55 protein-coding genes, 1 tRNA gene and 1 pseudogene (1 of these 57 cut by a window edge) are annotated in these 56,151 nt (G+C 59.8%); 28 read left to right on the top strand and 29 right to left on the bottom strand.

Features of this window, described 5'->3' with window-relative positions:
- Together KUV26_RS11770 and KUV26_RS11765 are read left to right on the top strand one after the other, a co-directional pair.
- Positions 1–290: the 3' portion of a cupin domain-containing protein gene (locus KUV26_RS11770; RefSeq protein WP_222508459.1), read on the top strand. 154 nt of this gene lie to the left of the window's left edge; the window shows 290 of its 444 coding nt (coding positions 155–444); the start codon falls outside the window, past its left edge; its stop codon occupies positions 288–290.
- An 11-nt stretch (positions 291–301) separates the two neighbouring features.
- Positions 302–1,789, top strand: coding sequence for a flavin-containing monooxygenase (locus KUV26_RS11765; RefSeq protein WP_222508458.1), 1,488 nt, complete (start codon positions 302–304; stop codon positions 1,787–1,789).
- A gap of 95 nt (positions 1,790–1,884) precedes the next feature.
- Here KUV26_RS11765 and KUV26_RS11760 read toward each other — a convergent pair.
- A tRNA-Leu gene (locus tag KUV26_RS11760) sits at positions 1,885–1,971 on the bottom strand.
- Between the two features lie 217 nt (positions 1,972–2,188).
- Here KUV26_RS11760 and hemN point away from each other — a divergent pair.
- The 6 genes from hemN to KUV26_RS11730 all read left to right on the top strand — a co-directional run bounded on the left by hemN (position 2,189) and on the right by KUV26_RS11730 (position 9,565).
- Positions 2,189–3,544: an oxygen-independent coproporphyrinogen III oxidase gene (gene hemN, locus KUV26_RS11755; protein WP_222508457.1), complete on the top strand. Its 1,356-nt coding sequence runs from the start codon at positions 2,189–2,191 to the stop codon at positions 3,542–3,544.
- Between the two features lie 143 nt (positions 3,545–3,687).
- Positions 3,688–4,524: a flagellar motor protein MotB gene (locus KUV26_RS11750; protein WP_222504148.1), complete on the top strand. Its 837-nt coding sequence runs from the start codon at positions 3,688–3,690 to the stop codon at positions 4,522–4,524.
- Positions 4,525–4,648: 124 nt separating this feature from the next.
- Complete coding sequence (locus KUV26_RS11745; RefSeq protein WP_222504149.1) at positions 4,649–5,956, top strand: flagellar hook protein FlgE; 1,308 nt, start codon at positions 4,649–4,651, stop codon at positions 5,954–5,956.
- Positions 5,957–6,002: 46 nt separating this feature from the next.
- The gene (flgK, locus tag KUV26_RS11740; protein WP_222508456.1) at positions 6,003–7,451 is read left to right on the top strand and encodes a flagellar hook-associated protein FlgK; all 1,449 of its coding nucleotides are present in this window, start codon (positions 6,003–6,005) and stop codon (positions 7,449–7,451) included.
- Between the two features lie 3 nt (positions 7,452–7,454).
- Positions 7,455–8,462, top strand: coding sequence for a flagellin (locus tag KUV26_RS11735; RefSeq protein ID WP_222508455.1), 1,008 nt, complete (start codon positions 7,455–7,457; stop codon positions 8,460–8,462).
- Positions 8,459–9,565, top strand: a complete 1,107-nt coding sequence (locus tag KUV26_RS11730) for a flagellar basal body P-ring protein FlgI (RefSeq protein ID WP_222504152.1) — start codon at positions 8,459–8,461, stop codon at positions 9,563–9,565. Before KUV26_RS11735 ends, KUV26_RS11730 begins: the two co-directional genes overlap by 4 nt.
- A 397-nt stretch (positions 9,566–9,962) precedes the next feature.
- On the opposite strand, the gene fliP is transcribed toward KUV26_RS11730, so the two are convergent.
- From fliP to fliF, 4 genes are read right to left on the bottom strand one after another with little or no spacing between them, the layout of a single operon-like run.
- Positions 9,963–10,706, bottom strand: coding sequence for a flagellar type III secretion system pore protein FliP (gene fliP, locus KUV26_RS11725; protein WP_222504153.1), 744 nt, complete (start codon positions 10,704–10,706; stop codon positions 9,963–9,965).
- Positions 10,703–10,999 (bottom strand): FliM/FliN family flagellar motor switch protein, encoded by a 297-nt coding sequence (locus KUV26_RS11720; protein WP_222504154.1) that lies wholly within the window; start codon positions 10,997–10,999, stop codon positions 10,703–10,705. Before KUV26_RS11720 ends, fliP begins: the two co-directional genes overlap by 4 nt.
- Positions 10,992–11,591: an ABC transporter ATP-binding protein gene (locus KUV26_RS11715; RefSeq protein ID WP_222504155.1), complete on the bottom strand. Its 600-nt coding sequence runs from the start codon at positions 11,589–11,591 to the stop codon at positions 10,992–10,994. Before KUV26_RS11715 ends, KUV26_RS11720 begins: the two co-directional genes overlap by 8 nt.
- The gene (gene fliF / locus KUV26_RS11710) at positions 11,591–13,267 is read right to left on the bottom strand and encodes a flagellar basal-body MS-ring/collar protein FliF (RefSeq protein ID WP_222504156.1); all 1,677 of its coding nucleotides are present in this window, start codon (positions 13,265–13,267) and stop codon (positions 11,591–11,593) included. Before fliF ends, KUV26_RS11715 begins: the two co-directional genes overlap by 1 nt.
- A gap of 119 nt (positions 13,268–13,386) precedes the next feature.
- Here fliF and fliL point away from each other — a divergent pair, with 119 nt between their 5' ends.
- The 9 genes from fliL (at position 13,387) to KUV26_RS11665 (ending at position 23,194) form a co-directional block, all read left to right on the top strand.
- Entirely contained in the window at positions 13,387–13,911 is a 525-nt protein-coding gene (gene fliL / locus KUV26_RS11705; protein WP_222508454.1) for a flagellar basal body-associated protein FliL, read from the top strand.
- A 9-nt stretch (positions 13,912–13,920) separates the two neighbouring features.
- Positions 13,921–14,370: a hypothetical protein gene (locus KUV26_RS11700; RefSeq protein WP_222504158.1), complete on the top strand. Its 450-nt coding sequence runs from the start codon at positions 13,921–13,923 to the stop codon at positions 14,368–14,370.
- Positions 14,370–14,984 carry a MotE family protein gene (locus KUV26_RS11695; RefSeq protein ID WP_222508453.1) on the top strand — a complete coding sequence of 205 codons (615 nt, stop codon included), beginning with the start codon at positions 14,370–14,372 and terminating at the stop codon, positions 14,982–14,984. The genes KUV26_RS11700 and KUV26_RS11695 overlap by 1 nt, the downstream gene beginning before the upstream one ends.
- A 78-nt stretch (positions 14,985–15,062) precedes the next feature.
- A complete protein-coding gene (gene motA, locus KUV26_RS11690; protein ID WP_008553318.1) occupies positions 15,063–15,932 on the top strand; it encodes a flagellar motor stator protein MotA in 870 nt (289 codons plus the stop codon).
- Positions 15,929–18,412 carry a hypothetical protein gene (locus KUV26_RS11685; RefSeq protein ID WP_222508452.1) on the top strand — a complete coding sequence of 828 codons (2,484 nt, stop codon included), beginning with the start codon at positions 15,929–15,931 and terminating at the stop codon, positions 18,410–18,412. The genes motA and KUV26_RS11685 overlap by 4 nt, the downstream gene beginning before the upstream one ends.
- Before the next feature lie 429 nt (positions 18,413–18,841).
- Positions 18,842–20,935, top strand: a complete 2,094-nt coding sequence (flhA, locus tag KUV26_RS11680) for a flagellar biosynthesis protein FlhA (protein WP_222508451.1) — start codon at positions 18,842–18,844, stop codon at positions 20,933–20,935.
- Entirely contained in the window at positions 20,932–21,711 is a 780-nt protein-coding gene (locus tag KUV26_RS11675; protein WP_222504162.1) for a flagellar biosynthetic protein FliR, read from the top strand. The genes flhA and KUV26_RS11675 overlap by 4 nt, the downstream gene beginning before the upstream one ends.
- Positions 21,708–22,799 (top strand): flagellar type III secretion system protein FlhB, encoded by a 1,092-nt coding sequence (gene flhB, locus KUV26_RS11670; RefSeq protein WP_222508450.1) that lies wholly within the window; start codon positions 21,708–21,710, stop codon positions 22,797–22,799. Before KUV26_RS11675 ends, flhB begins: the two co-directional genes overlap by 4 nt.
- Positions 22,796–23,194: a hypothetical protein gene (locus tag KUV26_RS11665; protein ID WP_222504164.1), complete on the top strand. Its 399-nt coding sequence runs from the start codon at positions 22,796–22,798 to the stop codon at positions 23,192–23,194. Before flhB ends, KUV26_RS11665 begins: the two co-directional genes overlap by 4 nt.
- Before the next feature lie 82 nt (positions 23,195–23,276).
- Here the strand turns inward: KUV26_RS11665 and KUV26_RS11660 are convergent, their stop codons facing one another.
- Genes KUV26_RS11660 through KUV26_RS11620 form a run of 9 tightly spaced genes read right to left on the bottom strand, consistent with a single transcriptional unit; the run spans position 23,277 to position 27,845 of the window.
- On the bottom strand, positions 23,277–23,774 hold the full coding sequence (locus tag KUV26_RS11660; RefSeq protein WP_222508449.1) for a flagellar basal body-associated FliL family protein: 498 nt from the start codon (positions 23,772–23,774) through the stop codon (positions 23,277–23,279).
- A gap of 8 nt (positions 23,775–23,782) precedes the next feature.
- Positions 23,783–24,523, bottom strand: coding sequence for a flagellar basal body L-ring protein FlgH (gene flgH / locus KUV26_RS11655; RefSeq protein WP_222508448.1), 741 nt, complete (start codon positions 24,521–24,523; stop codon positions 23,783–23,785).
- Complete coding sequence (gene flgA, locus KUV26_RS11650; RefSeq protein WP_222508447.1) at positions 24,523–24,945, bottom strand: flagellar basal body P-ring formation chaperone FlgA; 423 nt, start codon at positions 24,943–24,945, stop codon at positions 24,523–24,525. Before flgA ends, flgH begins: the two co-directional genes overlap by 1 nt.
- A complete protein-coding gene (flgG, locus tag KUV26_RS11645) occupies positions 24,945–25,730 on the bottom strand; it encodes a flagellar basal-body rod protein FlgG (RefSeq protein ID WP_222508446.1) in 786 nt (261 codons plus the stop codon). The genes flgA and flgG overlap by 1 nt, the downstream gene beginning before the upstream one ends.
- A gap of 10 nt (positions 25,731–25,740) precedes the next feature.
- A complete protein-coding gene (locus tag KUV26_RS11640) occupies positions 25,741–26,457 on the bottom strand; it encodes a flagellar hook-basal body complex protein (protein WP_222508445.1) in 717 nt (238 codons plus the stop codon).
- Positions 26,457–26,729, bottom strand: coding sequence for a flagellar biosynthetic protein FliQ (locus KUV26_RS11635; RefSeq protein ID WP_222504170.1), 273 nt, complete (start codon positions 26,727–26,729; stop codon positions 26,457–26,459). The genes KUV26_RS11640 and KUV26_RS11635 overlap by 1 nt, the downstream gene beginning before the upstream one ends.
- Before the next feature lie 3 nt (positions 26,730–26,732).
- A complete protein-coding gene (gene fliE / locus KUV26_RS11630) occupies positions 26,733–27,029 on the bottom strand; it encodes a flagellar hook-basal body complex protein FliE (protein WP_222504171.1) in 297 nt (98 codons plus the stop codon).
- Positions 27,030–27,051: 22 nt separating this feature from the next.
- On the bottom strand, positions 27,052–27,444 hold the full coding sequence (flgC, locus tag KUV26_RS11625; protein WP_222504172.1) for a flagellar basal body rod protein FlgC: 393 nt from the start codon (positions 27,442–27,444) through the stop codon (positions 27,052–27,054).
- 11 nt (positions 27,445–27,455) lie between these two features.
- A complete protein-coding gene (locus KUV26_RS11620) occupies positions 27,456–27,845 on the bottom strand; it encodes a FlgB family protein (RefSeq protein ID WP_222504173.1) in 390 nt (129 codons plus the stop codon).
- Between the two features lie 88 nt (positions 27,846–27,933).
- Here KUV26_RS11620 and KUV26_RS11615 point away from each other — a divergent pair, with 88 nt between their 5' ends.
- The gene (locus KUV26_RS11615) at positions 27,934–29,262 is read left to right on the top strand and encodes a FliI/YscN family ATPase (protein ID WP_222508597.1); all 1,329 of its coding nucleotides are present in this window, start codon (positions 27,934–27,936) and stop codon (positions 29,260–29,262) included.
- Between the two features lie 813 nt (positions 29,263–30,075).
- On the opposite strand, the gene flbT is transcribed toward KUV26_RS11615, so the two are convergent.
- The 5 genes from flbT to KUV26_RS11590 all read right to left on the bottom strand — a co-directional run bounded on the left by flbT (position 30,076) and on the right by KUV26_RS11590 (position 32,589).
- A complete protein-coding gene (flbT, locus tag KUV26_RS11610) occupies positions 30,076–30,480 on the bottom strand; it encodes a flagellar biosynthesis repressor FlbT (protein WP_222504175.1) in 405 nt (134 codons plus the stop codon).
- Between the two features lie 2 nt (positions 30,481–30,482).
- Positions 30,483–30,854 (bottom strand): flagellar biosynthesis regulator FlaF, encoded by a 372-nt coding sequence (gene flaF / locus KUV26_RS11605; protein WP_222504176.1) that lies wholly within the window; start codon positions 30,852–30,854, stop codon positions 30,483–30,485.
- A 78-nt stretch (positions 30,855–30,932) separates the two neighbouring features.
- Positions 30,933–31,742 carry a flagellin gene (locus tag KUV26_RS11600; protein ID WP_222504177.1) on the bottom strand — a complete coding sequence of 270 codons (810 nt, stop codon included), beginning with the start codon at positions 31,740–31,742 and terminating at the stop codon, positions 30,933–30,935.
- Positions 31,743–31,943: 201 nt separating this feature from the next.
- Complete coding sequence (locus tag KUV26_RS11595) at positions 31,944–32,303, bottom strand: flagellar protein FlgN (RefSeq protein WP_222504178.1); 360 nt, start codon at positions 32,301–32,303, stop codon at positions 31,944–31,946.
- Positions 32,290–32,589, bottom strand: a complete 300-nt coding sequence (locus KUV26_RS11590; protein WP_261399847.1) for a rod-binding protein — start codon at positions 32,587–32,589, stop codon at positions 32,290–32,292. The genes KUV26_RS11595 and KUV26_RS11590 overlap by 14 nt, the downstream gene beginning before the upstream one ends.
- Positions 32,590–32,715: 126 nt before the next feature.
- On the opposite strand from KUV26_RS11590, the gene KUV26_RS11585 reads away from it, so the two are divergent.
- The 3 genes from KUV26_RS11585 to KUV26_RS11575 all read left to right on the top strand — a co-directional run bounded on the left by KUV26_RS11585 (position 32,716) and on the right by KUV26_RS11575 (position 36,083).
- The gene (locus KUV26_RS11585; protein ID WP_222508444.1) at positions 32,716–34,476 is read left to right on the top strand and encodes a flagellar hook-length control protein FliK; all 1,761 of its coding nucleotides are present in this window, start codon (positions 32,716–32,718) and stop codon (positions 34,474–34,476) included.
- Between the two features lie 4 nt (positions 34,477–34,480).
- Positions 34,481–35,158, top strand: a complete 678-nt coding sequence (locus KUV26_RS11580; RefSeq protein WP_222508443.1) for a FlgD immunoglobulin-like domain containing protein — start codon at positions 34,481–34,483, stop codon at positions 35,156–35,158.
- A 124-nt stretch (positions 35,159–35,282) separates the two neighbouring features.
- On the top strand, positions 35,283–36,083 hold the full coding sequence (locus KUV26_RS11575; RefSeq protein ID WP_261399860.1) for an aminoglycoside phosphotransferase family protein: 801 nt from the start codon (positions 35,283–35,285) through the stop codon (positions 36,081–36,083).
- On the opposite strand, the gene KUV26_RS11570 is transcribed toward KUV26_RS11575, so the two are convergent.
- The 5 genes from KUV26_RS11570 to KUV26_RS11550 all read right to left on the bottom strand — a co-directional run bounded on the left by KUV26_RS11570 (position 36,056) and on the right by KUV26_RS11550 (position 41,396).
- Positions 36,056–37,375 (bottom strand): NAD(P)/FAD-dependent oxidoreductase, encoded by a 1,320-nt coding sequence (locus KUV26_RS11570; RefSeq protein WP_222508442.1) that lies wholly within the window; start codon positions 37,373–37,375, stop codon positions 36,056–36,058. The genes KUV26_RS11575 and KUV26_RS11570 overlap by 28 nt on opposite strands.
- A complete protein-coding gene (locus KUV26_RS11565; RefSeq protein WP_222504182.1) occupies positions 37,375–38,190 on the bottom strand; it encodes an ABC transporter permease in 816 nt (271 codons plus the stop codon). The genes KUV26_RS11570 and KUV26_RS11565 overlap by 1 nt, the downstream gene beginning before the upstream one ends.
- Positions 38,187–39,068, bottom strand: coding sequence for an ABC transporter permease subunit (locus tag KUV26_RS11560; RefSeq protein ID WP_222504183.1), 882 nt, complete (start codon positions 39,066–39,068; stop codon positions 38,187–38,189). The genes KUV26_RS11565 and KUV26_RS11560 overlap by 4 nt, the downstream gene beginning before the upstream one ends.
- Positions 39,068–40,195 (bottom strand): ABC transporter ATP-binding protein, encoded by a 1,128-nt coding sequence (locus KUV26_RS11555; RefSeq protein ID WP_222508441.1) that lies wholly within the window; start codon positions 40,193–40,195, stop codon positions 39,068–39,070. Before KUV26_RS11555 ends, KUV26_RS11560 begins: the two co-directional genes overlap by 1 nt.
- Before the next feature lie 112 nt (positions 40,196–40,307).
- Entirely contained in the window at positions 40,308–41,396 is a 1,089-nt protein-coding gene (locus KUV26_RS11550; RefSeq protein WP_222508440.1) for a polyamine ABC transporter substrate-binding protein, read from the bottom strand.
- Positions 41,397–41,538: 142 nt separating this feature from the next.
- Between KUV26_RS11550 and KUV26_RS11545 the strand changes: the two genes are divergently transcribed.
- The 6 genes and pseudogenes from KUV26_RS11545 to KUV26_RS11520 form a co-directional block, all read left to right on the top strand.
- The gene (locus KUV26_RS11545) at positions 41,539–42,225 is read left to right on the top strand and encodes a GntR family transcriptional regulator (protein WP_222504186.1); all 687 of its coding nucleotides are present in this window, start codon (positions 41,539–41,541) and stop codon (positions 42,223–42,225) included.
- 66 nt (positions 42,226–42,291) lie between these two features.
- Positions 42,292–43,686 carry an aspartate aminotransferase family protein gene (locus KUV26_RS11540; protein WP_222504187.1) on the top strand — a complete coding sequence of 465 codons (1,395 nt, stop codon included), beginning with the start codon at positions 42,292–42,294 and terminating at the stop codon, positions 43,684–43,686.
- Positions 43,687–44,039: 353 nt separating this feature from the next.
- Complete coding sequence (locus KUV26_RS11535; RefSeq protein ID WP_222508594.1) at positions 44,040–45,140, top strand: ABC transporter ATP-binding protein; 1,101 nt, start codon at positions 44,040–44,042, stop codon at positions 45,138–45,140.
- A 77-nt stretch (positions 45,141–45,217) separates the two neighbouring features.
- Positions 45,218–46,318 carry an extracellular solute-binding protein gene (locus tag KUV26_RS11530; RefSeq protein ID WP_222504189.1) on the top strand — a complete coding sequence of 367 codons (1,101 nt, stop codon included), beginning with the start codon at positions 45,218–45,220 and terminating at the stop codon, positions 46,316–46,318.
- A gap of 92 nt (positions 46,319–46,410) precedes the next feature.
- Complete coding sequence (locus KUV26_RS11525; protein ID WP_222504190.1) at positions 46,411–47,682, top strand: ABC transporter permease; 1,272 nt, start codon at positions 46,411–46,413, stop codon at positions 47,680–47,682.
- 14 nt (positions 47,683–47,696) lie between these two features.
- Positions 47,697–48,542: pseudogene (locus tag KUV26_RS11520) on the top strand (ABC transporter permease); the annotation flags it as partial.
- Positions 48,543–48,672: 130 nt separating this feature from the next.
- Here KUV26_RS11520 and KUV26_RS11515 read toward each other — a convergent pair.
- Both KUV26_RS11515 and KUV26_RS11510 read right to left on the bottom strand, forming a co-directional pair.
- On the bottom strand, positions 48,673–50,001 hold the full coding sequence (locus KUV26_RS11515; protein ID WP_222508439.1) for a lytic murein transglycosylase: 1,329 nt from the start codon (positions 49,999–50,001) through the stop codon (positions 48,673–48,675).
- Between the two features lie 62 nt (positions 50,002–50,063).
- Entirely contained in the window at positions 50,064–50,804 is a 741-nt protein-coding gene (locus tag KUV26_RS11510) for a helix-turn-helix transcriptional regulator (RefSeq protein WP_222508438.1), read from the bottom strand.
- A gap of 89 nt (positions 50,805–50,893) precedes the next feature.
- On the opposite strand from KUV26_RS11510, the gene KUV26_RS11505 reads away from it, so the two are divergent.
- Positions 50,894–51,592 carry a glutathione S-transferase family protein gene (locus KUV26_RS11505; RefSeq protein ID WP_222508437.1) on the top strand — a complete coding sequence of 233 codons (699 nt, stop codon included), beginning with the start codon at positions 50,894–50,896 and terminating at the stop codon, positions 51,590–51,592.
- Positions 51,593–52,018: 426 nt separating this feature from the next.
- Here the strand turns inward: KUV26_RS11505 and rnr are convergent, their stop codons facing one another.
- From rnr to dapE, 3 genes are read right to left on the bottom strand one after another with little or no spacing between them, the layout of a single operon-like run.
- Positions 52,019–54,292 (bottom strand): ribonuclease R, encoded by a 2,274-nt coding sequence (gene rnr, locus KUV26_RS11500; RefSeq protein WP_222508436.1) that lies wholly within the window; start codon positions 54,290–54,292, stop codon positions 52,019–52,021.
- A gap of 51 nt (positions 54,293–54,343) precedes the next feature.
- Positions 54,344–54,916 (bottom strand): TIGR04282 family arsenosugar biosynthesis glycosyltransferase, encoded by a 573-nt coding sequence (locus KUV26_RS11495; RefSeq protein ID WP_222504195.1) that lies wholly within the window; start codon positions 54,914–54,916, stop codon positions 54,344–54,346.
- A 6-nt stretch (positions 54,917–54,922) separates the two neighbouring features.
- Positions 54,923–56,074 carry a succinyl-diaminopimelate desuccinylase gene (gene dapE, locus KUV26_RS11490; protein WP_222504196.1) on the bottom strand — a complete coding sequence of 384 codons (1,152 nt, stop codon included), beginning with the start codon at positions 56,072–56,074 and terminating at the stop codon, positions 54,923–54,925.
- Positions 56,075–56,151 lie beyond the last annotated feature (77 nt).

Below are 56,151 nucleotides of genomic sequence, written 5' to 3'. Positions count from 1 at the left end.
TGCACCCCACCCAGGATGAGTGGATCACCATGCTGGAGGGCACGCTGGACGTGGAATTCGGCGGCGAGGTTTACCAGGCCGGGCCGGGCGACACGGTGCGGATGCCGATGGGGGTGGCGCATGGCATCTTCAACCGCTCCGGCGCTGAGGCCACCTGCGTGTTCGGGGTGGCTCCGTCGCGCAAGCTGTTCGAGCTGTTCTGCGCGCTGGACGGGGTGACCGACCCGGAGGAGCTGGTACGGCTGTCGGCGCTGCATGAGGTCGATTTCCTGCCGCCGCCGTCGGAATAAGGGAGGCGGACATGGTGAAACGCAAAACGGTCGCCGTGATCGGCGGCGGGGTAAGCGGGCTGGCCGCGGCCAAGGCCTTTGCTGAAAAGGGGCATCAGGTTCTGGGCTTTGAACGCAGCCACGATCTGGGCGGGGTGTGGGAGCCGTCGCGTTCCTACCCCGAGGTGCAAACGCAATCGCCCAAGGACCTGTACTGCTATACTGACCATCCGATGCCGGATGATTACCCGGAATGGCCCAAGGGGCCGCAGGTGCATGCCTATCTGCATTCCTATGCGGATAAGCATGATCTGCACCGCCTGTTCCAGCTGAACACCAATGTGCTGGAGATGGACCGGCGCCCGGACGGTCAGCCGGGCTGGCGGCTGGTGATTGAGACAGGCGGCGAGAACCGGGTTCAGGACGTGGATTTCACGGTGGTCTGCACCGGCCAGTTTTCCGAGAAAAACATCCTGACCCATCCCAGGCAGGAGGCCTTCACCGCGCAGGGCGGGGAGGTGATGCACTCCTCTGAGTATCTGGATCCGGAACACGCGCGCGGCAAGCGGGTGGTGGTGCTGGGCGGCTCGAAATCCGCGACCGACGTGGCGGTGAATGCGGCGCAGAACGGTGCCAGGCAAGTGCACCTTGTCTACCGGCAGAATGTCTGGCGGGTGCCGTATTTTGTCGGCGGCATCAACTTCAAGAAGCTGCTCTATATGCGGGCGCAGGAGGTGCAGTTCAACGGCTGGGGCCGCAGCTGGCTGCACAAGGCATTCTATGGTCTGGCCAAGCCGCTGATCTGGGCCAACTTCCGCGGTCTTGAGGCGCTTTTGAAGCTGCAACTGGGGTTGAAGAAGTGGGATATGGTCCCCGATGTTCCGATCGAAAAGGACGTCTCCTGCTCGGTGCCGATCGTGACGCCGGGGCTGTTCGAAGGTTTCCAAGACGGTTCAATCATCCCGCACCGCACCACCTTCTCGCGGTATGAAGGCGATGAAATCGTGCTGGAAAATGGAAAGCGGATCGGAGCCGATCTGGTGATTTCGGCTGTCGGATGGAAGCTGGGCATCCCTTATCTGGCGCAGCGGTATCTGGACAAACTGATCGAGGCGGACGGCCAGTACCGGACCTACCGCCTGGCGGTGAACCCGGATCTGCCGGAGATGGGCTTTGTCGGATTCAATTCCAGCTTCTGCACGATCCTGTCGGCAGAGATGGTGGCAAACTGGCTGGTTCGCTATGCCGACGGCAAGCTGGCGCGGCAGCCGTCGCGGGAGGACATGGAGGAGAACATCGAGATGATGCTCGACTGGCGCCGCAAGGAGCGCCCGGCCGCGCAGATCTATGGCGGGCTGTGCTCGGCGCCGTTCCATTTCAAGCATTTCGATGAACTGCTTGTGGATATGGGCGCGACGCAGTGGAAAAGGTCGAATCCGCTGGTTGAGCAATTCGCGCCACCCGATGCCGGCGCCTATGGCCGGTTTCTGGCGACTGTTCCGCAATATCAGGCAGCCTGAGACCCGTCCCTGCGCCTGCCGGAAACGGCGGGCGTATATACTGTCCGCAGCACGCAATCCTGCAACTGCCGCAAGCTGTTTACGAGTGAGAAGAATGGTGCCCAGGAGAGGACTCGAACCTCCACGTCCATACGGACACTAGCACCTGAAGCTAGCGCGTCTACCAATTCCGCCACCTGGGCAGGTGTCGTGAGGAGGGCGTATAAGGGGAGTCGCGAGCAGCGTCAAACGGAAAATGTGCGTCTTTGACGAATTTACTGAAAATCCGCCTGATGATTGTTTTCGCAAGTGAATCCAGTGCGTTGAAGGGAACGGCCGGTTTTTCGTCCCTCAGGGATTCCGGGTGCCGGTTTGATCCTGCGCAAAGTGGCGGATTCGCAAAAGGGGCATAGGAAAGTCATGAAACAGATTGACCGCCTCCAAGCCCTTGGCCTGTTCGACAGCCGGGTGCCCCGCTACACCTCTTATCCAACCGCGCCGGTGTTTTCTGCAGCCGTTGGTGCCACGGAGCAGGCCCGCGAACTGCAAGCGCTTGATCCGGATGTGCCGGTTTCGGTCTACCTGCACATCCCGTTCTGCGAGCGGTTGTGCTGGTTCTGCGCTTGCCGCACCCAAGGAACCCAGACGCTGAGCCCGGTGGAGAGCTATATCGGAACGCTGATGAAGGAGCTAAAGCTGGTGGCGCGGCTTCTGCCCAAGGGCTTGCGGATGGGGCGGATGCATTGGGGCGGCGGCACCCCGACCATTCTGCCGCCGCACCTGATCCGCCGGCTGGCGCAGGCGGTGAAAACAGTGTTCGCGCACACTGATGACTGGGAATTCTCGGTCGAGATCGACCCGACGATGGTGGACCGGGACAAAATCGCGGCATTGGCGGTGGAAGGCATGAACCGTGCCAGCATTGGCATTCAGGATTTCGATCCACTGGTGCAGCAGGCGATCGGGCGGGCACAGCCGTTTGAGATGACCAAGGCCTGTGTCGAGGACCTGCGCGTAGCGGGCATCAACTCGCTGAATGCCGATCTGGTCTATGGCCTGCCGCACCAGACGCAGGCGCGGATCGCAGACACGGTGGAGAAGGTGCTGAGCTTGGCTCCCGATCGTCTGGCGCTGTTCGGCTATGCGCATGTCCCTTGGGTGGCCAAGCGGCAGAAGCTGATCAGGGAAGAAATGCTGCCGGACGATCTGGACCGGTATCATCTAGCCGGGCTCGCGGCGGAGAAATTCTCGGAAGCGGGATTTGCAGCCATTGGCATCGACCACTTCGCCAAACCCGGCGACGGGCTGGCGGCGGCAGCCCGCACCGGCCGCCTGAGGCGCAACTTCCAGGGCTATACGGACGACACCTGCCCGACGCTGATCGGCTTTGGTGCCTCGTCAATCTCCCGCTTTGCCGGGGGCTACATCCAGAACGCGGTGGCCACGCCTGCCTATGTGCAGCGGGTCGAGGCAGGGCAGTTGACCGGTGCGCGCGGCCATGTGATGCGCCCGGAAGATCTGCTGCGAGGCCGTGCCATCGAGATGCTGATGTGCGAATTCCGGCTGGACCGGGCAGAGCTGCGGCAGAGCTTTGGAGATCTGGCGGCTAGCCTGGATGCAGATCTGGCACATATCGCGGCCCGCTTTGGCGACCTGGTGCATTTGGAGGAAGAGGCGCTGGGGATTCTCCCCGGGGGCCGACCGCTGGTCCGAATCATCGCCAGCTGCCTTGACGCGCATGTGCCTGAAGGCGTGCGCTACAGCCGGGCATCTTGAACCGTAAGGACTGCGCTGCTTCAGATCGGGCCGCGGCCCCAGTTGCACGATGCAGAAGGGAACTGCCGGCAAATTTAATTGTTAAGCTCAGTTTAACGCGCCGCCTGCTATCCCGAATACGGGTGAAAATAGTGGTGGTGGATATGAGCGCACAGAGCAATGTGGCGCCCATTATCATCAAGAAGAAAAAAGTCAGTGGTGGCGATGGTCACCACGGCGGCGCATGGAAGGTGGCCTATGCCGATTTCGTGACCGCGATGATGGCCTTCTTTATGCTGATGTGGCTGCTTAACGCGACGACAGAAAAACAACGGAAAGGGCTGGCGGATTATTTTTCGCCATCGATTCCGCTCAGCAGGATTTCAGGCGGCGGCAACGGTGCGTTCCAGGGGGACAGCATGTTCACCGAGGAAATCAAGCCGCAGTCCGGCACCGGGGCAACGGATATCAATCCGATGGATGCCCAAAAGGCGCAGGGCGCGACCGGGGTTGAGTCCGACGACAAGCGGGAGCAGGAAGACGACAAATTCCGCGCCATCGAGGAGCAGTTGTCGGGACGCGGCGGCGAAAGCATGGTGTCCACCGTTATGGCCCGCCATATCGTGACCCGGGTGACTGATGAAGGGCTCATCATCGAGCTGTTCGCCACTGATAACGCACCGCTTTTTGAAGAGGGGCAGGCCAATCCGACTGCCTTGTTCCGGGATCTGGTCCGGATGATAGCCCGGGTGTCCGGAGGAGTGACCAACAACGTCGCCGTTGGCGGCCACATCCGGTCACATCCTGTGGTGCTGGCAAAGAACCCGGTTTGGGAGCTTTCTCATGACCGGGCGGATGAAACCCGGAAACTGCTCGAATCGGGCGGGCTGAAAGCGTCACGGATTCACAGGGTGACTGGTCATGCCGACCGTAAGCTGGCTGTCTCCAACCCTATGGCGGCCCGGAACAACCGGATTGAAATCATCTTTTTACGCGAATAACCCCCTGAAATCTGGGAAACAGGCGGCTGACAGATGAGTCATCTTTTATCTGTTAGCCGCCCGTTAATCGCTCCTGCGCTAGCTGTTGCATCCAGAAGGATTAGATGCAGCAGAAAGGCGTGCTATGACCATTTCTTCGTCGCTGAACGCGGGCGTTTCAGGATTGAGCGCTAACGCCAGCCGATTGGCTTCCATTTCGGACAATATCGCCAACTCCTCGACCCGTGGCTACAAGCGGGTGCAGACTGATTTCCATTCCATGGTGCTGTCCGGTTCTGGCGGAACCTATTCGGCGGGCGGTGTGCGTACCACCAACGTCCGCCTGATTGACGAACGCGGTCCGCTGGTGTCGACCAACAATGCCACCGATCTGGCGGTACGCGGCCGCGGCATGCTGCCGGTGGCTTCGATCACCGAAGTGGAAGCTGGCGGCAGCCCGACGATGCTGCTGTCCTCCACCGGGTCTTTCCGGACCGATTCTAACGGGTATTTGTCGACGGAATCCGGCCTGGTTTTGATGGGCTTCCCAGCGCTGGCGGATGGCACTATTCCAGACGTGGCGCGGGACACCAGTAATTCCCTGGAGCCGATCCACATCGATCTGAACCGCTTGTCGGCGGAACCGACAACCGAGATCAGCCTGACGGCGAACCTGCCGGCCTCGGAAACCGACCCCGGCGCCAGCGGCGACCCCGTGGAGCATGTCGTTCAGTACTTTGACAATATGGGCCGGTCAGAAGAGCTGTCGATCACCTATACACCGACAGTTGCAACCCCGCCGGCGACCACAGGCACGAATGAATGGACGATGCAGATCGTCGATTCCGCCACCGGCGCGACGGTGATTGGTGAATACACACTGACTTTTGACGACAGCGCATCCACTGCCGGAACATTGCAAAGTGTGGCCACCGTGACCGGCGGCGCCTATGACGCAACGGCCGGTTCCGTTACGATCAACGTGGCCGGCGGCCCGATCGAGATCAATATCGGCGTCATTGGCGAGCAGAACGGTATGAGCCAGCTGGGCGATGAATTCGTTCCAGGCACGACGGTAAAAGACGGCACCGCGGTTGGCTCCTTTGTGTCAGTCGAAATCAACGAATCCGGGGAAGTCATTGCCAAGTACGACTCCGGTGACACCAAGGTCATCTACAAAGTTCCGCTGGCGGATGTGTCGAACCTGAACGGCATGCAAGCTCTGGATTCCCAGACTTACAAGCCGACGGATGACTCTGGGGCGTTCTACCTGTGGGACGCAGGCGATGGCCCGACTGGTGAAATCCTCGGCTATGCACAAGAGGAGTCGGCAGTCGACGTTGCGACCGAGTTGACGGACATGATCCAGACCCAGCGGGCCTATTCGTCCAACGCCAAGGTCATCCAGACCGTTGACGAAATGCTGCAGGAAACCACCAACATCAAGCGCTAACGCGCTTGATGGTCGCTGACACTGGCTTCAGGAAAGCAGGCTGAACATGTCTATCTATTCCGCCCTTAACAGTGCAATGAGCGGGCTGACTGCGGCCAGCCGTTCCTCGCAGATCGTCTCGGAGAACCTGGCGAACGCCCTGACGCCGGGGTACACACGCCGGGTTCTGGACTTGAACAGTCCAGGCGCCGGCGTTCCCGGTGTCCGGGTCGGCCATGTTCAGCGCCTGAATGACCCGGTGGTGATCTCAAACCGCAGGGTCGCCGAAGCGGACTTCGGTGCGGCCAAGGCCCAGGCAGACTTCTTCGGCCGCATGTCTGACCTGGTTGGCACCGTGGACGACGAGATGTCTCTCGCGTCGCAACTGTCGGAGTTTGAATCTTCCTTGATCGAAGTTGTCTCGCGCCCGGATTCCCAGCCCAGGCTGAATGACCTGTCAGTAAAAGCAAAGGCGCTGGCGGACTCGATTTCCCGCACCGCCGAGGGGTTGCGCGGCCTGAGAGTCAACGCTGACAGCGCCATCAATAGCCAGGTCAATACTGTGAACCAGGCATTGAAGGAAATCGAGAAGCTGAACGCACGCATCATGGTCGTCGAGGCGGGAGGGATGGACGCCGTTTCGATGCATGACCAGCGGGATCAGCTGATCGATCAGGTGAACAAAGCCATTCCGGTCAATGTGGTTCGGCGCGACAATGGGCAGGTGACGCTCTATTCGACCGGCGGTGTTATGCTGCTGGACGGCAAAGCAGCAGAGCTGAGCTTCAATCCGTCGCGGGATATCATGCCGCATATGACGGTTGGCAATGGAATGCTGTCCGGACTCGAGGTCAACGGCAGGGCGATTGACACAAGCCCAGACGGGCCGTTGCGGGGCGGCACGCTGACAGCACAATTCGAAATCCGCGATGTGACTGCGGTAGAAGCCCAGGAAGATCTGGACGCGATGGCGCGGGATCTGATCGAGCGGTTTCAGGACCCGTCTCTGGATGCAACAATCGGCGCAACCGATGCCGGTATCTTTACCGATGACGGCGGCTTCTTTGACGCCGCAAACACGGTCGGTATCTCTAACCGGATCGAATTGAATGACCTAGTGTCCTTGACCGGCAGCGCGGAGACATGGCGGTTCCGGGATGGGCTGTATGCTGCGGCGCCGGGTGATCCTGGCGATTCCAGCCTGCTGCAGGCTTACTCTGATGCGCTGAACACGACCCGCACGGTGTCTTCGGTTGGCCTTGGGACATCCGATCTGACGGCAAGCACCCTGAGCGCGAACCTGTTGTCTCGCTTCGCACAGGACAATGAAACGGCGGCGCGCGGCTCCGCATTTGCAGCCACCAGTTTCAACGAGCTGAGCCAGGCGGAGCTGGCTCTCGGGGTCGATACCGATGCCGAATTGCAGAACCTGATGCTGGTTGAGAAGTACTATGCCGCCAATGCCAGGGTGATCTCTGTTGTTGACGAACTTATGGAAACGCTTTTGAGGATCTGACGCATGATTATTAATTCCTATGGCGATATGGCGCAGCACCTCTTTCTCCGCGGCCGCAATGCGGACCTGAAGGAGAGCGTCACCACGCTTTCCGAGGAGTTTGCTACGGGGAAAACTTCCAATCTGACTGAGCGGCTGGGCGGTGATTTCACCTATCTGGCGGATCTGGAGAGCACATTGAACCGGATTGACAGCTATATGGTCGCCAACGGCGAAGTGCAGCTGTTTGCCACGACCATCCAGGGCAGCCTCGATAAAGTTCAAAGCCAGGTGCAGGCAATGCGCAACGATATCCTGACGCTGTCTCCGGCAATGGACGAGACCAATGCAGAACAATTCGGCAGCCAGGCCAAGCAGCGGATGTCCAGTGCGATCAATCTAATGAACACCTCTGTCGGCGGGCGCACCATTTTTGCGGGGACCGCAACGGATACCAAGCCTCTAAACAACGCCGGAACCCTGATGTCCGCAATTCTGACCGAAGTGTCTGGTCTGACGACAAGCACTGACATCATTCAGGCGGTCAAGGATTGGTTCGACGATCCAGCGGGTTTTGATGCCGTTATGTACAAGGGCTCAGCTACAGCATTGCAGCCGGTGACGGTGGGTGATGGGGAACAGGTCTCCCTGGGTATCCAGGCCAATGACGACAGCCTAAAGCACACGCTGCAAAGCTACGTTATCACCGCGCTAGCCGATGAACCCAGTCTCGGATTGAGCGAGGATGTAAAGATTGATCTGGTCATTGAGGCCAGCAGCGAACTGTCAGAAAGCGAAGACCGGCTGATTAAGGTGCAGGCTGATGTCGGTTTTATCGAAGGGCGGCTGGATGCGATCAACACCCGCAACGAGGCCTCGAAAACCAGCCTGAGCATCGTCAAGAACAACCTGGTATCCGCGGATCCCTATGAAACCTACACGCGTCTGCAGGAAGCGCAGACGCAGCTTGAGGGGCTTTACACGGTTACCGCGCGCAGTTCGCAGCTGTCCTTGCTGAAGTATATCTCATGATTGGAATTCTTCGTCTCTTCATCGCGTGCCTGTTCCTGCTGCCTGCAGTCGCACAGGCCAACGCCATTCGGCTCAAGGATCTGGTCGAGTTCGACGGTGTCCGCGGTAACGATCTGGTCGGGTATGGCCTGGTTGTCGGCCTCGACGGCACTGGTGACGGTCTGCGGAATTCGCCGTTCACCGAAGAGATTATGTCGAACATTCTGGAGCGGCTTGGCGTCAACGTAACAGGCGAGCAATTCCGGCCAAAGAATGTTGCCGCGGTCTTTGTAACTGCAGCCTTGCCGCCGTTTGCCCGTGTCGGCAGCACAATTGATGTAACCGTGTCCGCAATCGGTGACTCCAAGAGTTTGCTGGGTGGCACTCTGATCATGACCCCCCTGAATGCGGCTGACGGGCAGATCTATGCAGTTGCCCAAGGCACCATTCTGGCTGGCGGCGCGGTAGCGGAAGGCGAAGCTGCTGTCGTTACTCAAGGCGTTCCGACGGCAGGTGTGATCCCTTCGGGGGCGCGGGTTGAGCGGGAAATCGCTTTCGATCTTGCTTCACTTGATTCAATGCGGCTCGCGTTGAGAGAGCCGGACTTCACTACTGCCGGGCGAATTGAACGGGCGATCAACGCAGAGTTTGGCGGCAACGTGGCTCTCATGCGGGATTCAGGCACGGTGGAGGTCGATATTCGCCGTACCAATACCCGCTCAACTGCCCATGCTGTCGGGCGAATCGAAAACATCCTCGTCGAACCTCAGCGCAAAGCACGCGTGGTTGTGGATCAGCGATCCGGCACCATTGTAATGGGCAGCGATGTGAGGATATCACGCGTGGCCGTGGCTCAGGGCAACCTGACTTTGCGGATCGAGGAAACTCCGCTGGTCGTGCAGCCAAATCCGTTTTCCGACGGGGAGACGGTTGTCGTGCCGCGCACTGGTGCCGCAATCGAGGAAGAAGAAGGCATTCAGTTGGCGGAAGTCCCAGAGACGACCTCTTTGTCTGAAGTAGTGGCGGGGTTGAACGCCTTGGGCGTATCACCGCGGGATATGATTGATATTCTCAAGAGCCTGAAAGCGGCCGGAGCGCTGCACGCGGAATTCGTGGTCCGCTGAGCCAAGGCACGCTTCTGTTAGAACCCTGGCCTTTCATGAAAAGGCCGGGTTTTTTCTGTCAGTTGATAAGGCCAGAAGGTGTATTGGACAGTTCAGCCGGGCCATCGTGCAGCCAGGCGAATGTGAAGCTGGTCCGCCGTTTTAACGGCAACATGTCTTGGATAGAAGCAAGCCTGAGGGGGCCGGCGGTGCTGCCTCAGGAAGGCGCTGAAAAACGGTGCTGCAGCACTGTCTGTATATTTCTAAGAAATGGCCGTTGCGACGTGCCCGGAGTTAGGAATACAGGCTGAAAGTGTACCGGCTGGCGTCGTCTGAGATTTTGCGTGCAGATGGTTCCGCCGCAACAGGAAAACCGGGCACGTCAGGTGCCCGGCCCATTCAACTGTGATTACAAAGTTCAGGGATAGTAGCTGCGCACCAGTGCGGTTGCGATCAGGCTCCAGCCGTCAGCAACAACGAAGAACGCCAGCTTGAACGGCAGGGACACGATGGCCGGCGGGACCATCATCATCCCCATCGACATCAGGATCGCGGCCACAACCAGGTCGATCACCAGGAATGGTAAAAATACTAGAAAGCCGATCTGAAAGGCCCGGGCAATTTCCGATAGCAGGAAGCTGGGCACCAGCGCAGACAAGGGCGCCTCAGGTACGGGGTCCAAGCCTTTGGTTTCCGGCCTGAGGTCCGCAATTGCATAAAATGTGTCCGGATCCAGCCGGTTGGCCATGAAGGCCCGGAAGGGCTCCAGACTGCGGGTGATGGCTTCGCCTGGCTCCAGCTGCTCTTCCAGAAGCGGATTAATCCCGGTATTCCAAGCCTCGGTGAAGACCGGCTCCATCACGAAGTAAGTCAAAAACAGCGCTAGGCTGATAATCAGCATGTTAGGCGGTGCCTGCTGCAGGCCGATGCCCTGGCGCAGAATAGACAGGACGGTCACCAGAAACGGGAAGCAAGTGATCATGATCAGCAGGCCGGGGGCCAGGCTGAGCACTGTAATCAGCAGGATCAGCTGGATTGAACGGGCCGAAATTGATTGCCCGTCTGCCAGCGAAAGGCTCAATTCTTGAGCCAGGGCGGTGTGCGGCAAAGACAGCAGAAGCACTGCGGTCAAAGCCGTCCGCACAAAAGTCGTATGTGTCATCCCAAACCGCTTTGCAGATCGGCAATTTCTGTCAGGCGCACAGCAAGCTGCCCGGCTTGGTCACCTTCCAGTTCTTCGAGCTGGCCGCGGGCAACCAGTCTGTCCCCGACGTAGAGGTCGACCGGATCTTCAACCCGTTTATCCAGGGTAAGGACCGCGTTTTCCCCCAGGCTGACCAAGTCGCGAATGAGGGGCCTGGCCTTGCCGACAGAGACCACCACTTCAACGGGGACTGAAACAAACGGGTTGCTTGCATCGGCCGGTTTTGTATTCAGATCGGCAGCGTCATCCATAGTGGCTGTCCTTTTTTGCGTGATAGGTAAAGGCCTCGATAGAGTCCTGGATGGATTCAAGAAGCGCGTCGCAGTTGATTTCGCATTCGGAGCTGCCGACACTCAGGTAGGCTTGGCCCGGCGACAGCACACTGTCTTCACGGACTGTCACCGGGACAGAGAATTTTTCCGGCAGCAGGCTGCGCACTGCAGCGCCCTCGCCCGGAGAGACCACGATCTGCATCGGCTGGTCGGTCTGGCCCTTGGCCATGCCGGCAAGCTGGTCGACGATGTGATGCCCGAAGGAGGCTGCCATTGCGTCGGGCAGCACTGCACTGGTCAGCACCTTGAACATCGGGTCCAGAGAATCGAGAAGCTGGCTCTGCGCTTCTTGGTAGGTGAAGTTGAGGTCTTCCAGCGAGCTGGCCAGCTCGGCTGAGATCCGGATGTTTTCCTGGTCTTTGGCTGCCACTGCGTCATCCCAGCCGGCGCTGTAGCCGTTCTCGAAGGAGGCTAGCCGCTGTTCCTCAATGAGTTCCTCGGAAACTGCAGGTGCAGCGGGCTCCACCAAGGTCTTCATTCCGAAGTCTTCCAGCAAATGTGCAATTGTCATCAGGCCTGCTCCTTGTTCTCTTCCAGCCAGCCGCGCAGAATCTGGACCGTTTCTTCCTGCCGTTCGCCAATGAGGCTGCGCAGCCGGTCGACCGGATCGTCCATGCTGCCGCCCAAGGCCGGCAGGCCTGCGGCCCCCATCATGTCGCCGGTGCCCATAGCCGGCAGGCCGCCCAGAGGCTCGAATTGGCCGGTTTCGTTGTTCTCAATTTCGCCGTCAAGAGCCAGGCCCGCGCCCAAGTCAGGCGCGGTCATGAAACCGTCTCCACCCATTCCGGGGAGGCTGGGCAGAGCATTTGCTCCGGCGCCAGCGGCAGGAAGTGCGGCTGCCGAAGCTCCCTGATTCGACAAGATCGGCCGCACCACGAACAGGCCCAGAATCAGGCTGACGATGGCCAGAGCGGCGATCTGGATCAGTGACATTGCGTCAAAGTTGAGATTGTCCATGAAGGAAGAGGTTGCCACCACCCCCTGAGGCTCGACGGCCGGCAGTTCCATAGATTTGAGGGTGATCACGTCGCCGCGGTCCGCGTTGAAGCCGACGGCCGCAGAGATCAGCTCCCGCATAGCGGCCAGTTCATCTTCCGGCCGGGGCTGGAAGACGGTTTCGCCGGCGTCATTGGTGACGGCAGTGCCATTGATCAGAACCGCGACGGTCAGGCGTTTGATGGCGCCGGGGCCGCGCAGAATTTCTTTTTCGGTCTCCGAGATTTCATAGTTGATCCGCTCCCGGGTTGCGCTGGTGTTGGCTTTTGAACCCTGGCCGGAGGCAGCGTCGCCGTCCGGAATATTCGAGGCGACCGTGACTTCACCGGACTGGTTGGTGGAGGAATCAGCGCGTTCTTCGACATCTGTGCTGACCGCCACACGGCTTTTCGGATCCACCAGCTTTTCGCGGATCGATTCGGTATCGGTGACTGTTTCCACGCTTACTTCGACGACGGCATTGCCCTGGCCAACGCGTGCTTCAACCAGCCGCAGAACCCGCTCGCGAATCGTCTGCGAGCGGTCGTCTGTGCCGGCGCCTGCTGCAGCGGTTGCGTCAGTGGAACCGATCAATGCGCCATTGGCATCGATCACGGCCACGTTGTCCACAGCCAGACCGGTGACTGCAGAAGAAACCAGAAAACGGATGGCATTGGCCTGAGCGGGCGTGATCGGCGAGCCCATAGGTACAATCGATACGGACGCTGTGGGCTCAACTGTGCGCTGAAACGGATTTGATCCGGTATTGGCGATATGCACCCGCGCCTGGCTTACATGCGGGCTGGCGACGATGGTGCGGGCCAGTTCGCCTTCCTTGGCGCGCCAATAGGCGGCATCGAACATCTGCGAGGTGGTCCCGAACCCGCTGAGCGAATCGAGCAGTTCATAACCTTTGCCGCCATTCGCGGGGAGGCCTTCGCTGGCCAGTGTCATCCGAAGTTCGTCGCGCTGGGTGGAGGGCACATATATGGAGCCGCCGCGCACCTCGAACTGAGTGCCGCGCTGTTCCAGCGCCCGCACCACATCTCCGGCCGAGCCGCTTTCCAGCCCGGCATAGAGCAGTGTCATAGTTGGCTTGCTTGCCACATGGGACATCGCGATCACGCTGAGAATCATGATCACCGTGGCCCCCACGGCAATCAGGCGCTTCCGCATGTCCATTTCTGCCCAGACATTCTTGATCTGCTGCACATTAACCTCCGTCGCACCGGCGTTCTCTCCGGCATGCAACCGTTTTGACGGATCGGCCTTAACATTCGGTTAGTTCCTCACAGGTTATGAAGAAGCTGCACGACGTTTTAGGGATAGCCATGACAGACGCTGCAGTAGATATCGAAGCAGGAGCCCCGGCCAAGAAAGGCAAACTGCCCCTTATCATTGGGGTAGTGCTGGCACTGGCGGGCGCAGGCGGCGGATTCTTTGCCGTTCAGTCAGGCCTTCTTCCCTTTGGTCAGAAAGCGGCACCAGAACCGGTGCACGCGGCCGAAGTGGCGCCAGAAGGCGTGGACACGGGCGAGACGGCGGAGGATATCGCCAATCTCGCCTTCATCGAAATGGACCCGATTGTGATAACCCTGCGCAAAGCCAGCGGTTTGAAGCATTTGCGGTTCCGCGCGCAACTTGAGGTCGGCCTGGCGCACCAGGCCGAGGTTGAAAAAATCCTCCCGCGGGTTGTCGATGTCCTGAACAGCTATCTGAGAGCATTGGAGCTGGAGGATCTTTCCGATCCGATGGCGCTGCCGAAACTGAGGGCGCAGATGCTGAGGCGGATCAATATTGCCACCGGCCAGGGCCGGGTGCGCGATCTGCTGATTATGGATTTCGTACTGAACTAGGAGGACAGGATGGACATTATTGCTGATATCCTGCTTGCAGCCGGAGCGCTGGGCGCCGGATTCTATTGTCTGGTGCTGTCGCGCCGGCTGAAGCGGTTCAATGACCTGGAAAAAGGCGTGGGCGGCGCGGTTGCCGTTCTGTCCGCGCAGGTCGATGACCTGAACAAATCCCTGCAATCGGCACAACAGGTGTCCGATGGTTCCAGCAAGGCTCTGCAGCAGCTGACCGGGCGGGCCGAATCGGTGGCGCAGCGGCTTGAACTGATGATGGCCTCAATGCATGACATTCCCGAGGCTGATAGCGCTGCGCCGGCGCAGGCTGCGCCTGCTGCTGAAGATGAGGTGATGGCAGCCGCCTATGAGGCGGATCCGCAGCCGGCGGCCGAGGTCCAGGAGGAACCTAAGTCTTCCGGGTTGATGTTTGTGCGCCACAATCGCAGCCAGAACCGGGTGGCGTGATGGCCAAGGGCGCAAAGAAAAATAAACGCTTCCGGCGCAGCGGCACGCTAATGATGCTGGCCTTGCTGCTGATGGGGTCTGCCGTGGTAAGGCTGGGGCTTGAAGCCGGACCTGCAATTGCGCGGGAAGTAGCGGGTCTGAAGGACGCGAACCAGGACGAGACCGCGCACAAGGGCGAACCGCATCGCGATGCGATGCCTACGTCTGCAGAGCTTCAGACCATGCTGGCCGCGTTTCAGCAGCGCGAACAGGTTCTGGCCGCCCGGGAGGCGGAAATCCAGGACCGCATGAAGGCGCTGGAGATTGCGGACCAGGCAATCGACAAAAAACTGGCGGCGCTGGAGCAAGCAGAAGAAAACCTGAGGGCGACACTCGCATTGGCTGATGGCGCGACTGAGGCGGATGTGACCCGGCTCACCACAGTCTATGAGCAAATGAAGCCCAAGGAAGCAGCAGCTTTGTTCGAGGAAATGGATCCGGCATTTGCTGCGGGGTTCCTGGCCCGGATGCAGTCTGAGGCGGCGGCGGGAATCATGGCGGGTCTCAGTCCTGAGGTGGCCTATACGATCAGTGTGGTGCTGGCCGGACGCAACGGATCCGTGCCCAAGGAGTAACTTGGGCGCGGCGGCTTAGTCTTTCCTTAGGAAGACTCGCCTAATCTTATAAAAACCAACGGAATTCGGAGTGGACCTATGATCGGGATTGTAGGCATTGTCGTGATCTTTGCCATGGTGTTCGGCGGATACCTACTGGCCGGCGGCAAGATGGCGATCATCCTGAAGTCGCTGCCGTTTGAGATGATGATGATTGGCGGCGCTGCTGTCGGGGCTTTCCTGATTGCCAACGACATGGGCGGCGTGAAGCACACGCTCAAAGATATCGGAAAGGTGTTCAAAGGCCCTAAGTGGAAGCCGGATGATTACCGCGACCTTCTTTGCCTGCTGTTCGCGCTGATTCGCATTGCCCGGGCCAATCCGGTTGAAGTGGAGCAGCATATCGAGGATCCGGAAAATTCCTCGGTCTTCAACAAATATCCCAAGATTCTCGGCGACAAGGAAGCCGTCAACCTGATCTGCGATACCATGCGTTCAGCGTCCATGAACTACGATGATCCGCATCAGGTTGAGGAAGTCCTGGAAAAGCGGATGGAAGCAAACCTGCACCACGCGCTGCACTCCAGCCATGCGTTGCAAACCATGGCTGATGGCCTGCCCGCGCTGGGAATTGTTGCCGCGGTTCTGGGCGTTATCAAGACCATGGGCTCGATCGACCAGCCGCCAGAGGTTCTGGGTAAGCTGATCGGCGGTGCGCTGGTTGGCACGTTCCTCGGGGTGTTCCTCTCTTACGGCCTGGTTGCCCCCTTCGCGGGCAAGGTGAAAGCCGTGGTTGAGGAGGATGCTCATTTTTATCAACTGATCCGAGAAGTTCTGGTTGCCAATCTGCACAACCATGCTGCGGCTATCTGCATTGAGGTCGGCCGCCAGAATACGCCCTCGCATTTCCGGCCAGGCTTCTCGGAACTTGAAGAAGCCCTCAAATCGGTGAAACAGGACGCGGCATGATCTGGCGAGCATTTGCCACAGCGGCCATTCTACTGACGGCAGTCGCAGCCCAGGCGCAGACGATTGTCACCCGCTCCGGTGAGCATAAGGGGTTCACGCGTCTGGTGATGCGGTTGCCGAATGGTGCCGACTGGTCGCTGACACAAAGCGGGACGACGGCGACGGTGAACATCGATGCGCCGGATGCGGTGTTTGACACGTCGCGGGTGTTCAATCTGATTCCGCGCACAAGGTTGCAATCCTTGGCGCAGAACGGTCCGGGGCAGCCGCTGCGTATGCAGCTCGGCTGCGATTGCTCTGTGACGTCCTATGTCCAGGAGAACGGATACCTCGTGGTAGACATCCGTGACGGCGGCAATGCTTCAGCGAAATCGCAATTCAGTTCTGGAGCCAGTGTGCTGCCGCTGACAACTCTGGCGCCGCGATCGGGCTACCGCTTTGGATTTACCGAGACGGCTGCAACAGATGCGCGCCTGGCACTTGAACTGGCGGTGGTGGCTGCCGGAGTGTCCGAGGGCACGCATGCAGGTCTCCCGCGGAAATATGTTTCGCGGGCTGGTGCAGAACCCGCATCCGCCGCAGCGGAGGAACGAGCAGCAGAACTGAAGGAAGTAACACTGCCACTGGATGGCGGCCCCCTTCCGGCCGCGCCGGAAAATGACGAAGCAGCGGCAGCGGCTCTGCCTGCAGGGGTAGCCTCTGGGCTTCCCGAGACAGCACTGCTTCTCGATATGGAGGAATCCGAACGTGCAGCGGCAGTTGGTGCGTCGGAACGGCGGCTGCTGCAGCAGATCGGCCGGGCTGCCAATCAAGGCCTGTTGAATGTCGCGGTAGACGGAATGCCGGCTGCGGACACAATTTCCGGATTGGATCCGCTTGGCGGGGCTGACAGGCCGCTCAATCCACTCGACCATATTTCCGTCACTTCGGCGATTGATCGTGAAACCGGTCTGTTTGCAGCTTTGGCAGGTGACGGCAGCAAGGCGTCTCATTGCCTCGAAAGCCAGGTTGTCGCCATTCAGACCTGGGGCAACGAAAGCGCCTTTGCGGATCAGCTCGCACCGCTGCGCAGCGCCTTGGTGCGGGAGTTTGACGACGTAAATCCGGCAAGCGTCTATTCGCTTGCCCGGCTCTACCTTTATTTCAGTTTCGGGGCCGAGGCCCGGTCGATTTTGACCATTCTGCCGCCTGAAGAGCAGGAAAGCACTGAAGTGGAATTGCTGGATGCAATGGCGATGCTGATGGATGGCGCTGTCTTGCCGGTCAATCACGCGCTTTCAGGCCAGCAAGGCTGTGACAGCGACAGCGCATTGTGGGGCGCCTTGGCTGATGGTGCAGTCAAGAAAAGCGCCAATACCGATGCAATACAGCAATCGTTTTCCAAGCTTCCAGTGCACTTGCGGGTGCATCTGGGGCCGCGGCTCAGCAAGATGTTTGCCGAAACCGGGAACCATCACATTGCTGAGTCTGTGCTGCGGGCAGTGGACCGCACCGGGGTTGAGGAAGTGCCTGAGATCAATCTGGCTGAAGCGGCAATTGCAGAGCTGGAAGGCGACACCGAAACCATGGCGGAGGAGCTGACCAGCGAAGTCGCCGAAAGGACTGGCAATGCGCCAGCCGCCCTGATTGATCTGGTTGCGCTGAGTGTAAAGGAACGCAAAGCGCTTTCACCCGATGTGCCGGACTTGATTGCCTCCTACGAGCTGGAAAACCGCGAAACGGATCTGGGTGCGGGGCTGCGCCAGGCCTTGGTCGCCTCACTGGCACTGATGGGCCAATTCCACGATTCGTTCGAGGAATTGAAAAGCGTGACGGAAAGGGACGGACCTAATGCGCGCGCCGCGGCGCTGGAGCCGCTGATGCTTTTGTTGGCAGAACGCGCGGATGATGTCACCTTCCTGCAGTATTCGCTCGTCTTTTCCAGGCAGGCAACCCCAGCAGAAGCGGTACCGGTAGCCACGAAAGTGTCACGCAGGCTTCTCGATTTGGGTTTTGCCGAGCAAGCCCAGAATTTGCTCACCAAACTTGCGCTGGAGCCGGGAAATGAAACCCGCCGCTTGTTGATGGCGGAGGCTGCATTGGATCTGGATAAACCGCACCGGGCACTTGTTGAACTTATGGGGCTGGAAGGTTCCGACGCCAACCGCATGCGGGCAGAGGCGTTGTGGCGCAACGGTGAATATGGCCGCGCGGGAGAGTATCTGCTGGCAGAAGAAGAAACTGATGCGGCCGCCCGCGGCTTCTGGCATTCCGAAAATCTTGGCGCAATCGAAGCTATGGGGACCGATGCCTCGATGCCATTCGGGACTGTGGCTTCGGTTACCACGCAAATCAGCGACACCGCTCAGGATCCTGAGGGCCTGGCGCCCCTGGCTCATGCAAGAGCTCTGGTGGAAAGCAGTGAGGGCACACGTGGTGGCATTGCGGACCTGCTGAACCAGATCAGTTCCGGTGTGAAAAACCCCGAAGAAGGTCAATAATTTACACAGGATTTGTGTTCTACCGGCCGTCCCGTTCAGGGGCGGCCGTTGCGCGATTTGATAACACTTTGTCAACCAGCTGTCGGTAACGTGACCTACGGGTAAATCCTGATTTGGAACGGGCAGAATGCCGGCGAACTATACAATTAACCGCCCGAAAGGGCTGCATCTGCGTGCAACGGCCACAGCGTACCGGGCGATTGCTTCTTCGGCAAATGCTCTGTTTCTCCCCTTATTAGAGCAGGTTTTAACGGCCTCCAGCCACTGCTGGAGGGTGTGCCTGCGGCAGGCAGCTGGAAGGTTGCCAGCACCGGCCCACGCTGTTTCAGCGGCATTGCGGTTTGGTGAGCATATGCCCGAGGCAGCTATCCATCATACAGCCCTTGGCCTCCACCCGGTTGAATGCAAGCAAATTGCGGGGCGTGACCTTTGCCTAAGCTGACGGTAGAACAACTCTTTAGCCCGACCGTGCTTCTTGCACTGGCCTTGATGGCGATCATCGTGATGATGATCCTGCCAATGCCTGCCTGGGTTCTGGATGTCGGACTTGCGGCCTCGTTTGCGCTGGCTATCCTGATCTTCACCATCACCCTCTTCATTGAACGGCCCTTGGATTTCTCCTCCTTTCCTACGATCCTACTGGCGTCGCTGATGCTGCGGCTGTCGCTAAACGTGTCTTCCACGAAGCTGATCATAGGTCAGGGGCATACCGGTACCGATGCAGCGGGCAACGTGATCGAAGGCTTCGCCCAGTTTGTCATGGGCGGCAGCGTTTTCCTTGGTCTGGTGGTTTTCGGTGTCCTGCTCATCGTGAACTTTATGGTGATCACAAAAGGTGCTGCAAGGATGGCCGAAGTGGGTGCCCGCTTTGCTCTGGATGGAATGCCGGGCAAGCAGCTTGCCATCGACGCCGATATGTCGGCGGGCGCAATTGACCACCAGACCGCCAAGGAGCGCCGGGAGCGCGATCAGCAGGAAACAACCTTTTTCGGTTCGCTGGATGGTGCCTCGAAGTTCGTAAAGGGCGATGCGGTTGCCGGCCTCCTGATCACTTTGCTGAACCTGGTTATGGGACTGATCATGGGCGTTCTGGTCCACGGCATGCCGGTTGGCAGCGCGTTTGAGACCTATGCCATCCTGACCGTCGGTGACGGCCTGGTGTCGCAGATTCCGTCGGTAATCATTTCCATTGCGGCCGCGCTGCTGCTTGCCCGCGGCGGCACAACCGGATCCACGGACATCGCCCTGTTCGATCAGTTCGGCCGCCACCCGGCTGCGCTGACCACCGTGGCGGTGCTGATGATCATGTTTGCCCTGGTCCCGGGACTGCCGTTTCTGCCTTTCGTGACCGGCGGCGGTGTGCTCGGATTCATTGCTTTCCGGATGTCGAAGAAGATGAAGGATGACGCAGAGGCTGAGATCGAAGAGAAAATCGAAGAAGCCTCGGACCCCTCCGCTTCGCGGCAGCTGGGCGACATTCTGGATCTGGATGACTTGCACCTGGAATTCTCTCCGGACCTGGTCAGCATGGTGCTGGACGCAGGCACAGGCCTGGATGCGCGGATTGCGAATATGCGGTCCCATATCGCCACCACATTCGGGCTTATCCTGCCGGAAATCCGGCTGACAGATCAGCATGATCTGGAAAGGGGAACCTATGTGATCAAGGTGCACGGGGTTGAACAAGTGCGCGGTACCCTGCATCCCGACATGGTGCTGGCACTGATGCCGGACAATCAAGACGCGCTGCCGCCCGGCACTGATGTGACCGAACCGGTTTATGGTGCTCCGGCCCGATGGATCTCTGCCAAGTCGCAGGAACAGGCCGCGCTGGCCGGGGCCACTGTCGTCACCCCGCCGGAAATCCTTGCCACCCACCTGCTGGAGATCATCAAGCAGAATTTCTCCCGCCTGCTGACACTCAAGTCGCTGCGCCGCCTGCTGGATGAGATGACCCAGCTGTCCAACGGCTTCCGGGCTGAAGCCAACCGCAAACTGCTGGATGCGCTGGTGCCGGACAAGGTGCCCATGGATACCCTTCATGCAGTGCTGCGGCTGCTGCTGGAGGAGCGGGTTTCAATCCGCAACATGCCGTTGATCCTCGAATCGATTGCCGAGGCGCGGATGCACACCACCCAGCCGGAGCTGATCTGTGAGCATGTGCGCCAGCGTCTGGGCTTCCAGCTGGTGGCAGAGATGAAGCGCGAGGACGGAACCATCCCGCTGATCCAGCTGGCACCGGAATGGGAGGACAAGTTCTCCACCTACCAGGTGGACGCGCAGGGAGCTGGGTTGGACATTGCGTTGCCGCCAGACCTATTCAACCGGCTTGCCGACGGGCTTAGCGAAAAGCTGGGAACGATCACGGATCAGGGGGTCTTCGCCGCTGTGGTGACATCCACCCGGCGCCGCCGGTATCTGAAGACAATTCTGAAATCGCGCGGTATCACAAATCCGGTTCTGTCTTTCGAAGAGATCGGCCTAGAGGCGCGTCCTGCCCTCGTCGGGATGGTTCCCGCATGAACTTGAATTTCCTTCCGCCAGAGCTGGTGTTGCTGCTGGGGGCAGGATTTTGGCATGCGGCCATCGTTTTCCTGAGGGTCTCTGCCATGGTGTCGGTGCTGCCTGCGATGGGGGAGCTTTACGTGCCCACCCGGGTCAAGCTGGCGATTGCAGTAGCTTTTACCTTCATTGTGGCCCCGGCTCTGCCGCCCTTTCCTGAACCCGACGGAGTTTGGGGTTATGCCAGGTTTGCGGTAACCGAAGCCATCATTGGCCTGGCACTGGGCATTGGCGCCCGGATTTTTGTTCTGGCGTTGCAAACTGCCGGCGCCATGGCGGCGCAAAGCACGTCGCTGTCGCAGGTTCTGGGCGGGATCGGGGCTGAGCCGATGCCTGCGCTTGGGGCGGTACTGATGATCTCGGGTGTGACCCTGGCCGTCATGCTGGGGCTGCACGTGCGGGTTGCGGAGCTGCTGATCGGGTCCTACCGGATGTTCCCGGCCGGCCAGTTCCCCGCTGCTGCCGGGCTGACTGAATGGGGGGTGTTCCGGGTATCCGAGAGTTTTTCCATGGCCTTCACGCTGGCAGCGCCCTTCGTTATCACTGCGGTGATCTATAACTTGGCGCTCGGGGTGATCAACCGGGCAATGCCGCAGTTGATGGTGGCCATGGTCGGCGCGCCGGTGATCACCTTCTTCGGACTATTCATCCTGATGGTTGGCAGTCCGATGATTCTGGATGTCTGGACCCGTGCCTTGATGGCCTTTCTGTCTAACCCCGGAGGCGGAATGCCATGAGCGGCCAGGACGACGACGCTGACAAGTCATTTGAGCCGACAGAGCAGAAGCTCCGCAAAGCCCGTGAAAAGGGTGAAGTTGCCAAGTCCACTGACTTGTCTGTGGCGGCTGCCTATCTGGGGGTGATTGTCGCGTTCTACGCGGCTGGCAGCAGCAGCGTGGAGGGGACCGGCACTGCTCTGATGGCGTTTCTTGATCAGCCAGACCGGTTGGCGCCGCTGTTTTTCGGCGGTGGATCTGCTGCATCCACTGCAGGCGGCTTTGCTGGCAGCGTGGTGCGGCCCCTAATTCCGTGGTTCCTGGTGCCCTTTGCCCTTGTTCTGTTGTCGATTATCGGTCAGCGCGCCCTGGTGTTCGCGCCCAGTAAGCTGGAGCCGAAACTGTCGCGCATTTCGATCATTTCCAACGCAAAGAATAAGTTCGGCCGCTCCGGTCTGTTTGAATTCCTGAAAAGCTTCCTGAAGCTGACACTCTATTCTGTTTGCTTGGGCGTTTACCTCAGCCACCGTCTGCCGGACATGATTTCATCCTCCGGGACCGGGCCGCAATCGGTTGTGCTGATGCTGTCGCAACTGGCCCTGGAGTTTCTGTTTCTGGCGCTGGTCATAGCCTTGGCTATCGGGGTTGTGGACGCGGTTTTTCAGCATGCGGAACACCGCCGCAAGAACATGATGTCGCGGAAGGAAATCCAGGACGAAATGAAGGATGCCGAAGGTGATCCGCATATGAAGGGCAAAAGGCGCCAGAGAGGTCAGGAGATCGCTATGGGGCAGATGATGGCTGATGTGCCGAAAGCGGATGTCGTTGTCGTCAACCCGACCCATTACGCGGTTGCGCTGAAATGGAGCCGGGAAAAGGGGGCTGCGCCGGTCTGCGTGGCCAAAGGGGTTGATGAAGTCGCCGCAGCTATCCGGCGCGTGGCCAACGAGAACGCGGTCCCGATCCACAGCGATCCGCCAACCGCCCGTGCATTGCATGCCACGGTCGAAATCGGTGATGAAATCCTGGAAGAACATTACGCGCCGGTGGCTGCGGCGATCCGCTTTGCAGAGGAAATGCGCAAGCGCGCCAAGGGGAAAGTTACATGAAGCAGAAGATGCTTGATCAAATGGCGGCTGTAACAGCCGCGCAGTACATGCAGGAGCATGCCAAGATCCAGCCGGCACTGGCACGAGAAGCGGAACTGCGCGGTCAACTGGCGCGGCTCAATGAACAGGTGCAGGCCTCCCGGGAACAGACAGAAGGCGATCACACGATGAAAGCTGTTGGCGCAGACCTCCTTTGGCAGGGCTGGCATACCCGCACACGGCGCCAGCTGAACATGGATCTGGCCAAAGCCACGGCGCAAAAACTGCGGATGATGGATCAGCTGCGCCAGGCCTTCGGACGCAAACATGCCGTTGAAACCATGGCCGCTGCCGAGCGCAAACGGCACAAGGCAGCCCAGGCCAAGGCGCTGATGGATAAACTTCTGGAAGGCTGAATGAACAGCCTGCGGAAAAAGAAAAAAGGCCGGTCCTGCGGGACCGGCCTTTGTTTGTTTCGATGGGCCCGCTCCTGGCGGCCTAGACGTCTTGGCGGGAAATCTCCATGATCAGAACATCATAGATACCCTTGCCGATCTGTTTTTGCGCAGCCTCCCGCAGAGCTGTGCGCAGCGGCTCCAGCACATCCGAACGGGTGAAAGCTCCGCGAAAACCTCCCATGTTGGCATGATCGAACAGCACCTGCAGGAAGACATCGCGCAGCTTGGGCTCATAGGCGCGCACTTTTTCGCTTGTGCCTTTTGCAGTTTCAAGACTGAGCGAGATGACGACCAGGGAAGTCAGCTGCTCGCGGTCGACAACCGGCACCACGAACTGGTTGTTGATCTTGATGTATTCACGCAGGTCCTCTTCGCTTTCTTCAGCGGGGTCCTCTACAGCCGCTACGGGGGTATGGGCCGCTTCGGCGCCGGCCGACACTTGGGTTTCCTCAGGCGCGGGCGCCAGCATTATGCCGGCGCCAATTCCGCCTCCGGTTCCCAGGATCAGCAGGATGACTGGCAGGAGTTTAGACAGCATGACAATCCTCAGAACGGCAGGACAACGTCAAGCAGCTGCTGGCCGTATCGCGGCTGCTGAACATCGGTGATCTGGCCGCGGCCGCCGTAAGAGACCCGGGCAGAGGCGATCTTGTCATAGGTGATTTCGTTCTGGCGGCTGATATCCTGAGGGCGGACATAGCCGGTAACAAGAAGCTCGCGCAGTTCGAAGTTTACCCGTAGCTCTTGGGTGCCGCTGATTGCCAGCACCCCATTGGGCAGCACATCCACAACCGTCGCGGCGACCCGCAGCTCCAGTTTTTCGCTTCGTTTGACGGAGCCCTTGCCGCCTGACGCGCTGGAGCTGCCAAGCTCTACGGCGTCAGCCGAGGAGGCGCCTTCCGGCAGTTTCCGGTCAAGCCGTTGCGGCAGGCCCAGCAACTGCGGCATGTTCAGGGTTTCGGAGCCCGAACGCGACCTTTGCGTGTCGTTGGAAATTTCCGCTTCCTCGTCGATTTCAATCACCACCGTCAGGATATCGCCGCGCTTGATGGCACGGCGGTCGCCCAGAAGCGATTGCTGTGAACCGCTCCAAAGAGAGGAGCCGTCAACAGTGCGCCGGGTCTGCGTCTGAGCAGGCAGTCCCTGGTAAAGCATCGCGACATGCTCCGGCGATTCATTGGCCGGGGTGAAGGACGGTGCCTTGCCCAGGTGGTCCATCCGGCCGCAGGCAGCCAGCAGGGTCAGCCCGAACAGTAGCGGTTTAACGGGAGAAAAATTCTTGGACATCAGTTTACCTCTACGGAGCCGTCTTCGGTAATCCGGCCTGTGACAGTGGTGCGGGAAGAAAGGTTCATGACCCGGACAGCCTCGCCGGCGGCGCCGCGTCCCAGGGCGCGGCCCTCCGCGGCGATGGACAGACCGCCCTGACGGAATATCAGAGTCACCAGGTCATTGCGTTCGACGATGGCGGGTGGGCCGATATCGCCCGGACGCAGGGGCCTGCCTGCATAAAGCGCAACGCGCGCTTCCATGCCGACCACCTCCGACGGATCCGACAGCGCGCCAAGGATTTCTCCCTTTTTCAAGGCCAGGTCTTCCGCGTTCACAATCGCTTTGGCACGGATTGTGCGCATTGGAACGAGGTACTCTGCCCAGGCGGGCGGGGTGCAGAGACCAGCAGCAGTCAGGCAGGCAAGAGCAAATTTCATCAGCGCACCTGTGTAGTTGCACCCATCATCTGGTCGACAGCCGAGATGACCTTGGCATTCATTTCGTAGCCGCGTTGGGCCTCGATCAGTTCGGTCACTTCGCGCACCGCATCAACCGAGCTGGCCTCCAGGTAGCCCTGGCGCAGAGTGCCCAAACCGTCTTCGCCCGCGGTGGATACGGTGGCCGCGCCGGAGGCTTCGGTTTCTGTAAACAGATTGCTGCCGATTGCCTCGAGCCCTTTGGGGTTGGTGAAACTTGCCAGTGTTAGCTGGCCCAGCAGCTGGCCTTCGGTGGTTTCGTTGAAATATCCGTAAACTTCACCCTCGGCATTGATTGAAATGCTGGTGGCATCGTCCGCAATGGTGATTTCCGGCGACACCGCGAAACCGTCGGAGGTCACGATTAAACCTTCCGCCGTGCGTTTCAGAGCACCGTCGCGGGTATAGGCGGTCTGACCGGAAGGCAGCGTCACTTCCAGGTAGCCTTTGCCGTCGATGGCGACATCCAGATCGTTGTTGGTCTGCTGCAGCGCGCCTTGCGCCAGATGCACCGATACGGCAGCCGGACGCACGCCGAGGCCCACCTGCACGCCGGTCGGCAGGACGGTGCCGTCGGAGGCGTTCACTGTGCCGGCCCGCGAAATCTGCTGGTAATGCAGGTCCGCAAACTCGGCGCGCCGGGCGTTGTAGGCAGTGGTGTTCATGTTAGCGAGGTTGTTGGAGATGGTCTCCACCCGCAGCTGCTGGGCGCTCATGCCGGTCGCGGCAATCTTCAAGGCACGCATCTGGATTCTCCTAGGTCTTGATCAGGTTCTTGATGGCATTGCGGATGCGCTCGTCTTCCGACTGCAGGAAGCTCTGGCCCATTTCATAGGCGCGCTGCACTTCGATCATCCGGGTTACCTCGGAAATCGCGTTCACGTTGGAGCCTTCCAGAAAGCCCTGCAGGACTTTTGAGTCGAAAGATTCCTCGATTTCGCCGTCGACGCGGAACATCACTCCGTCCTCGCGCACCAGCGAGTGCTTCTCCATCGGCTTGAACAGACCGAGCTGGCCTAGCAGGCGCCCGTTCGCGCTGATGGAGCCGTCAGCGCCCACTTCGATCTTGCCGGCATCCGGCGGGACGAAGACCGGCGCGCGACCTGCGTCCAAGACCCGGAAACCGTCCATGGTAACAAGGTCGCCTGCGGAGTTGGGGGAGAACGCTCCAGAGCGTGTCAGCCGCTCGCCCTGGGGCGTTTCGACCATGAAGAAACCCTCACCCTCGACGGCGAAATCAAATGACCCGCCGGTTTTGGTGAGCTGACCCTGCTCCATGGAGGTGTTGAAGATGTTGGCCCGCGACATCGACAGCGATTCCTGCCCGGATGACGACTGCACGAACTCCGAGAAAATCAGCCCTTCCTGCCGGTAGCCCGTGGTGGCGGAGTTGGCGATGTTGTTCGCGATGACACGCATTTCGCGCATCAGCCCCGACTGACGGGAAAGCGTGGCGTAACCTGCTGTTTCCATTACAAGCCTCCGGCAATCATTGGAACGACGTGGCCATCGAAAAAGGCCACGAGCGTTTGGGTCATGAAGCCCATGGTCATCCAGAACACGACAATGATCGCTGTCAGCTTCGGAACGAAGGTCAGCGTCATCTCCTGCACGGAGGTCAGGGCCTGGAACAGGCCGATGGTCAGCCCGACGACCAAGGCGACAACGAGGATTGGTGTCGACATGGTCACGGCTGCCCACATGGCCTGGCGCAGGGTGTCATAGAAGAGGCTTTCGCTCATCATGTTTCAGACCGGCATCCTCAGGATTTCCTGATAGGCCTCAACAACCTTGTTGCGCACCGTGACGGCGGTTTCCACCGCCAGCTCAGTCTGAGCGAGTGCCTGCACCAGAGCATGCGGATCAGCCTGAGAGGTCATTGCTTGCACGGAAACCTGCTCACTGCTCTGAAGGGTTGCTGCGAAACTCTCGAAGCTTTCTTTCAGGCGTGCGCCTGCGCCAGCGGCGTCATGATTGGGGTCGACTTTGGTTGCGGGCCGGGCGGCGGCATAGCCGCTGGCGGCGGAAAGACTGCGAATATCCATTCTGGATCTCCAAAATTTTCAGTTATCGTCTCAAAAGGTCCATCAAGGAGGCCGACATTGAGCGCGTCTGCTCGAACATCTTCAGGTTGGCCTCGTAGCTGCGCTGGGCTTCCCGGGCATCGGCGATCTCGATCATAAGATCGACATTCGAGCCTTCGTAATGCCCGCTTGCATCCGCCAGCGGATGGGAGGGGTCATAGACCTCCTCCAGGTCCCGCCGGTCCAGGGTGACCCTGCCGGTGCGCACATGTTCCACATCGGTCTGCAGCTCACGCACGGCTTCAAAGGGCACAGTCTTGCGGCGGTAGCCCGGGGTGTCAGCGTTGGAAATGTTTTCGGACACATGCCTCAGCCGTGCGGCTTGGGCCTTTAGACCGCTGGCGGTGACGGAAAGTGCTCTGGAAAATTCACTCATCGCTCATCCCCTCAATTCTTGCCCAGGCTTGCGCGCAGGATGTTCATGGAGGATTTGTAGATCGCCATGGCGCGCTTGTGCTGGCGTTCGACCTCGACCCCTTTCAAAAGTTCGGTCTCCACAGAAACTGAATTGTCATTGGGGTCGCTGCCTGCATCTGTTGAGGTGACAGCCCAGTCGATGCCGCTGCCTGCAGTGCCATTCAAATGGCTGCCGCGTGACGCGACCATACTGGCCGGGCGGGCACCTGCGGCGAAGACTTCTTTGAAGGGCTTGATATCTTTTGCGTGGTAACCCGGTGTATCGGCATTGGCGATATTCTGGGAAACCAGTGCCTGGCGTTTGCCGGCATGGGTCGCCATTGAATAGGCGATTTTGAATACGTTCAATTCTGTGAACACCAGGGCTTCTCCCTTGATCGATTTCAATCAAGGCTTAACCCCGATTCCTTTAGAAATTGTTTTCAGTACATCAAGGGAGGCCGCTTCGATGAAAGCAGAGCTGCAAGCACTGACCCGTCAAATTGCCGGAAAGCGCCTGGTGACCCAAGTCGGGCGGGTAACCGGGATTTCGGGTGGGGAGATTGAAATCACCGGCCTCGCTGCAGCAGCACGGATCGGGGACCGGCTGGTATTGCGCCGGGGTCCGCAAGACGCTTTGCATGGTGAAGTTCTGAAAATTAACGGGCGTAGTATCAGTATGTTACCTGATCGCGCACCGGATGGTGCCGCAATGGGAGATCCGGTTCTGCTGCATCCGTCACCGGAGTTTTCTCCCAGCGATCATTGGATTGGCCGGGTCATTGATCCGTTTGGAGAACCGCTGGATGGCCGTCCGATGCTTCCCGGTTCTACGCCCCGTGACCTGATGGCGCCGCCGCCCAAGGCAGCCGGCCGGCGTTCCATGGGGGAGCGGCTGGCCACCGGCCAGGCGGTTTTGAACACGATTCTCCCGATTGTTCAGGGGCAGCGGGTCGGCCTTTTTGCCGGCTCCGGGGTCGGAAAATCATCACTTCTGGCGAAACTGGCGCAAAGCATGGAAGCGGATGTGGTGGTAATGGCCTTGATCGGTGAGCGCGGCCGCGAGGTGAATCACTTCGTTGAGCAGGTGCTGGGGCCGGAGGGCATGCGTCGGGCTGTTGTAGTGGCCGCCACATCCGACCAGTCCGCGCTGGTGCGCCGCCGTTGCGCTTGGGCGGCCATGACCGTGGCCGAGCATTTCCGGGACCAAGGGAAAAACGTGTTGTTCCTGGCCGACTCGGTCACTCGTTTCGCAGAGGCGCACCGGGAGATTTCCGCTGCTTCCGGCGAGGCTCCGGCGCTGCGCGGATACCCGCCCTCTGTGACTCCATTGATTACCGGCCTTTGCGAACGGGCTGGGCCGGGTGGCGAAGGACAGGGCGACATTACGGCTGTCTTCAGTGTTCTTGTCGCCGGGTCCGACATGGACGAGCCGATTGCGGATATCTTGCGCGGAGTTCTTGACGGGCATATCGTGCTGAACCGGGAAATTGCCGAACGCGGGCGGTTTCCGGCTATTGATGTGTCGCGCTCGGTATCTCGCAGCCTGCCTGCCGCGGCTTCCGCAGACGAGAACGCGGCCATCCAGGATGTGCGTAAATACCTGGGAGCCTACGAACAATCGGAGGTGATGATCCGGGCAGGGCTTTATGCCGAGGGAAATGACGCGGTGCTGGATCAGGCGGTGAAGCTGTGGCCTGAACTGGATGCGTTTTTTGGCCGCGAGGATCCGGAGGGCATCACCAGCAGCTTCAACCGGCTGCTGCTGCTGTTGCGCCGCGCCAAGGCCGGGCGCTGAAACGCGTCTTAGCTGCGCCGGTTCACGGAACGCTGTTGTGAATCCAATCTAGCCGCTAGTAGCCGCTTTAGCTGTAAATAGGGCCTGAAACGAGCGGCAAAAGGAAGTTCATTGTCATTGTACCGGGCTGCAATGTTCGGCCGGTTCGCATTCTTTAATTTCAGGCATCAATCAGTTGTTCGATTGCACAAGAGTCCAATTCAGGCGACGCCACCCTTGGTACGGGGCTGGATTGTTTTCAGTCTGCAGGCATCTGTGAGAGTGCACCGTTGGAGACATACACCACAGCTGCGCGGCACCAGAAGTCTCCGAAGCCTGTCCGCCGGAAACGCAAGCGTGTTGCGATCTCAGTCAGGTAGCGCGTTGCAGTGGCCCGCGTATGTTCGACGAAACCTCGATTTACTTGGCTCGGTTGTACGGTCGGCAGTAGCATACCCGCCTGAGCACCACTTTGCTGCGACCTGAATGTGGCAATGATGGCCGCTTGCAGGTCTTAAGGGCGGCAGTGGGCAACATTTGCGGCTTGGGATCTATCCGGTTGGAGTAGCCGCAAGCTGCCCGACCGGGACTTCTGCTGGGTGCTTTTCACTGGCAGTGCGCTTTATGAAGGGGGGGCGGGGGCCCAGGGCTTCTGGCCGACCTTGTTTGGAATAACCTGCTGAGCTTAAAAACCGCTGCGGATGGTGTCAGCAAGTCTCGCGGCAAATGGGGCAGGGGTCCTCTTCAGGTGCTTGTCCTGCAGGAATTTTTTCAGTCCATCTTGGCCGGCCAAAAGGGGTTTCCCCTGTGACCGGCCTAAGATTGTATACCTGATCAGGACGGCCTGACGGCGAATAAACGTTCTTCGCGCGGCAGAAGAGTGCGCAGAGCCTTGAGGCAGCGGTAATGGTTGTTGCTGATCAGGGCGTCGGTTGCTTCCGCTATGGAAGCCCGGCTGTCCGGGTCGGTGAACACCTGGCTCAACTCCTCGATCCGCCGCAGCATCGGAAGGCGTTCTTCTTCCGGGTCTGCGTCGCCCGACAAGATCAGCTGGGCAGCGTAGCACACCCTGCGTACCGGGGTATTGGCTTCTTCCGGATGAATTGCGTCTCGTAAACGCAGAATATTGGCATCAGGGGTGACGATGGACAGGCGGCTGCGGCGGTCGCCGTTTTCAATCACCGCGCCATTTACAAGGACGCGCTCCTTGGGGGCAAGTTTCAGGACAAGTCCGCTCATTTTCAGGATGCTCCGCTGCGGAGGCCACGCATGATGGCCGTATTGATTTCCACCAGCGGCCGGACATCGGCCTTGCGCTGAAGCACTTTGGTGGTGTGTTGTCTCGTGAATTCTCCCAGCTCGAACAAGTTCTGCTTCAGGTCATCCGGCAGGGGATTGCCTTTCGAAGCGATGTCGACAGTGAAAATGGACCAGAGCTTCCGGTTGTCATTCAGCGCGGTTGCGAGCTCATTGAACCCCTCACGGCCTTTTTGCGTCGCCATGATCATCCTGCGGGTGATGCGGGCAATCACTTCATACTCGAAATTCTTTGCTGTCCGGGTCGGGGTCTTTGCCGCCGAATAGGCACTCTTCGCCTTCAGAAGGGCATTCACGTGTTTTCCTAACGTATTATTCTTCAGGTTCTCTGAGAGGGGAAGACCGGGGCGCGATCAGCGCCCCGGATCAGGCTGTTAACGGAACAGCTGCTGCAGAGTCTGCGGCGCCTGGTTCGCGATCGAGAGCGATTGCACAGCCAGCTGCTGCTGGGTCTGCAGCGCTTTCAACCGGGCCGACGCCTCTTCCATGTTGGTGTCTGCCATCGTGCTGACACCGGATTTCAGCGAGTCGGTCAGTTTCGACACAAAGTCGTTCTGATCGGACAGACGGTTGCTGTCTGCACCCAGCTGGGCCGCGGAGTCGATTGCGAACGTCAGCAGGGCTTCGATCTGGGTCAGAACGTCTTCGGCATTTGCGGAGGTCAGCGCGTCGATGTCGCTGGTATCCAGAGACGCACCGGTGTCGATTGCCGAAACGGTGATCACGTCGCCGGATGCGCTGATGCCGCCAAGAACGTCCAGCTGCGATGTGACAGCGGTATCCAGCAGGTTAGCGCCGTTGAAGCTGGCCGAGTCGATGATCGATTCGATCTGTTCCTTCTTCTTGGCCAGGTCAGCCTCGATCTTGGCGTGGTCAACGTTCTGCGAAACGCCGGCAACCGCCAGTTCACGCATTTCCTTCAGGGTCTCAACGATCTGCTCCATGCCGGAGGAGGCAACAGCCACGGTTGCCTCGCCGAAGTTCAGGGCATCGCCCACAGCTTCGTAGGCCTGGATGTCGGATTCCATGGACTTGGAGATGGCCCAGACAGCGGAGTTGTCCTTCGCCATGCCGACCTCTTTACCGGTCGAGATCTGGTTCTGGGTTTCTTCCAGATTGTTGTTCACCGACTTCAGGGTCTGCAGAGCAACCATTGCGCCGTTGTTGGTCAGAATGCTGGTCATAGCTTTTTCCTTTAGCTGCGGGGCACTTTGGCCCCTGAATTACTTGCCCCTCCGGGGCTGTGTGACGTCTTTCTGACTGTGCGTTCCACCGTCCGGCTTCCGCGCCACCCTTCATCAGGTGCAAGGCGACTTTGGCGTAGGAGTTGCTAAGGGAGTGCTAATGGCGGGATTTGGTTTTCTAGAATTTTTCCCAAATTGCACTCACGCCCGTTTTTCCAGCTTTGCACCGCTGCGGGTGCCGTAGCGGGTCCTGCGTCCGGACTGGTCATAGACGTCCAGCCCCTTGCGGATGCGGCGCAATTCGGCCATTCGCGCCGCTACTGACCGGATCCCGTCCATAGCACTGTCCAACAGACTCTGGTTGCGCGACAGCTTGGTCTGCACTTGTTCCAGAGACTCGCGTTCCAGTTCCGAAACGGCGTTCAGTTTGCTGATGATTTTCTCTTTCTTGGCCAGGAGCTCTTCCAGCTTGCCCAGGTCTCCTGCCATCAGAGCAGTGCGTTCGCGGTCTAGGACCTGGTCAAGTTCATCAATCAATTGCTGCGGTTCAGGGTTGCTCACCTTGGGTCTCCTTCAGTGCGTGATAGAGTGATTCGGCCAGCCCGATGCCGCCGGAACGGGAAATCTGGTTGGCCTGTTCGCGGATCAGAAAGCTGGAAAATTGCTCCTCCCCAGCGCCGCCGCCGAAAGCTTCACTGGCTTCGCCGAGGCCGGCTGATTTCAGCATTTCTGCGAGAAAAGTGGCTTCCAGCTCAATTGCTGCCTCGCGCAGCGGGTCGCTGATTGCAGGCCGCACCGGGGTGGCTGCAGACGTGGTCTGAAGCGGGATGGGCAATAGATCTGTCATGTCCGGTTCTCCGGTTGAAACTCGAATTCCATCGATTTTTCCGAGACTGCGCTGCAACCGGTTAAAATTGCCGTAACTGCTTTGGGTTAAGCCTTGGGGGTCGAGATAGAATGTCTGGAACAGATCATGATGATGAATTCGATCCTTGGTGTCGAACCTGCCGCAGGCGGGAAAGCGACGTCTGCTGCAACGGGAAAAGCAAGAGAATCAAGTGGTTCTAGAGATTTTTCGGATTTTCTCACATCTGATCCGGACCGCGGCGGTTCATCTGGAAATGTTGCCTCAACCGATAGCGAATCTGCTGCGGAGGCAGCAAAAGCCGACGCGAAGCTTTCGGAAGCTGGCAGCGAAATGGAAGCCTTTAGCGGAGAGGACATAGAGACAGCGGGTGCTGAAGAGGGCGGCATAGAGCCGGGCACTCTTGAAAAGTTTCCAGTAGAAGCCTTCGCTGAGGATGCTGGCGAACCGGCGCTGGAAAGCGAAATAGCGGCAGTTCCCGGAAATGAATTGCCTCGGGAGCCTAAAGTCCCGAACGGTAAAGGGAGCGCGGGAGAAACGGCTGCCGAATCTAATGGTGTTGAGGCCGTGCAGCGCAGTAAAACTGCTGACGTCCCGGACGGTAAAAGCTCACCTCAGCCTGCAGTGAACATCAGCAGCGCAGAGCCGGCGGCGTCACAGCCCCGCGGCAACTCGGCAGCGGGCACAACGGGCAACGCGGGCGCAGAGGCCCCGGTTTCGGAAGCGTCGCCGCAAATCATGGCGGCAGGAGCGGCCAAAGGTCAGACTGCAGAACGCTCTGGCGGCGAAAACCAAAGCATGCAGGCTGTTCCTCTCCGGAAAGAGGAGAAACATGCCGTCCCCATCAGAGCTGCAGCCGGTTTGGAAAATGCTGATATAAGGTCACAGGCAGATGCAGGCAGACCTGAGGGCAGAAGTCCTGTCAAGCTGGGGGCAACGGAACAGCCGGTTCCGGGGTTCCGAAGTAATGTTCCTGGCGGCCAAGCCCCGGAAGAACAGGCTGCGGCCAGAGCAGTTTCCGGTTTTCCAAATGAGAAAGCGGTTGAACAAGATGCCGCCAAGAGGCCGGAAGGTGCCGTGCGCAGCGTTCAGCCTGGCGCACAAGCCGCGGTACAGGCACTTTCGGCCAGTCAGCAAACTCCCCGGGCCGCAACCCGCAATGCGGAAGTCGGCACGGATAGTGTAAAGGTTTCCGCAGAGCGGCCGCCTGAGCCGTTTGCTGCCGGAAAGACCGTTTCCGTGACGTACAATGCCGGGGGAATTCAACCGCCGCCGGCACTGCAGGCGATCCAGCAGACTGCGGCAGTTTTTCAGCCGCTTCTGGCTGGCGGGATGATGGGAGAAAGCAGCGATGCGGATCCGCTTTCCCCGGCGCTAGGCCTTTCCGGCGAAACACTGGGGCTGAGCCAGATACTGGCAGAAGCTTCTTTTGGTTCGCCCGCAGCGCACCGGCCGGAAGTTCCCCGGATGATCGCAGCCCAGATTGCCGAAGCATTTGCCGCCAAGGGTGAGCAGAAGGTCGAGGTCAGTCTCAATCCGCAGGAACTGGGGCAGGTTAAAATGCGTGTGGTGACCAGTGAAACAGGCATCACAATGATCATCCAGACCGAGCGTCCGGAGACAGGCGACCTGATGCGCCGCCACATCAATGAACTGGCCGAAGAGTTCCGCCGCATGGGGTATGAGGACATTTCCTTTGAATTCAGCGGCGGCGGGACCGGCAGCAACGGTGCTGAAGATGGAGCAAAGGACGGCACCGGACAGGCAGGCGGCAGGGCGGAAGCGCAGCCTGGAAGCGCTCCGGCGAACGGTGAACAAGCAACACAAAACCTCCGGCTCGGAACCGCCGGCGTAGATATGAGGGTTTGACCAGATGACATCTGCAGTAACTTCTGCGGGCAACCCCGCAGCGCAATCCAGCCCGCAGCCGGCGAGTTCGCAAAAAACCTCCGGGCTGACGTCCGATTTCGAGACCTTCGTGAAGATGCTGACGGCACAGGCGACAAACCAGGATCCGCTGGAGCCGCTCGATTCGACCGAATATGCGGCACAACTGGCGCAATTCTCGATGGTCGAGCAGCAAACCAAAAGCAACACATTGCTGGAGGGGCTGCAATCCCAGCTTGGCTTGGCCAATATGGCAGCCCTTTCTGGCTGGGTTGGCATGGAGGCGCGGGCGGTTGCGCCTGGCTATTTCGACGGCAGCAATACGGTCACCATCGCGCCTAACCCGGCCGCCGCCGCTGATTCTGTAACTTTGGTTGTGAAGAATGCGAACGGCACCGAAGTGCAGCGCGTCGCTTTGCCGGTTTCCGCTGAACCCTACGAATGGAACGGCCTGGATGAGGACGGCAATCCGTTGGAAGCCGGAGAATACTCCTTTGTTGTCGAGAGCCGGAAAGGTGACGACCTGCTGCTGCAGGAGTACGCTGAAGTCTACTTCAAGGTGAACGAGACCCGGATGCAGGGCGGCGAAGTTGGGCTCATAACGAAGGGCGGTTCGGTGGTTCTGGCCTCCTCCGTCAGTGCACTGCGTGACCCTTCGGGTTAAGCCTGCGGTATCCGCGGCCGGAAAAACTGTCTAAGAACAAGGCGGCACAACTCCGGAGGCTACCCTGAAACCGCTGCCTGACCAGTTCGAAGCCCGTTTCTTTGCCTTTTTGTCTGCAAAGGGGCTGCATGTGCCTGCTCCGCGGCGTCTGACCGGCGGACGCTCCAACCATGTCTGGCGGGCTGGCGGGCTGGTGATCAAGCTATATACTGAGGACGGGCCAAATCCTCTGTTTGCCAATGATCCGGCCCGGGAAGGTGCGATCCTGGCGGCGCTGTCCGGGACCGGTATGGTGCCGCCGCTAGTGCAAACCGGAGAATTCGAGGGCCGGAAGTGGCTGGGGTATGCCCATGTCAACGGCAGCCCCTGGCAGGAAGACACCGCCCATGTGGCGCGGCTTTTGGGTCGTTTGCATGATTTGGCACCGCCGCCCGGGCTGCCGGACGGTGTGAACGGGAGCAAGGCATTGGAAGTGCAAACCTTGAATATCCTGCGGGTTTGCAAGCGCGGCGGGCAGCTGGCTGCCTTGCGCCCGCTGGGACGTGTTCCACCGCTGCCTCAACCGCTGCTTATTCATGGCGACCCGGTGCCCGGCAACCTGTTGGCGCACGACGGCACTTTGACGCTGATTGACTGGCAATGTCCTCAAGTCGGCGATCCTGCAGAAGATCTTGCACTGTTTTTGTCTCCCGCAATGCAACTGATGTACCGGGGAGCGCCGCTGTCAATGAGGGAGAAGGACTGTTTTTTGCGGGCCTACCCGGATCCCAGGATTGCCGGAAGGACCCTTGCGCTTATGCCTTGGTTCCACTGGCGGATGGCGGCTTATTGCCTGTGGCGGGCCGACCGCGGCGGGGAGAAGGACTGGCAGGCCTATGAACTGGAACGCGAGGCGCTTCAGTCCATCAGGCCCAAGACCGCATAGGCAGGCGGCATCAGCACCCGTCGGGCGCGGCCAAAGGGAAAGCGCGGCATCCGTTGCACAACGGGGGAATAGGGCAGCTCCGGTGAGCGCCCCTGCACCAAATCGCTGAGCAGCCGCCCGGCATAACTGCCCATTGCGACACCGTTACCGTGATAGCAGAGACCAGCAAACATGCCTGTGTGATTGGGCACCGGGCCGATATAGGGCACAAGATTGCGCGAGAGGCAGACCATGCCGGACCAGCAATGTGTGGTTTCCACACTGCGCCACGCCGGGAACATCGCTTCGAAATCCTTCCGCAATGTGCGCCGGATGCCGGCCTCAGCCCAGGGCGAGGCCAGCAGCCCGCCGCGCATCCCAAACAGGAAGCGCCTGTCCGGCATCAGCCGGAAATAATGCAGCAGGTTGCGCGTGTCGTAGGCCATCTGGTGCGAGAACCAACCCTGGTTCTGAAGCTCCGTTTCGGAAAGCGGCCGTGTGACCATGACCGTCGACTGCGCGGGCATGTACCGCCCGGCCAGCCAGCCCGGCAAGTCCTCGGAGGAATAGCCATTGGTGGCGATGACAACCCTTCCGGCGCGCAATACCCCCTGATTTGTCTTTATTTCATAGGTGCCGCCGGCCGGCTTAACGGCCAAGGCTGCGCTGCGCTGAAACAATTTCCCCCCGGCTTTCCGCGCTGCACTGGCCAGGCCAAACAGGTACTTTCTCGGGTTCAGGGCGAAACCGACGGGCGTTGTCAGGGCAGCGTGAAAATTGCCGTTCAGCCCGAACTCCGCCAATTGGTCGCGGTGCAGGAAGTTGGGCTTTCCACCTGTCTTCCGGATTTCTTCTGCCTGCGCGAGCAGTGAGCGCGCCGCCTTTGCACTGTGCGCCAACTGGGTTTCCCCGTGCGAGTGAGTGTCGGCATCAATGCCATGCGATGCCAGAAGGTCTTGCACGAGCTGCACAGCAGCTTCTTCGCTGGCGCCGTATGAATCAGCAGCGGTCCTGCCGAAAAACCTGCGCAGTGCGGCGCTGGACAGTTTCGAACCGCCAAGGCAGCAGAAGCCACCATTGCGCCCGGATGCGCCCCAGCCTGGTGTCTCCGCCTCCAGCACGGCAACGGAAATACCGGATTCGGCCAGGTGGAGTGCTGCCGATATGCCGGTGAAACCGCCGCCGATGATTGCCACATCAGCGGAATGGTTGTCCTGCAGCACCGGCCACTCAGGGGCTTGGACGGTCTCGTCCCACCAGCAGTTGCTGCGCGGGGCGGGACCATAGGCGTAGTCGGAGAAGATCCGGCGCATCAGGCGCGCACCGCCGCCTGTTCCTCCCGTTTCTGGCGCGCCACATGGTGCTTGGTCACCAGCGAGGCGGTGATGACACCCACGGTAACGATGCTGATCATGATCGTCGACAGCGCGTTGATCTCTGGGCTGACACCCAGGCGCACGGCAGAGAAGATTTTGATCGGCAAGGTGGTCGCTGCAGGGCCGGAAGTGAAGGAGGCGATCACCAGGTCATCGAGCGACAAGGTAAAGGCCAGAAGCCAGCCTGAAATCACCGCGGGTGCAATGATCGGCAGGGTCACAAGACGGAAGGCCTCCGCCGGGGAACATCCCAGATCGAGTGCTGCTTCCTCCAGCGAGCGGTCAAAGCTCACCAAGCGGGAGGACACCACAACAGACACATAGCACATGGAGAAAGTGGTATGCGCCAGCACGATGGTCAGCACGCCGCGGTCCAGCCCGATGCCGATGAACAACAAGAGCAGCGACAGCCCGGTTATCACCTCCGGCATAACCAGCGGTGCATAGATCATTCCGGAGAACAGTGTCCGCCCCATGAACCGTCCTCCGCGCACCAGCACATAAGCCGCGATGGTGCCCAGGACCGTCGCCATGGTGGAAGAGAACACAGCCACTTTCAGTGTCACCCAGGCAGCGTTCAGAAACGCATCGTTCTGCAGCAGTTCGCCATACCATTTGGTGGAGAAACCGGCCCAGACGGTGACCAGCTTGCTTTCGTTGAAGCTGAAAATCACCAGGATCACCATCGGGATGTAGAGGAAGGCGAAGCCGAGGGTCAGTGATACGGCGTTAAACCAGCTCATTCGGTTCATTGGTCTGCCTCCTGCTGTTTCTGCTGGTTGCGCTGGAACAGCACGATCGGAATGATAAGGAGCAGCAGCAAGACCACCGCCACGGCGGATGCCACCGGCCAGTCACGGTTTGAGAAGAACTCCTCCCACAATACCTTGCCGATCATCAGCGTGTCGGAGCCGCCGAGCAGCGACGGGATCACAAACTCACCCAGCACCGGAATGAAGACCAGGAAGCAGCCGGCAATGATGCCGTTCTTGGACATTGGAATGGTCACCAGCCAGAACGCCGTCAGGCGAGAGCACCCCAGATCCTCCGCGGCTTCGATCAGCGAGCCGTCCAGGCGCTCCAGTGCCGAATAGACTGGCAGGATCATGAAAGGCAGGTAAGTGTAGACAATGCCGATATAGACCGCGGAATTTGTGTTGAGGATAGTCAGCGGTTCGGAGATCACCCCGATCCACATCAAGAACTGATTGAGAAAGCCTTCGTTCGAGAGGATGCCCATCCACGCGTAGACGCGGATCAGGAAGGAGGTCCAAAACGGCAGGATCACCAGCATCATCAGCGTTGGCCGCCACTCCTCAGGCGCGCGTGCCATGCCATAGGCGATCGGATAACCCGCCAGCAGGGTGAAGAACGTCGAGATGAGTGCGATCTTCAGGGAGCTGAGGTAAGCTTTCCAATACAGGTCATCTTCGGTCAGCCAGATAAAGTTCTCGAAATCAAGGGCGTCGATGAGGGCACCGATGCCCGCCTCGGGGTCGAAGCGCGGTACATACGGAGGGATGGATACCGCGTAATCAGACAGCGAGATTTTGAAGACGATGGCAAAAGGCACCAGGAACAGTGCCACCAGCCAGACATAGGGAATGGCGATCAGGAAATACCGGCGCATTATTCAGCCAGCAGAACGCCTGCCGTGGCGGTCCAGGACAGCCAGACAGTGTCTTCCCAGGTGTAGGCGCGGCGGGCGATGCGGCGGGTGTTGGCGGTTTGCGCCTTGATCACCGTGCCTGTGGGCAGCTCTACATGGTACGTGGAGATGTTGCCGAGATAAGCGATATCGAGAATGCGGCCCTGCACGGCATTGTCGGCCTCTGCTGGTTTTTCCGCGCTGATCGACACCTTTTCCGGCCGGATCGCCAGATGGCATTTCTGCCCGTCGGAAAATACATTCGGGGATTTCACGGTCAGCGGTTCGTGGCCCTCGTGCCAGGACAGGGCGTAGGCATCCTTGCCATTTGGTTTTGCGCTGCCTTCGATCAGGTTCACGTCGCCAATGAAATCTGCGACGTAGACTGAATTCGGGTTTTCGTAGATCCGGTCGGGCGTCGCCACCTGGATGATCTTGCCGTGATCCATCACAGCGACGCGGGAAGCCACGGTCATCGCCTCCTCCTGGTCGTGGGTCACGATCACAAATGTGGTGCCAGTCTTTTCCTGGATGTCCATCAGCTCGAATTGGGTGTCCTGGCGCAGCTTCTTGTCCAGCGCGCCCAGCGGCTCGTCGAGCAGCAGCAATTTCGGGTGCTTTGCCAGCGAACGGGCCAGGGCAACGCGCTGGCGCTGGCCGCCGGAAATCTGATGCGGCTTGCGGCGGGCGAATTTCTCCAGCCGGGTCAGTTTCAGCATCGCCTCGACGCGATCACCGATGTCATGTTTGGGCATTTTCTCGCGTTTCAGGCCGAAGGCGATGTTTTCCCAAACCGACAGATGCGGGAACAGCGCGTAGGACTGGAACATCATGTTAACCGCGCGCTTGTTCGGCGGCACGGGAGCGATATCCTGCCCGGCCAGGAAAATCTTGCCTTCGGTCGGGGTTTCAAAACCGGCAAGCATCCGCATGAGCGTAGTCTTGCCGCAGCCGGACGGACCCAGCAGTGCGTAGAACTCCCGCTCGTAAATGTCGATGGTCAGGTTGTCGATGGCGGTGAATTCACCATAGCGTTTGGTAACATTCTGGAAGTGAATCAAAGGCTTTGCCTCGGGATCGTTCCAGGGTTCGAAAACGGATGTAGTCAAGCCGGCCCCCTGTGAGGTGCTCGCGTGCGAGTAGTTCTGAAGGTCCATTTGGGAGAGTGTCCGTGATTGTCGGCAGGACGCACACGGCGTCCTGCCTGGTCAGGTCCGCGGGTCAGGTGCCCGATTTGATCTTGGTCCACATGCGGGTGGCCTTGCGCTGGATCTTCGGCGGATAGCTTTCCTTGATGTACAGGTTCTTCACTGTCTCATCGTTCGGATAGATCGCCGGATCCCCGATCACGTCTTCTTCCAGGAACTCCTGGCTCGCCTTGTTGCCGTTGGCGTAATAGACGTAGTTCGAAGCCGCAGCCATGTTCTGCGGATCCATGATGAAATTCAGGAACTTATGCGCGCCTTCCGGGTTCGGTGCATCAACCGGGATTGCCATCTGGTCGAACCACATCAGAGCGCCCTCTTTCGGGGCGTTGTAGACGATCTCCACACCGTTATCCGCTTCCGCGGCGCGGTCTCTTGCCTGCAGGATGTCGCCTGACCAGCCGAAAGCCACGCAGATGTCGCCGTTGGCAAGAGCGTTGATGTATTCGGAGCTGTGGAATTTGCTGACATAGGGGCGGACAGCCATCAGAACCGGTTCGGCTTTGGCAACCACATCGGCATCCTGACTGTTGGGGTCTTCACCAATGTACTGCAGGGCGGCTGGTATCATCTCGTCCGGAGCGTCCAGAAAGTGGACCCCGCAGCTGGCCAGCTTTTCCATGTTCTCGGGATTGAAAACCAGATCCAGGGAATCGAGCGGTGCATCGTCACCGAGCACTTCCTTCACTTTGCCGACATTGGCTCCGATGCCGGTGGTGCCCCACATATAGTTCACCGAATAGGCATTGTCCGGATCGTAGCGGGCAGTGCGCTCCTTGATCGCGTCCCACATGTTGTCCGAGTTGGTCAGCTTGGAAAAGTCGAGCTTTTGAAAGGCGCCAGCCTGGATCTGGCGCGCCAGAAAGGAGCCGGTCGGCACCACTACGTCGTAACCGGAGCCGCCTGCCAGCATTTTGGTCTCCAGGACCTCGTTGCTGTCGAACACATCGTAAATCAGGTCGATGCCGGTTTCCTTCTCGAATTTTTCCAGCAGGCCTTCGTCGATATAGTCCGACCAGTTATATACCCGCACCTCTTCCGCCGCAGCAGCGGCAGCCGTGCCAAGGGCAACGACGGCAGTCATGGTCATCGTTTTAAGTGTCATGAATTTCTCCCTGTGGGCGCCGGCTTCCGGGTCCGGCTGTAATCAGATTTGATCAAGTTTTGCCGCGTTCGGCAATACTCTTTATGTTTTCACTTGGCCCGGGATGGTGCAATCTGGCCAAAATCTAGGAGGAATTCCCCAGGTGACAGAGACCACTTCGCCCGCACAAGCAGCACATGAAAACCCGGCCAAACTGCCCGCGCATGAGATCGTTTATCAGAAGCTCAGGGCGCAAATTCTGTTCGGTGAACTGGTGCCGGGACAAGCGGTGACAATCCAGGGGCTGGTCGAAACTCTGGAGGCCGGCATGACCCCAGTGCGCGAGGCGATCCGGCGGCTGATCTCGGACGGGGCGCTGATGTTCCAGGGCAACCGCCGCGTGTCGGTGCCCTTGCTGGGGCCGGAAGATCTGGAGGAGCTTATTTTTGCAAGGAAAACAATTGAGTGTGAACTTGCGCGTCGGGCTACTCCACATATCGGCACGGCTGATATCGACGAACTGGTCATGATCGATCACGCCTTGGACAAGGCGATCGCCACCGGCGACGTGGCGGGCTATCTGGTGCAGAATTACAGCTTCCACACGGCCCTGTATTCCCATGCCAATGCCCCCATACTCAGCGACATCGCTGACCGCCTTTGGCTGCGTTTCGGGCCCTCCCTGCGGGTGGTCAGCGGGCGGCTGGGTACTCAAAGCTTCCCGGACCGCCACAAGGACATCCTGGATGCCCTGCGGCGGAAAGACCCGGAAATGGCAGCTTTGGCGATGGAAAGGGACGTCTGCCAGGGCATGGATCAGGTGGTTGAGGGGCTGAGGGGGGGCAACTGATTCGATTGACACCTGAGAATTTGATCATATTCTGGTGCCAATCAGTTATTCTCAGGAGCGAGTCCCATGACCGTGATCACCAACCACATGCCGACGGCTGAGTTGCAGGCGCTGGACGCCGCCCACCATATGCACCCGTTCACCGCCAATGGGGAACTGTCGCAGAAAGGCGCGCGTATCATCACCCGCGCCGATGGTGTGCATCTGACAGACAGCGAAGGCCATCAGATCCTCGATGCGATGGCAGGCCTGTGGTGCGTCAACATCGGTTATGGCCGCGGCGAACTGGCCGAGGTGGCCGCCCGCCAAATGCGCGAGCTGCCTTATTACAACACGTTTTTCCAGACCACGCATGTGCCGGCCATTGCGCTGGCCGCAAAGATCGCCGAACTGGCGCCGGGCGACCTGAACAACGTGTTCTTCGCGGGTTCCGGCTCGGAGGCGAATGACACCAACATCCGAATGGTGCGGCATTACTGGGCGCTGAAGGGCAAGCCGTCGAAGTCTGTCATTATCAGCCGCAAGAATGCCTATCATGGCTCTTCTGTAGGCAGCGGCTCCCTTGGCGGGATGAGCGGCATGCACGCCCAGGGCGGGATGCCGATTCCGGACATCCACCATATCAACCAGCCGAACTGGTGGGCTGAAGGCGGCGACATGCCGCCAGAGGATTTCGGGCTGCAGCGCGCGCGCGAACTCGAAGAGGCAATCCTGGAACTGGGTGAAGATCGCGTAGCGGCCTTTATCGCCGAGCCGGTGCAAGGCGCTGGCGGCGTGATTGTACCACCGGACAGCTATTGGCCAGAAATTCAGCGCATCTGCGACAAGTATGAAATCCTGCTGATCGCGGATGAGGTGATTTGCGGCTTCGGGCGAACCGGCAACTGGTTCGGCAGCGAAACGCTGAACATCCGCCCCGATATCATGACCATCGCCAAGGGCCTCAGCTCCGGCTATGCGCCAATCGGCGGCTCAATAGTCAGCGATGAGGTTGCTTCGGTGATCGCGGGAGACGAGTTCAACCACGGCTACACTTATTCCGGGCACCCGGTCGCGGCCGCAGTTGCGCTGGAAAACCTGCGCATCCTTGAAGAGGAAAACATTCTAGGCCATGTGCGCGATGTGGCCGCGCCGTATCTGAAACAGAAATGGGAAGCACTGACCGACCACCCGTTGGTGGGTGAGGCCAGAATCGTCGGCATGATGGGCTCTATTGCGCTGACTCCCAACAAGGAAGCCCGCGCCGCTTTCGCATCCGATGCGGGTACAGTCGGGTATATCTGCCGCGAGCGCTGTTTCGCGAACAACCTTGTGATGCGTCATGTTGGTGACCGGATGATTATTTCGCCGCCGCTTGTGATCACGCCGGAACAGATCGACGTCCTAATCGAGCGGGCCACAAAGTCGCTGGACGAGTGTTACGCCGAACTGAAAGCGCAGGACCTTCTGCGGAGCGCCTGATTCCGCATTCAAACCTAGAATAAGAGCGACTCACAAGGGCCTGGCAACAATGTTGCCGGGCCTTTCCTTTTCGGTTCCAGGTGTAAAAGGGTCGGTTTCTGGTCGGTCTTTCGCATATCGGGGCGCAAAATATCATGGGTGCGTCGCAAAATGTCCGATCCGGGAGGGGGGAGCGCGGCTAGGGTTCCTTCAGGATATTCTTTTCCGTCTGAAGAAAGCCAAAGTATGATTTTCGTACGCTCATCGGTGAAAGAATATTTTTTTCATATCTAGCGCTTGATAGCGTTGGTGTGATTAACTTCAAATAAGTGCAGAGCAAATCTGCCGGAATGACAAACTACGGGGAGCCTGCTTTGGCTGATGCGTCAAACGTTGATGCGTTCGTTGAATTCGAACGCGTCCAAAAGAGCTATGATGGCGAAAATCTCGTTGTCAAAGACCTCAACCTCACCATGCCCAAGGGCGAGTTTCTTACAATGCTGGGCCCGTCAGGTTCGGGAAAGACCACTTGCCTTATGATGCTGGCTGGTTTTGAAACCGCGACCCATGGCGACATCCGCTTGGACGGGACTTCTATCAACAACATCCCGCCGCACAAGCGCGGCATCGGCATGGTGTTCCAGAACTACGCGCTGTTCCCGCACATGACGATCGCGGAAAATCTCTCTTTCCCGCTGGAAGTCCGTAAGATGGGCAAGTCCGAGCGCGAGGAGAAAGTGAAGCGGGCGCTGGACATGGTGGAAATGGGGGCCTTCGGCGGCCGCCGTCCGGCGCAGCTTTCGGGCGGGCAGCAGCAACGGATTGCTCTGGCCCGCGCGCTGGTGTTCGAACCCGAGCTGGTTCTGATGGATGAACCGCTGGGTGCGCTCGACAAGCAGCTGCGCGAGAAAATGCAGTTTGAAATCACCCATCTGGCGCACCGCCTGGGCATCACAGTGGTTTATGTGACCCACGACCAGACCGAAGCGCTGACCATGTCGGACCGGGTTGCCGTGTTCGATGACGGCCGCATTCAGCAGATCGCGCCGCCGGATCAGCTGTACGAAAGCCCGGAAAACAGCTTTGTCGCCCAGTTCATCGGTGAAAACAACACGCTGGAAGGCACCCTAAAAGAGATCAAGGGCGACCGGGCGCTTGTGCAGCTCGATGATGGGGAACTGATCGACTGCAAGCCGGTCAACGTCTCCAAGCCTGGCGAACGTACCCGGGTCTCTATCCGCCCAGAGCGCGTTGAATATAATAAGAACCGCCTGCAGGCAGGCGTGCATACTTTGAAAGCGGAAGTTTTGGAGTTCATTTATATGGGCGACATCTTCCGCACCCGTCTGAGGGTGGCCGGCAATGATGAGTTCATCATCAAGACCCGTAACGCCCCGGACCAAGTCCGGTTGCAGCCCGGTCAACAGATCGAAATCGGCTGGCTGCCGGACGACTGCCGCGCGCTGGACGCCTGATCCGCGCGCGTCGAACCCCCGGCAGAAGAACGACCGGGGGCTTCACTTCTGTGAAATTCAACAAGGAGAGACTCTCTATGAAACTCAGCAAACTGTCTGCACTGGCGATGACCACCGCCCTTTGCGCCCCTTCGGCCTTTGCCGAGGAAATGGCCAATGAGCTGACCCTGGTGTCCTGGGGCGGTGCTTACCAGGCCAGCCAGCACAAGGCCTATGTTGAGCCCTACCTGGCCGCGAACCCCGACGTGAAAGTGGTCTGGGATGAAAGCTCGGCCGAAGCCGTGGCCAAGATCCGCGCCATGAACGAGGCCGGCAATGTGACTTGGGATCTGGTGGACGTCGTGGCCTCCGACGCCATGCGCCTGTGCGACGAAGGCCTGGCGGAAGAACTGGACCATGACGAGGTTCTGGCCGAAGCGCCCGATGGAACACCGGCATCCGAAGACTTTGGCGACCTGATCGTCAGCGACTGCTTCGTGCCGCAAATCGTCTATTCGACCACCTTCGGCTACCGCACAGACCTCATCGACCAGCCGGACTCGGTCTGCGCGATCTTTGATACCGAGAAGTATCCGGGCAAGCGATCGCTGCAGAAGCGGCCGATCGACAACATGGAGTGGGCGCTCTACTGCGACGGCGTGGCCAAGGAAGAAATCTACGACGTGCTGGGCACCGATGAAGGCGTGGAACAGGCGCTGGCGAAGCTCGACACCATCAAGGATCAGGTGGTCTGGTGGACTGCAGGCGCAGAAACCCCGCAGCTGCTGGCCGATGGCGAAGTAGTGATGGGCTCCACCTTCAACGGACGCCTGTTCTCGGCAATCGCGGAGCAGGGCCAGCCGATCGGCATGCTCTGGGACATGCAGTCCTTTGACCTGGACGGCTGGGTTGTTCCAGCTGGCCTGCCTGCGGACCGTAAGGCCCGCGTGATGGACTTCCTGAAGTTCGCCACGGACACCCAGCGTTTGGCAGACCAGGCGGCATACATTTCCTACGGCCCGGCCCGTGCCTCCTCGGCACCGCTGGTCGGCAAACATGCCGAACTGGGCATCGAAATGGCGCCGCACATGCCGACCGATCCGGCCAACGCCGGCAACGTGCATGTCTATGACTATGAATGGTGGGCGGACAACCGTGATGATCTGGACGCTAAGTTCCAGGCATGGCTGGCCAAGTAAGCTGACCTTTCTCTGAACTGAAAGGCCCGGCAGGGGCCGACTGAACGCTGGCCCCTGCCCCAAAAAATACAAAAGACCCGACGGGGAACCCCATGAGTGACATCACCCAATCCGGCCCGGTGCTGGCCGCGGACGGCACGCCGCTGAAGCGCAGCTTGTCACGGGCGCTGCGCATGCAGAAATTGCGCGCCCTGATGCTGATTGCGCCGCTTTTGCTGTTCATACTTGTGACATTCATCCTGCCGGTGGGTGACATGCTGTTCCGCTCGGTGGAAAACGGCATAGTGCGGGATACACTGCCGCGTACCGTTGAAGCCCTGGCGGATTGGGATCCGGCCTCAGGCGAACTGCCCGAGGAAGCAGTGTTTGCTGCCATGGCTGCCGATCTTCAGATTGCGGCCGAAGAAAAGACCCACACCAAGGTCGCCAAGCGTCTGAACTATGAAAATCCGGGCGTCTCCTCCGTATTCCGCAAGTCGGGGCGCAAGGTCAGCAAATGGGACCTCGCGACGGATGGGCCATTCCGCGAGAAGCTGATCGATATTGACAAAGGCTGGGGCGATATCGAGCTCTGGCGTACCATAAAAACCTATTCCGGACAGATCACATCCGGTTACTTCCTGAATGCCGTCGATATGCAGCTTGGCGCGGAAGGCCCTGAAATCCGGCCTGAGAATGAGCGGATCTACAACACCATGCTGATCCGCACGATGCGGATGTCCCTGATCATCACCTTCAGCTGCATTCTGCTTGGCTACCCGGTGGCATGGATTCTGGCCAACCTGCCCGCACGCAAGGCAAACCTTCTGCTGATCCTGGTGCTGCTGCCGTTCTGGACCTCGCTGCTGGTGCGGACCTCGGCTTGGAAGATCCTGCTGCAGCAGCAGGGCGTGATCAACGATACCTTGGTCTGGATCGGGCTAGTGGACGACGCGAACCGGCTGGTCCTGATCAATAACGAACTCGGCACAATCATCGCGATGACTCACATCCTGCTGCCGTTCATGATTCTGCCGATGTACTCGGTCATGCAGACCATCAACCCGTCCTATCTGCGTGCCGCCAAATCCCTGGGAGCAACGGACTGGACAGCCTTCTGGCGCGTCTACTTCCCGCAGACCGTGCCAGGAATCGGCGCAGGCTCGATCCTCGTCTTCATCCTGGCCGTGGGCTATTATATTACCCCGGCGCTGGTTGGCGGCACCAAAGGCACCTTTATCTCGAATCTGATTGCCTACCACATCTCGACCTCCGGCAACTGGGGCCTGGGTGCGGCACTGGGTGCAATCCTTCTGGCGGTCGTCCTGCTCCTTTACTGGGTCTACGACAAGGTCGTCGGCATCGACAACGTTAAGCTGGGATAACCGATATGAGCGCACTTCCTCCTTATGCGACCGTTGGCCAGCGCACCTGGCACTACACTTTCCGGGTGATCTGCGGTCTGGTCTTCTTCTTCCTGATCGCTCCAATTGTGGTGATTATCCCGCTCAGCTTCAACGCGCAGGACTTCTTCACCTTCACGCCGGAAATGCTGCGGCTGGATCCTGAAGGCTATTCGCTGAAGCACTACCGTGACTTCTTCAACAACGACTCCTGGCAGTCTGCGATGTGGAACTCGCTCAAAATCGCGCCGATGGCCACCATCGTTTCGGTCACCTTCGGCACACTGGCCGCCATCGGCCTCAGCCAGCCGCATGTACCGTTCCGCCGTGCGATCATGGCCATCCTGATCTCTCCGATGATCGTGCCGCTGATCATCTCCGCGGCGGGCATGTATTTCTTCTACAGCCGCATCGGCCTGCAAGGGACCTACATTGGCGTGGTTCTGGCGCATGCCGCGCTGGGCATTCCCTTCGTGATCATCACGGTGACGGCTACGCTGGTGGGCTTTGACCGCTCGCTGACACGCGCCGCGGCCAACATGGGGGCAGACCCGGTCACCACCTTCTTCCGGGTGCAGATGCCGCTGATCCTGCCGGGGGTGATCTCGGGCGGCCTGTTCGCCTTCATCACTTCCTTCGACGAAGTGGTTGTGGTGCTGTTTGTAGGCTCGGCCGGGCAAAAGACGCTGCCTTGGCAGATGTTCATCGGCCTGCGCGAGCAGATCTCGCCGACCATCCTGGCTGTGGCGACGATCCTGGTTGCGATCTCCATCATGCTGCTGGCGACGGTGGAAATGCTGCGCCGCCGCTCCGAGCGCCTGCGCGGGATGTCTCCCAGCTGATCACCGCAACAATCATTTAACATCAAAGGCCCCGCAATGCGGGGCCTTTTCCCTTGATCATCTGGCCAGAAATATCCCGGGGGTGAATTGGCCGTTAGGCCAAGAGGGGGCTGGCCCCCACCCGCAACTTCTACCGCAGCCTTTGCAACAGATGCAGCGAGGCATAGCCGTCCGGCGTCAGCCCGTTTGCCACCTGAAAGGCGCGCACTGCCCCGATTGTCTTGGGACCGATCTTGCCGTCGATACCGTCTGTGTCGAAACCGACGCTTGTCAGCCGCTCTTGCATTTCCTCCCGTTCGGACAACGTCAGCGCCCGGTCACCGCGCGGCCAATTCGCCTTGATCGGCGCACCGCCCGTGATCCGGTCCGCCAGATGCCCGACCCCGATCACATAGGCATCCGCGGTGTTGTAGCGTTCCAGCACAGCGAAGTTCTGGAAGATCATAAAGGCCGCGCCCTCACTGCCCGCAGGCAGCAGGATTGAGGCGGGCCCGTGATCCTTCACCGCACGCCCATCCAGCCCCTTGATGCCGAGTGCCGCCCAGTCAGAGGGCGATTTCTCAATGTTGCGATCGGCCAGGGTGTAATCAAACCCCTTGGGCAGGGTCACTTCCACCCCCCAAGGCTGGCCTTTCACCCAGCCGAACTGCTTGAGGTAGGCGGCGGTAGACGCCAGCGCATCAGCCGGATTGTCCGACCAAATGTCCCGCTTGCCGTCACCGGTGAAATCCACCGCATAGTCCAGATAGGACGTAGGGATGAATTGGGTATGTCCCATCGCCCCGGCCCAGCTTCCGGTCATCTTGCGGGCGGCAACATCGCCAGCTTGCAATATCTTCAATGCAGCCACCAGCTGCCCCTCAAAGAACGCGCCGCGCCGCCCGTCAAAGGCCAGGGTCGCCAAAGACCGGATCACGTCCATCTTGCCGCGAAAGGTGCCAAAACTGCTTTCCAGTCCCCAAATCGCCACCAAGATCTCTTTCTCGACGCCGTATTTGGCCTCGATCTGATCCAGCCGCGCCTGCTGGTTGCGCAGCGCTGCCTTTCCGTTCTTCACCCGCAGGTCCGAGGCCGCGCTGTCCAGATACTCCCAGATCGTCTTGGTGAACTCCGACTGGTTGCGGTCGCGGCGGATAACCTCGGCGTCATAGCTTACGCTGTCAAAGGCGCTGTCCAGAACCGGCGTGCTGATCCCTTGCGCCCCTGCGCGGTCTTTGAATGCCGCAATCCAGTCTTTGAAGCTTACTTCGGCTGCTGCCTGTTCCACCGCGGCTTCTTGCAGCGCGGCTGGCCTGGCGACCGGTCTCAAAGGTGTAGCCGACGCCAGCTGATAGCTTTCATTTTGCCCCTCCTGAGTGATGGTCCCGGGCCGTTCAGCAGGTCTCCGGGAGTTCTCCGGCGCGGCCTCTGCCGCCATTGCGCTGCCTGCTACCAGCGATACAGCCATCCATTTGCGCATGATGCACCTCGTTATTCACTGCTCACCTCCAGTTTAGCGGCAGCGCGAACCGGGTAAAGAGGTCAGTCCCGGCGTGTGCGGGGTGCCGCCTGCCTGTCCTGCTGGCGATGATCTTGCCGGTGCTCCTGGCGCATCTGTTCCAAGGCCTCCCGCAGCATGGGCACCCGGTGCGGGCGGAAACTCTGCTCCGTCACCTCAAGCCCGCGCATCCGGTCCAGCCGGAACACCCGCACGGCGTTGCGCAGGCAGCACCAGGCGATCAGAACAGTCGAACGGTCGAAATAAACCACGCTCAGCGGTTTCACCTGCCGCTCGGTCACCGCGCCGTACCCGTCCGTGTAGCCAAACCGCACCTCGACCTCGTCCCATGCTGCCTGACGCAGATCCTGTGCGGAAATTGCGGGCGGAATCGGGCGTTCAAACCTGTGGGGTGCCAGCACCGCATGGCGCAGCCGGTGAGCCTGGCGCGGTGGCAGCCGGGCCTGCAGCTTGCGCAAGGCTTCGGAAGCCGCGGTTGCCAGTTCGGGGTCGCCGATCTGCTCAACTTCGCGCAGCCCCAGCACCAGCGCCTCAAGCTCGGTGTCGCGAAAGCCCATCGGCGGCAGGGCATTGTCTTCTATCAGGGTAAAGCCGTATCCCGCCTCACCGTCGATCACCGCGCCTATCTCGCGCAGGGTAGCGATGTCGCGATGGATGCTGCGGGCCGAAACGCCAAGCTCCTCCCCCAGCCGCGCAGCGGTACGCGGACCGGGCCCTATGCGCAGGGCCTGCATCAGCTGAAAGAGGCGGTGGGTTCGGGACATGCCTGGCTATCCTACGGCCTGATGACATTTTTTGTCACCATCGAGGTTTAGACCATGACTAGGTAATCGCAACAATCAGGATTTCAGCAATGCTTTCCCTCTACACCTTCCCCGCCGGTTTCGGTTTGTTCAGCATGAGCCCCTTCTGCATCAAGTCCGCTCTGATGCTGGAGCTGTCCGGGCAGCCCTGGCAGCGCAGCGATATGCTGGACCCGGCTGAAATGCCGCACCGGAAACTGCCGGTTCTGGAAACCCCGGGCGGGCAGGTTGCTGACAGCGACGGCGTCTGCGACTGGCTGGAAGCCCAGGGTGCCGATTTCGACACAGGGCTGGATGCTGCCTCCCGCGCCCACGCGCGAGCTTGGGTACGGCTGGCGGAATACCATCTGGGCCTGCACCTGCTGCAAATGCGCTGGAATGACGATGCGGTCTGGCCCGAGGTGCAGGATCAGATATTTCAGCCGGTTCCCGAACCCATGCGCGAAGAGATCAGCGCCCCGGTCAGGAAAGAAATCCAGGTCGGCTTGGACTGGCAGGGCCTCGCACGCTTCACCAAAGCGGAGCGGATGCACCGGCTGGAGCAGGACCTGAAGCCTATCGCCGCGCTAGCCAGTGAACGCCGGTTCCTGATGGGCACCAGCATCACCTCAGCTGACCTGAGCGTGGCCCCGTACCTGATCTCCATGCTGCACACTTCTGAGGCTTCAGCAGTCAGCAAACGCTTGCGCGATGATAAGATTCTGCGTGCTTATCTGAGCCGTGTCTTCGAAACGGTGCCCCTGCCATAAAACCTGCTTTTGCCAGCCCGGAGGTCGAGTCCGCTTTTGTGGTCTCTGACCCTCTGGCGCGGGAAGGCATGTTGCGGCTCCGGCAGCTGATTTTTGGTTCCGCGGCTGATACGCCAGAAGCGGGGCGGGTGGAAGAAGGGGTGCGCAGGGGCCAGCCATCCTACACTACGCCTGAGACCAAGGCAGGGTCCACCATCCGGCTGGGGACTCCGAAGGGCGCACGCTTTGCGTTCTTGGTGCATTGCCAAAGCCGCCTGATCCCGGAGTTTGCCGCGGCCTTTCCGGCCTGGGACCGGTTCGAAAGGTACCCGTGCTTTGCTGTTTGATGAGCCTCAACAGGTTAAGCCCCTGGGGCACGGCTGGCTGATCAGGCGGGCGTTGACCTGCAAGATTCGCGCACCGCTGAAGTCAAAGCGTAGCGAGCTCCTATTTCCGCCGTTTGCGTTCCACCTTACGCTTTACCTTGGCGGACTTATGCTTGGACTTGGCCGCCTTGCGCTTCACGGTCCGGCCTGCCGGACTGCGGCGCCCGCGCGATCCGCCGCCTGCCGGCATTGGCGAATTCTCCAGCGCCAGCAGTTCCAGTTCCAAACCACCAGTAACCGGCGCTGCCTGGGTGAGACGTACGGTCACCCGCTGGCCGATAGCCAGTGTCATTCCGCTGTCAGCCCCTGTCAGTGTTCCTGCCTGGGCGTCAAAGTGAAAGAACTCCCTCCCGATGGACCTCACGGGAACCAGCCCGTCAGCGCCTGTTTCATCGAGTTTCACAAAAGCGCCGAACCGGGCAATGCCGCTGATCCGGCCTTCGAACTCGTTGCCCACACGCTCGCTCAGGTAGGAGGCCAGGTAACGGTCGGTGGTGTCCCGCTCCGCAATCATGGAGCGCCGCTCGGTGTCCGAAATATGGGTGGCAGTTTCTTCCAACCGGTCGATCTGTGCGGCGTCCAGACCGTCTTCGCCCCAGCCATGGGAGGAAATCAGAGAACGGTGCACAATCAGGTCGGCGTAGCGTCGGATCGGCGAAGTGAAATGCGCGTAGTTTCTCAGGGCCAGGCCGAAGTGCCCGAAATTCTCGGGGTTGTAATACGCCTGCTGCATCGACCGCAGGGTGGAGATGTTGATGAGCTCCGCTTCGTCGGTTCCCGCGGCCTGATTCAACAGTGCATTCAGATGCCGGGTTTGCAAAACCTGACCTTTTGCCAGATTGAGACCCGCAGCCCGCGCGGTCTCGCGCAGGGCTTCCAGCTTCTCCTGTGCCGGTTCTTCGTGCACCCGGAACAAAAGCGGCGAGCGTTTCTGGATCAGCGTTTCAGCCGCGGAGACATTGGCGAGGATCATGAACTCCTCGATCAGCTTGTGCGCATCCAGCCGGTCGCGGAAAGCGACAGAAATCACATGGCCGTCGTCGTCCAGCACAATCTTGCGCTCAGGCAGATCCAAGTCCAGCGGCTCGCGTGCCGCTTTTGCCTTTAATAGAGCCTTATATGCGGCAAACAGCGGTTTGATCACATCACCCAGAAGCGGTGCGGTCTTTGCGTTCGGATTGCCGTCCTGTGCCTCCTGCACCTCGGCGTAATTCAGCGAAGCGACAGAGCGCATCAGCCCGCGCACGAACTTGTGTCCGATTTTGTTGCCCTCTGCATTCACCTGCATCCGCACCGCGAGACAGGCACGCGGCACCCCTTCGTGCAAGGAACACAGATCGCCCGACAGCCGGTCCGGCAGCATCGGAACTACACGATCTGGGAAATAGCTGGAGTTGCCGCGCTTGCGGGCCTCGCGGTCCAGCGCCGAGCCCGGGCGCACATAGGCGGCGACATCGGCAATCGCCACCCAGATTACATGGCCGCCAGGGTTCTTGGGGTCGTCGTCTGGATGGGCATAGCAGGCGTCGTCGTGGTCGCGGGCATCGGCCGGGTCTATGGTGACCAGCGGCAGCTCGCGCAGATCTTCGCGCCCTTTCAGGCCCACCGGCTTGGCTGCATCGGCTTCTGCCATCACCGGATCGGGGAAATGATCAGGTATGCCGTGCTGATGAATGGCAATCAGCGACACCGCCTTGGGCGCCGTTGGATCACCCAGCCGTTCCACGATGCGCGCACGCGGCAGGCCCATGCGGCCCTTGGGGCCTGCCTGCTCTGCTTCGACCAGTTCACCGTCCTTGGCGCCGCCCGCCGCATCAGGCGCCACCATCCATTCGCTCGAAGCAGCCTTGTCGATCGGCACGATCCGCCCGCCCTCTGAGCCCTTGCGGAAAATGCCCAGCACCCGCTTGGGGTTGGTTCCGATTCGGCGGATCAGCCGGGCTTCGTAATTGTGGTCCTGATCCGGGACCATCTGCAGTTTGACCAGAACCTTGTCGCCTTCTCCCAGCGCCGGGTCCGATGCCTTGGGCAGAATCAGGATAATGGGTTCCACACCCTCGCCGTGCCACTCCAGCGGACGCCCGTACAGGTCGCCATCCTGGTCCGGTGCCTTCACCTGAAGCACCGTCACCGGGGGCAACTGGTCCGGATCGCGGTAAGTTTTTTTGCGCTTCTGCAAGTGGCCCTCGGCCTCCAGCTCCTTGAGAATGCGCTTGAGGTCGATGCGGTCAGCTCCCTTGATGCCAAAGGCCTTGGCGATGTCGCGCTTGGAGGTGTGGGTCGGGTTGGCGGAGATCCAGTCGAGGATTTCGGCCTTGGAGGGAATGCGGCTCATCCTTCCCGCGTAGCATGGCGCGCGAGCGGCGTCATGGTGAAAAGCGCACGGTCAGCGTCGCGGCAGATCGGCGGCGGTGTCGACGTCCTGCAGGGTATCGGTGAGCGCGCAGCGCCATCCGTTCAGGCTTTGCAGCGTGTCGGCAAGCGTGTGTTCCGTGGACCAGCGGGTGTCTGCGAACATGCGGTAGGGCAGGCGTTTGGGATGCTTGGCTCCAACCAGCCAATATCCGCCGTCCGTTGCCGGCCCGAACACCGCATCGTGATCACCAAGGGCGGTAAAGGCGCGGGCGATATGGCCGCGCGTGATACCGGGAATGTCTGCACCGATGAGACAGGCAGGGCCGGGCATGTATTGGAGCATCCGTTTCATACGCTGTCCCAGATCGCCGCCCCCCTGAGGCAGGCGGGCCAGATCCGCTGGCCATACCTTCGAGACCACCGCCCGGTCCGGCGCGACGGCCAGCACCACCTGCCAGCGCGGATCGCGCAAACCGCGGATCAGCCGGGCGGACTGGTGGCGGAACCACCAGGTGGCTGTAACCATTCCGATGTCGCGGCCCAGCCGGGTTTTCACCCGGCCCGGACGGGGTTCCTTGATCAGAATAATAAGCGAGCGTTTCACGTGAAATCACGCTGTGGCGAAATAGTTCTGAAGGATGCGGGTATAAATCGCTTTCAGCTGATGGATCTGCGCCACTTCCACCCGCTCGTCGACCTGATGCATCGTTTTGCCGACCAAGCCGAACTCCACCACTGGGCAATGGTTCTTGACGAACCGCGCATCCGAGGTGCCGCCGGTGGTCGACAGTTCCGGCTTGCGCCGGGTCTCCGCCTCAACCGCAGCCGAAACCAGATCCGACAGCGGTCCCGGCGGGGTGATGAAACTCTCTCCGGAGATTTGCACTTTCATCCCGATTTCCACACCGAACTCCGACGCGATCTTATCCGCCTCGCTTTGCAGCCAGTCCGTCAGGCCGGCGCCGGAATGCGCGTCGTTGAAGCGGATATTGACGGCAGAGGTCGATTGTGCGGGGATAACGTTGGTGGCGGTGTTGCCGGTGTCGATGGTGACCACGGCCAGGGTCGAGGCGTCAAAGTGCTCTGTTCCCTGGTCCAGTTCGTGGCTGGCCAGACGGTCCATCAGCCTCGCCATGGCGTTCAGCGGATTGTTGGCGCGATGGGGGTAGGCCGAATGTCCCTGCACGCCGGTCACTGTGAACCAGGCCGTCATGGAGCCGCGGCGGCCGATCTTGATCATCTCGCCCATCTCATTGGGGCAGGTCGGCTCGCCCACCAGACAGACGGACATCTGCTCGCCTTCGCGCTCCATGTAGTCCAGCAGCGCCGTAGTGCCGTCCACCGCATCGCCTTCCTCATCACCGGTGATGGTCAGGATGACGGCGCCGTCCGGCGGAGTGTTCTGCACAAAATCCACCGCGGCGGCCGCAAAGGCTGCAACCCCCGATTTCATGTCTGTGGCGCCGCGCCCGTACATGAAGCCGTCCTTTTCCTCGGCACCAAACGGCGGCATGGTCCAGGCAGCTTTATCTCCCAACGGCACAACATCGGTGTGGCCGTTGAAACCAAACGTCTTGACGTGACCCTTGGCGCCCCATCGGGCAAACAGGTTGGAAACTTCGCCGCGGTCGGTGCGGGTGCAGTCGAACCCGGCCTGGCTCAGCAGTTTTTCCAGCAGCAGCAGTGCACCGCCTTCTTCAGGCGTGACCGACGGGCAGCGGATCAGATCGGCGGTCAGGCGGGCGGGATCGGTTTGCGGCATCGGCGGGCTCCTCAGGTTCCTGTTGGCACAGGCCTAACGCGGATTGGGACGCGGCGCAATTCACTGGAGCTGCCGCA

This window comes from Leisingera daeponensis (genome assembly GCF_019801465.1).
GTDB lineage: Bacteria > Pseudomonadota > Alphaproteobacteria > Rhodobacterales > Rhodobacteraceae > Leisingera > Leisingera daeponensis_A.
Note: the sequence above shows the minus strand (reverse complement) of the source record. Positions and strands in the feature narration are given on the sequence as shown.

Excerpts from the sequence above, each read along its gene's own strand:
- KUV26_RS11530 (WP_222504189.1), top strand. The coding sequence starts at position 45,218 with ATGAAACTCAGCAAACTGTCTGCACTGGCGATGACCACCGCCCTTTGC.
- KUV26_RS11540 (WP_222504187.1), top strand. The coding sequence starts at position 42,292 with ATGACCGTGATCACCAACCACATGCCGACGGCTGAGTTGCAGGCGCTG.
- KUV26_RS11715 (WP_222504155.1), bottom strand. The coding sequence starts at position 11,591 with ATGACAATTGCACATTTGCTGGAAGACTTCGGAATGAAGACCTTGGTG.
- KUV26_RS11570 (WP_222508442.1), bottom strand. The coding sequence starts at position 37,375 with ATGCGCCGGATCTTCTCCGACTACGCCTATGGTCCCGCCCCGCGCAGC.
- KUV26_RS11745 (WP_222504149.1), top strand. The coding sequence starts at position 4,649 with ATGACCATTTCTTCGTCGCTGAACGCGGGCGTTTCAGGATTGAGCGCT.
- flgK (WP_222508456.1), top strand. The coding sequence starts at position 6,003 with ATGTCTATCTATTCCGCCCTTAACAGTGCAATGAGCGGGCTGACTGCG.
- KUV26_RS11685 (WP_222508452.1), top strand. The coding sequence starts at position 15,929 with ATGATCTGGCGAGCATTTGCCACAGCGGCCATTCTACTGACGGCAGTC.
- rnr (WP_222508436.1), bottom strand. The coding sequence starts at position 54,292 with ATGAGCCGCATTCCCTCCAAGGCCGAAATCCTCGACTGGATCTCCGCC.
- KUV26_RS11735 (WP_222508455.1), top strand. The coding sequence starts at position 7,455 with ATGATTATTAATTCCTATGGCGATATGGCGCAGCACCTCTTTCTCCGC.
- fliE (WP_222504171.1), bottom strand. The coding sequence starts at position 27,029 with ATGGATATTCGCAGTCTTTCCGCCGCCAGCGGCTATGCCGCCGCCCGG.
- KUV26_RS11590 (WP_261399847.1), bottom strand. The coding sequence starts at position 32,589 with ATGACAGATCTATTGCCCATCCCGCTTCAGACCACGTCTGCAGCCACC.
- KUV26_RS11510 (WP_222508438.1), bottom strand. The coding sequence starts at position 50,804 with ATGTCCCGAACCCACCGCCTCTTTCAGCTGATGCAGGCCCTGCGCATA.
- KUV26_RS11585 (WP_222508444.1), top strand. The coding sequence starts at position 32,716 with ATGATGATGAATTCGATCCTTGGTGTCGAACCTGCCGCAGGCGGGAAA.
- KUV26_RS11730 (WP_222504152.1), top strand. The coding sequence starts at position 8,459 with ATGATTGGAATTCTTCGTCTCTTCATCGCGTGCCTGTTCCTGCTGCCT.
- flbT (WP_222504175.1), bottom strand. The coding sequence starts at position 30,480 with ATGAGCGGACTTGTCCTGAAACTTGCCCCCAAGGAGCGCGTCCTTGTA.
- flgC (WP_222504172.1), bottom strand. The coding sequence starts at position 27,444 with ATGAGTGAATTTTCCAGAGCACTTTCCGTCACCGCCAGCGGTCTAAAG.
- KUV26_RS11505 (WP_222508437.1), top strand. The coding sequence starts at position 50,894 with ATGCTTTCCCTCTACACCTTCCCCGCCGGTTTCGGTTTGTTCAGCATG.
- KUV26_RS11615 (WP_222508597.1), top strand. The coding sequence starts at position 27,934 with ATGAAAGCAGAGCTGCAAGCACTGACCCGTCAAATTGCCGGAAAGCGC.
- KUV26_RS11665 (WP_222504164.1), top strand. The coding sequence starts at position 22,796 with ATGAAGCAGAAGATGCTTGATCAAATGGCGGCTGTAACAGCCGCGCAG.
- KUV26_RS11675 (WP_222504162.1), top strand. The coding sequence starts at position 20,932 with ATGAACTTGAATTTCCTTCCGCCAGAGCTGGTGTTGCTGCTGGGGGCA.
- fliL (WP_222508454.1), top strand. The coding sequence starts at position 13,387 with ATGACAGACGCTGCAGTAGATATCGAAGCAGGAGCCCCGGCCAAGAAA.
- KUV26_RS11550 (WP_222508440.1), bottom strand. The coding sequence starts at position 41,396 with ATGACACTTAAAACGATGACCATGACTGCCGTCGTTGCCCTTGGCACG.
- KUV26_RS11720 (WP_222504154.1), bottom strand. The coding sequence starts at position 10,999 with ATGGATGACGCTGCCGATCTGAATACAAAACCGGCCGATGCAAGCAAC.
- flgH (WP_222508448.1), bottom strand. The coding sequence starts at position 24,523 with ATGTCCAAGAATTTTTCTCCCGTTAAACCGCTACTGTTCGGGCTGACC.
- motA (WP_008553318.1), top strand. The coding sequence starts at position 15,063 with ATGATCGGGATTGTAGGCATTGTCGTGATCTTTGCCATGGTGTTCGGC.
- KUV26_RS11600 (WP_222504177.1), bottom strand. The coding sequence starts at position 31,742 with ATGACCAGCATTCTGACCAACAACGGCGCAATGGTTGCTCTGCAGACC.
- dapE (WP_222504196.1), bottom strand. The coding sequence starts at position 56,074 with ATGCCGCAAACCGATCCCGCCCGCCTGACCGCCGATCTGATCCGCTGC.
- KUV26_RS11765 (WP_222508458.1), top strand. The coding sequence starts at position 302 with ATGGTGAAACGCAAAACGGTCGCCGTGATCGGCGGCGGGGTAAGCGGG.
- KUV26_RS11750 (WP_222504148.1), top strand. The coding sequence starts at position 3,688 with ATGAGCGCACAGAGCAATGTGGCGCCCATTATCATCAAGAAGAAAAAA.
- KUV26_RS11565 (WP_222504182.1), bottom strand. The coding sequence starts at position 38,190 with ATGAACCGAATGAGCTGGTTTAACGCCGTATCACTGACCCTCGGCTTC.
- fliP (WP_222504153.1), bottom strand. The coding sequence starts at position 10,706 with ATGACACATACGACTTTTGTGCGGACGGCTTTGACCGCAGTGCTTCTG.
- KUV26_RS11700 (WP_222504158.1), top strand. The coding sequence starts at position 13,921 with ATGGACATTATTGCTGATATCCTGCTTGCAGCCGGAGCGCTGGGCGCC.
- KUV26_RS11635 (WP_222504170.1), bottom strand. The coding sequence starts at position 26,729 with ATGATGAGCGAAAGCCTCTTCTATGACACCCTGCGCCAGGCCATGTGG.
- KUV26_RS11515 (WP_222508439.1), bottom strand. The coding sequence starts at position 50,001 with ATGCGCAAATGGATGGCTGTATCGCTGGTAGCAGGCAGCGCAATGGCG.
- KUV26_RS11525 (WP_222504190.1), top strand. The coding sequence starts at position 46,411 with ATGAGTGACATCACCCAATCCGGCCCGGTGCTGGCCGCGGACGGCACG.
- KUV26_RS11560 (WP_222504183.1), bottom strand. The coding sequence starts at position 39,068 with ATGCGCCGGTATTTCCTGATCGCCATTCCCTATGTCTGGCTGGTGGCA.
- KUV26_RS11580 (WP_222508443.1), top strand. The coding sequence starts at position 34,481 with ATGACATCTGCAGTAACTTCTGCGGGCAACCCCGCAGCGCAATCCAGC.
- KUV26_RS11695 (WP_222508453.1), top strand. The coding sequence starts at position 14,370 with ATGGCCAAGGGCGCAAAGAAAAATAAACGCTTCCGGCGCAGCGGCACG.
- flgG (WP_222508446.1), bottom strand. The coding sequence starts at position 25,730 with ATGCGTGCCTTGAAGATTGCCGCGACCGGCATGAGCGCCCAGCAGCTG.
- KUV26_RS11660 (WP_222508449.1), bottom strand. The coding sequence starts at position 23,774 with ATGCTGTCTAAACTCCTGCCAGTCATCCTGCTGATCCTGGGAACCGGA.
- flhB (WP_222508450.1), top strand. The coding sequence starts at position 21,708 with ATGAGCGGCCAGGACGACGACGCTGACAAGTCATTTGAGCCGACAGAG.
- hemN (WP_222508457.1), top strand. The coding sequence starts at position 2,189 with ATGAAACAGATTGACCGCCTCCAAGCCCTTGGCCTGTTCGACAGCCGG.
- KUV26_RS11640 (WP_222508445.1), bottom strand. The coding sequence starts at position 26,457 with ATGGAAACAGCAGGTTACGCCACGCTTTCCCGTCAGTCGGGGCTGATG.
- flgA (WP_222508447.1), bottom strand. The coding sequence starts at position 24,945 with ATGAAATTTGCTCTTGCCTGCCTGACTGCTGCTGGTCTCTGCACCCCG.